The organism is Sphingopyxis sp. GW821-FHT02C12, from assembly GCF_059421785.1.
The window spans coordinates 2926931-2984178 of the sequence record NZ_JBWKVQ010000001.1 but is presented as its reverse complement, the minus strand read 5'-3'; the positions used below and the strand labels follow the sequence as shown (position 1 = coordinate 2984178).

The window sequence follows — 57248 nt, the reverse complement described above, 5'->3', positions numbered from 1 at the left end:
GCCGCGATCGCACCCAACATCCCGCCGAGCGACGAGATACGCAGGATCAGTACCGCGCCCAGCCACACGGCCGCGAAGATCAGCCCGATCGGCCAGGCAAGCGCCAGCGACAGGCCGAGCAAGGTCGCGACCCCCTTGCCGCCGCGAAACTTCAGCCAGACGGGGTAGCAATGGCCGATCATCGCCGCCGCGCCCGCGATCATCGCGCCCTGGTCGCCAAGCTCGGGCACGAAATGCCGCACCAGCAACACCGCCACCGCGCCTTTCGCGCCGTCGAGGACCAATGTCGCCGCCGCAAGCCCCTTGCGCCCGGTGCGCAGCACATTGGTCGCGCCGATATTGCCCGATCCGATCTGACGCAAATCACCCGCACCGAAGGCTCGCGTCAGGAGGACACCAAACGGGATCGATCCGAGCAGATAGCTCGCGGCGATCAGCAAATATGTCATCATGGCAACCCCTGCTCCCTTTGCGCCTTTGTGGCGATATTGCGCGTAGCAATCAACGCATTCGCGCATGGTGACCGCCAAATCGGACAAACTCGTGGCGGCCATTGAGCGGCCCCGTCACCGCTGCTAGGGCGCGTGGATGCCCGCCCCCCGCGCTGACGCCCCGATCCTCTTCTTCGACTCCGGCCTCGGCGGCCTCACCGTGCTCGGCCCGACGCGCGCGCTGCTGCCGACCGCGCCGATCGTCTATGCTGCCGATTATGCCGGCCTGCCCTATGGCCAGAAGAGCGAGGCCGAACTCGCGGCGCGCGTTCCCGCGCTGCTCGGCCGCCTCGTCGAACGCTACCAGCCACGCCTCGCGGTAATCGCGTGCAACACCGCCTCGACGATCGCGCTGACGCATGTCCGCGCCGCGCTCGACCTGCCGATCGTAGGGACCGTGCCCGCGATCAAGCCCGCCGCCGAGATGACGAAGACCGGCGTCATCGGGGTGCTCGGCACCGAAGCGACGGTGCGCCAGCCCTATGTCGACGATCTCAGCGCGCGCTTTGCCGCCGGCAAGACGGTGCTGCGCCACGGCAGCCCCGGCCTCGTCACCGCCGCCGAAGCGAAGCTGCGCGGCGACCCCGTGGATATGGACGTCATTGCGCGCGCCATCGCCGGCCTGACAATCCAGCCCGGCGGCGACAAGCTCGACGTCATCGTCCTCGCCTGCACCCACTTCCCGCTGCTCGCCGACGAATTGCAGGCCGAGGCGGGATCGCACGTCCGCTTGATCGACGGGGCGCAGGGCATTGCCCGCCGCATCGCCCACCTGACCGACGGCCAGCCCTGGCCCGCGGCGGTCGCCCCCGGCCTCGCGGTCTTCACGCGTAGCGACGAGCGCCCGCCGCCGCCGCTGGCCGCGCTGGCGCCCTACGGCCTCGATCGCATCGAACTGATCTAGCGGCTCGATCACACTGATTTGGCGCAGAAGTTGCGAATCGTTCGCACTGGATTTCGGGTTGTTTCGGCGTTATTGGCCGCCGTGTTAATAGCCGCCCGGAGGGAGCGGCCCAATGGCTTGGACTGGCACCTGACTGCGGGGCTGATACGTGAACTATAACGATATTTTCGCACGCGCCATCGACCGGCTGCATGAAGAAGGGCGCTATCGCGTCTTCATCGACATCCTCCGGAATCGCGGGTCCTTTCCCAACGCACGCTGCTTCGCCGGTCACAACGGCCCGAAGCCGATCACCGTATGGTGTTCGAACGACTATCTCGCCATGGGCCAGCATCCCAAGGTTGTCGCCGCGATGGAAGAAGCGCTGCATGACGTCGGCGCCGGTTCGGGCGGCACCCGCAACATCGGCGGCAACACCCATTATCATATCGACCTCGAAGCCGAACTCGCCGACCTGCACGGCAAGGACGGCGCGCTGCTGTTCACTTCGGGCTATATCTCGAACGAGGCGACGCTTGGCACGCTCGGCAAGCTGCTGCCCAACTGCATCATCTATTCGGACGAACTCAACCACGCCTCGATGATCGCGGGCATCCGCAACTCGGGCTGCGAAAAGCGCGTTTGGCGTCACAACGACCTCGCACATCTCGAAGAGTTGATGGCCGCCGACGATCCCGAAGCCGCCAAGCTGATCGCCTTCGAAAGCGTCTATTCGATGGACGGCGACGTCGCCCCGATTCACGCGATCTGCGACCTTGCCGACAAATATAATGCGCTGACCTATTGCGACGAAGTCCATGCCGTCGGCATGTACGGCCCGCGCGGCGGCGGCATCAGCGATCGCGACGAAGCCGCCGATCGCATCACGATCATCGAGGGAACCCTCGGCAAGGCGTTCGGCGTGATGGGCGGCTATATCGCCGCCGACAAGAATATCATCGACGTGATCCGCAGCTATGCGCCGGGTTTCATCTTCACGACCAGCCTGTCGCCGGTGCTCGTCGCCGGCGTGCTCGCGAGCGTGCGCCACCTCAAAGCGTCGAGCGTCGAGCGCGACGCGCAGCAGGAAGCCGCCGCTTATCTCAAGCAGAGCTTCCGCGACGCCGGCCTGCCGGTGATGGATTCGACCACGCACATCGTCCCGCTGATGGTCGGCGATCCGGTGCGCGCCAAGAAGATCAGCGACATATTGCTCGCCGAATATGGCGTCTATGTGCAGCCGATCAATTTCCCGACCGTGCCGCGCGGCACCGAACGGCTGCGCTTCACCCCCGGCCCGGCGCATGACGAGGCGATGATGCGCGACCTGACCCAGGCGCTCACCGAAATCTGGGACCGTCTGGAACTGCGCAAGGCCGCGTGAGCGCCGCACCGGGTTTTGACGAGGTTGTCCGGGGACGCCGCAGCATTCGCGGCTTCCTCGACAAGCCCGTTCCCAAGGCGCTGGTCGCCGAGGTGATCGAAGTCGCGATGCGCGCGCCCTCGTCGTTCAACAACCAGTGCTGGAATTTCTCGGTCGTCACCGGCGATCCGCTTGACGCGATCCGCCGGGGTAACACCGACGGCATTCTCGCCGGCAAGCCCGACAGCCGCGAATTCCGCCGCTTCGACGGCATCGCCGACGACCATCGCGCACGCCAGATCGAGATCGCCAAGCAGCTCTTCGGTGCGATGGGCATCGCGCGCGACGACAAGGACGCGCGCCAGGACTGGGTGCTCCGCGGCTTCCGCCAGTTCGACGCGCCGGTCAGCATCGTCGTCACCTATGACCGCATATTGCTCGGCAGCGACATCGCGCCGTTCGATTGTGGTGCAGTGACCAACGCGCTGGTCAACGCCGCCTGGTCGCGCGGGCTCGGCTGCGTGATCAACAGCCAGGGCATCATGCAAAGTCCGGTGGTGCGCGAACATGCCGCGATCCCCGACGACCAGGTGATCATGATCTGCGTCGCGATGGGCTGGCCCGAAGAAGAGTTTCCCGCCAACGCCGTGGTGTCGAACCGCAAGAGCGTCGAGGAAGCGGTGCGTTTCGTCGGGTTCGACGACTGACGCTCAGCACACCGGGCGCATCATGCCCCAGAAATGCGGGCCGCCGCCCGGTACATCCCATTCGACCTGCGTGACGAACCCCAGCCGTTCGTAGAGCGGCACATTTTCCTGCGTCGCGGTTTCCAGCCAGCACGGCAGTCCCTCGGTGTCGGCGACCGCGGTCTGCTCGCGGATGATCCGGCCGCCATGGCCCTTGCCCTGATGCGCGGTCCGCACGCCGACATAATGAAGATACCAGAAGCGCGCCTTTGGGCGGTGCGCGTCGATGCCGGCCTGCACCTTCAGTCCGCGCGGCAGGGCGGTACCGAACATCGCGACCAGCGGGATGACGGTGCGCAGGAACTCCAGTGTCCCGCTATGCGCCTGCCCCGGCGCGCGCCAGAGCGCCGCCGCCGCGTCGCCTTCGGATCGCAGCGCGACCCCCGCGCGCATGTCGGCGGGTACCAGCACGCGAAACAGGCCGCGCAGCGCCCGCGCACGATGATCGGGGTCGGGCAATATCCACGACAGCGCCGGGTCGGTCTGGAATGCCTGTGCCAATGTCTCGATCAGCGCGGGCGCATCGCCCTGCCCCGCCGGCAATATCGTCTCGTCCATAGCCCCTCCCGCAACGAAAGGAGCAGGTCGCGCGCGCTTTGGCAATATCAGCGTCGGCCCTGCTCGAACCGCAGCGACCAGGCATAACCGCGATAGAGGCGCGTCACGACCAGCCGGCCGCCCGTGTCGGCCGACAATTCACGCATCGCGTCGATCATCAAAGCACGCGGCGCGACATGGAAACGCGCCAGCCAGCCGAACAGCGCAGCGCGGAACCAGCCGGGCAGTTGCTCCTGCTGGCCGAAGTCGACGATATGCAGCACCCCGTTCGGCGACAGATGGCGCACCGCCTCGCCGATCGCGCCCTGCCAGTCGGGGATCATCGACAGCGTATAGCTCTGAAAGACCCGGTCGAAGTGCGGGACGCCGAACAGCGCCTTGGGGTCGAACCCGGTGGCATCGGCCTGGGCGACGGTCACCCGCCGCTCCAGCCCCGCCCGGGCGATCGCGGCGCGCGCGCTTTTCAACATCTCGGCCGAAATGTCGATGCCGTGAATATGCGCGCCGGGCCAGCAGCGCGCCGCCGCGATCAGGTTGCGCCCGGTGCCGCAGCCGACCTCGAGCACATGACCGCCGACCGGCGGCTGCAATTCATCGATCAGCCGATCACGACCGAGCAGATAATATTTGCGGGTCAGGTCATAGATATGGCGCTGGCCGCGATAGACATTGTCCATCAGCGCGGCATGCCCCTGTGCCGCCGCCACGATCAGGCTTTCAGGACATAGAGATGGACGCCGCCATAGATCGCCGAGCGGTCGCGCCGCGTATAATCGCGCGATTCCTCGGCGCGATAGTCCCAACGGTCGAGCAGCGCGTCGGGCAGGCGTCCGGGCAGCAGGCTTGGCTCGGCGGCGGTGCGGAACAGCACCCGCGCGCCCGGTCGCGCGGTGCGCAGGACCTCGCTCCACAACGCAAGCAGTTGCGGGTCGCTCATCCAGTCCTGCGCGTCGAGGAAGATATAGCGGTCGAAACTCGCGTCATCCGCCGCCGCCAGCATGTCGGTCATGTTGGCGTGGAGCATCGTCACCCGTTCGGCGCGCGCCTTGACCGCGGCATAATTGTCCGCCTGCAGATAGGGCGGCAGCGGCGCCTGCGCGTCACGGCCATAACCGCGCCCGAACGCCTGCCAGGCGAAATAATTGTCCTTGAGGTCGAAATCGCAGCTCAGTTTCTCGAGCCGCGCGCGCAGCACATCGGCCATCGGCTTGCCACCCGCCAGCGCGTCATATTGCGCAGGCGGAATGCCGAGGCCGAACAGCGACGAGCGCTGGTCGGTGACCCAGCGCACGAACTTCCTGTCGAAGAAGGGCGCGAATTTCGTTTCGAAGATGTGGCGCTGTTCGTCGATGTCGCGCGCCTCGAGCAGCGCGCGCGGATCGGCCTTCATCAGCCGCGCGAGCAAATGCGCGACGCCGATGAAATTGCCGAGCAGCCCACGCTTGTAGAGTCCGGTCGCAAAGCCGTTGATGCGGCGGCGTCCGACAAGGTCGCGGCCTTCCCAGTAACGGCGGCTGACCTCGTCGAGATGCGGCCGCACATACGCCTTGTACGCCTCGACATTGTCGCGGCTGTCGGCGTCGGCGAAGAAACGGCGGAAGCTCGCATAATCGGGCAGCCTGGCCGCCGCGATGCGCTTGAGATGGCCCAGCGCCACATGCGCGGTGTTGAGATCGACCGCGACGATCTCGGCGGGATCAGCGGTCAGATAGGAGAAGACATTGCACCCGCCGCTCGCGATCGTCGCGATGCGGTTGCCGGGCCGGATCGCCAGTGCCTCCATGTCGACCACCGGGTCCTCCCAGATCTGGGCGTAGACGAGCCCGCGAAAGGCGAACGCGAAGGCGCGGTCGAGCAGGCGTTGCTTCTGCTCGGCGTCCTCGCGAACGACGGCGGCGGCGATCTTGCGATTGGGCTGGCTGGCCATGGCAGGTCTCCCGGAGAAAGGTGGATCCGGCCCCGCCCATGGCAGCGATTCTTGCGATTCCCGCGTCGGTTCGATGACAAATCGGGGACGGCGGAAAAAACTCGCATCGTCATCCCGGCGAATCCATGGCGTCGCGCTGCTGACCGTAAACCCTTCACGTTTGCGGTCAGAAAGCTTTTGGGCGTGAATTGCCAATTGTCGCCCGGAAGCCGCGCCCCGCTGCTAGATCGGCCGAATGTCGCCCCGGATGCGATCGAACCGTGCGGCGACGTGCCGCGCGTAGGGCAGGCCGTGGTCGCGAATCACGAGCGCATCGCCATCCCACTCGACAATCCCTCGTCGTTCGAAATCCGTCAGGGCGCTTCGAGCCGGCGCGAGCTCATCGAAACTCAAATGCGCGCGCCCGTTGCACAACAGGTCGCGAATATGCCGCGCCCGCCGCTGCTCTCCCGCCTCGACCCGGACGCCTCTCACCGCGGTGAGTCGCCCCCCGCCGACAAGATCGCGATAGGAGCCGGACCGCTTCTCGTTCTGGACGATCAGATCGGGAAACTTGCTGATCGCGCTGGCGCCGAAACCAAGCAAAATGGGGGCGGCGTCCTCGGTAAAGCCCTGAAAATTGCGATTCACCCGGCCTTCGCGAGCTGCGAGGGCGAGCGAATCGTCGGGCCGGGCGAAATGATCGAAACCGACCGGGACATAGCCAGCCGCGGTCAGCCGTCGATAGCCAAGCTCCGCCTGCTCGAAGCGAAGGCGCTGGTCGGGCAGCCGGCTCGCGTCGATCCGCCGCTGGCGCGCGATCATCTGCGGAAGATGGGCGTAACCGAAAAAGGCGATGCGGCTCGGCGCCAGCGCCAGCGCCTCCTCGATCGTCGATTCGACATCGGCCAGTTCCTGTCCGGGCAGGCCGTACATCAGATCGAAATTGATCGCGCTGATATCACGCAAGCGCAGCGCGGCGACGACGCGCTCGATGTGCGAAAGCGGCTGGATGCGCCCGATCGCCTGCTGGACGTGCGGCGCGAAGGTCTGGATGCCGAGGCTGACCCGCGTAACATGCGCCGCCGCGAGCACCAGCGCCCATTCGGGTGAGAAGCCGCGCGGATCCAGCTCGATAGAGACGTCGGGCCGGTGCGCATCGAAAACGGTGAGCAGCAGGTCGAGCAAGCGCACCAGTTCGACCGGCGCGATCGCATTGGGGCTGCCGCCGCCGAAAGCGATGCGGCTCACGCGCCCGCGTCCGCCCAGCCGCTTCGCGACGAGCGCGATCTCCGACCTGAGCGCCGTCAGATAATCGTCGAGCCGCTGCTTACGACCCGCCGCGCCGGTGTTGCAGCCGCAATACCAGCAGATGCTCTCGCAAAAGGGGATATGGACATAGAGCGAGACCGGCGTCGCCGGTTCGACTGCATCGAGGGCGCGCGCATAATCGTTCGCGCCAACATCTTCGGCGAATTCCATCGCCGTCGGATAGCTGGTGTAGCGCGGAACCGGCTTTGCGAGCAGATCGGGATGATAGGACCACATGCACGCACCCTATGCCCGAACCGGCACCACGACATTGATCGGGATCAACGGCGACGGAATCAGCAGCAGCCCAACGACCCCGGCCGCTTGCCGCGACGTTCGCCGATCACGTGGCAGGCCTTGGCACAGTCGCGCCGCTGTTTCGGGTCGGCGGGATCGCCCGGCACGATCATCCGGTGCGCCGCGCCGCCGCATGAGGGAATGGTCAGGACGCGCGCTTCGGCGGCACCGGGCGGCTGCATCAGCACCGCCGCGGCCAACGCCAGAACGAAATACCGCGCGATCATGGGACGTCCTTCTCCTCATCCTCGACGAAGATGCGCAGCGCCGCGCCGTCGAGATCGTCGAACTGCCCGCCGCGCAGCGACCAGAAAAAAGCGGCAAGGCCTATGAGCCCGAGGCCGAGTGCGACCGGGATCAGGACGAGCAGCCCGTTCATCGCGCCGAGCCCTTCAACCGCAGCGCATTGCCGACGACGATCAGCGACGATCCCGACATAGCGATGGCGGCGACCAACGGTGTTACATAGCCGAGAAAAGCGAGCGGAACCGCGATGACATTATAGCCGATCGCGAGCGCGAAATTCTGTCGCACGATCGCCTGCGTCCGCCGCGCCACCCGGATCGCCTGCATTACCGGCATCAGCCGGTCGCCAAGGAAGATGTAATCGGCGGCATTCTTGCCCGCATCGCTCGCCGAGGCCGGCGCGAACGAGGCATGACCGGCGGCCAGCGCCGGGCCATCGTTCAGCCCGTCGCCGATCATCAACACCTTATGTCCCATTGCGGCTTGCCGTGCGATGGCGGCGAGCTTGTCCTGCGGGCTCGTGCTGGTCTGGGCGGTCAGGCCGAGCGCGCGCGCCACCGGCGCGACAGCGACGGCGCGATCGCCCGACAAGATCGTCGGCACGACGTCGGCGCGCCGCAGCGCAGCGATCGTGTCGGGGGCGTCGGGACGAAGTGTGTCGGAGAAGCGGACGATGATCGCCGGCTCGCCGTCGATCGCCAGCTCGGTCGCGAGCGCGCTGTCGGCGAGGGTCTGCGCGGGTCGACCCAGCGTCACCCGGCGCGTCCCCCACCGCGCCTCGATCCCGGCGCCGGGGGTTTCGCGGATCGCCTCGACCGCAAGCGGCGTCACGCCCGCCGCCGTCAGGTCGCGGGTCAGCGCCTCGCTGAGCGGATGACGGCTGGCGCGCGCCAGCGCGAGCAGCAGCGCGCGGGCGGTGGCGTCGGCGGCATCGAGATTGGCCGCGACCGGTCGCCCGAGAGTCAGCGTTCCCGTCTTGTCGATCATCGCCCGATCGACCTCGGCCAGCCGTTCGAGCGCCGATCCGTCCTTCACCAGCACCCCGACCCGCATCAGCGCGCCCGCCGCGACGATCTGCGCCGCAGGCACCGCGAGGCCCAGCGCACAGGGACATGTGATGATCAGCACCGCGACTGCAATCAGCAAGCTGTGGTGCCAGCCGGCCCCGGCGATCATCCAGCCGGCGAAAGCGAGCAAAGCCAGGGTGTGGACCGCAGGCGCATAATAGCGCGCCGCGCGATCGGCGATGCGGACATAACGCGACTTGCCCTGCGCCGCCTCGCCCATCAGACGCGCAATGTCGGCGATCGCGGTGTCGGCGCCCGCCGCAGTCACCAGGACACGGATCGGCGCCTCGATATTCAGCGTTCCGGCGTGAACAGGATCGCCGCTCAGCACCTCCCGCGGCGCGCTTTCACCGGTCAGCAGCGACAGGTCGATCTGGCTGGCACCGCCGACGATCACGCCGTCGGCCGCCAGCCGCTCGCCCGCGGCAACCAGCATGACCATGCCGGGTTCGATCGCTGTGGCGTCGACCCAGCGGCTTGCTTCGTCCGGGTCGACGACCATCGCGCCGGTGCCCATGTTGCGGAGCAGCGCCGTCACCCCGCCCCGCGCGCGGTCGCGCATCACGCTGTCGAGCCAGCGGCCGCAGAGCAAGAAGAACAGCAGCATTACGACGCCGTCGAAATAGGCGTGCGGGCCGTGCGTCGAAGTTTCGTAAAGGCTGAGCACGGTCGCGATCAGCACCCCGATGCTGATCGGCACGTCCATATTGGTCCGGCCGTGGCGAACCGCGCGCCACGCCGAACGGAAGAAGGACCGCCCGGCATAAGCGACCGTCGGCAGCGCGATCGCCGCCGACAGCCAGTGGAACAGGTCACGCGTCGCGCCGCTTGCGCCTGACCAGACCGACACCGACAGCAGCATGATGTTCATCATCGCGAAGCCCGACACCGCGACCGCGCGCAGCAGCGCGCGGCTGTCGGAGGCGCCGCGATCGACCTCCGGCGGACCGTCGCTGATCGGATGCGCCTCGAACCCGAGCCGCGAGAAGGCGCCGATCAACTCGGGCGTTTCGGCGTCGGGGGTGCAGGACAGATGCACGCGCTTTTCGGTGAAATTGACCCGCGCGGCGGCGATCCGCCGGTCGCGCACCAACCCCTGCTCCAGCTTGGCGATGCAGCCCGCGCAGCGGATGTCGGGCACCGCGAAATCGCGTTCGATCAACGAGGTCGCCGCCGCGGTCATTGAAGATCGATCCGATAGCGCGCCTCGTCGGCGCCGTGATGCACCGACAGGTCGATCTGCCAGCGCCCGGCGGGCAAAGCCTCGACCGAACGCAAAGCGCCGCCTGCAGCTGGTACGAAGCGCATCGCGCGCGCAGGTGCTTGACCGAGCGGATGACGGAGCGTCGCAACGATACGCAGACCGTCCAGCGGAGCGCCGTCCTTGCGGACGATCAGCCGGACATGCCGGTCGGAGTCGACAGTGACGCTCTTGTCCCAGCCGAGCCGCTCTTGCGCCGCGGCACGCGCGAGCCATTCATTGTAATGTTGGCTCGCAACATAGCTGTTGTCGACCACGGTGCCGCCAAAGGTCGACAGCGCAAAGCTCGCCATCACGATATTGACGCTGATGACGACGCCGAAGAAGGCGATCAGGATGATCGCCGCATGGCGCCCGGTGAAGGGCTTTCGATCGCGCTTTTCGGTCATGGTTCGGTCCCCGGCCGGTCGAACTGGATGGTCTCGCTGTCGCCGCGCGGATCGTCGTCGAGCGCGCGCACCGCGATCGTGAATTCCTGCCGCGCCGGGCCCGCGCCGGGAGCGACGATAAACAGCCGCGCGCTCGTCACGCGGTCAGGCGCGAGCGACATGCGCAGGCTCTGCCGCGCCGTCTCACGCGCGCCGCCTTCGATCCACAACCGCGCGCCGGGCAGGCCGCTCAGCGTGACCTCGATCGTGCGCGGGCGGAGTTCCATGTTGCGCAGCTTGAGCGTGTAATTGTTGCGGATCGCGCCGTCGGAAAGCTGAACATAGAGCGGGCTGCGCTCGTGCTGGACGGCAAGATCGAGACGGGTGCGCTGGCCGAGGGTGAAGAGCATCGCGAGGCCAATCGCGCCCCACAGGCCGAAATACAGTAATGTGCGCGGGCGGAAGAGCGTCTTGCGGATCGGCGGCGCGACCCCGCCCGCCTTTTCGGTCGCGGCGTCGTCGAGCGTGCAATAGTCGATCAGGCCGCGCGGTCGGCCGACCTGCGCCATCACGCTGTCGCAGGCGTCGATGCACAGCGCGCAGGTGATGCAGCCGATCTGCGGCCCCTCGCGAATGTCGATGCCGGTCGGGCAGACCGCGACGCACTGGTTGCAATCGACACAGTCGCCAAAGGCGCCGGGGTCCTTCTCGGCCTTCTTGACGCTGGCGCGCGGCTCGCCGCGCCAGTCCTTATAGGTCACCAGCAGCGATTTTTCGTCCATCATCGCGGTCTGGATGCGCGGCCAGGGGCACATATAAATGCACACCTGTTCGCGCAGGAAGCCGCCGAGGACAAAGGTCGTCGCGGTCAGCACCGCCACCGTGACATAGGCGACCGGCGCGGCTTGCCCGGTCCAGAAATCATGCGTCAGCGTCGGCGCGTCGGCGAAATACATGATCCACGCACCGCCGGTCCAGAATGCGACGGTCAGGTAGACCGCATATTTCAGCGTCCGCTTGACGATCTTCTCGGCCGTCCATGGAGCGTTTGCGAGGCGGATCTGCGCGTTGCGGTCGCCGTCGATCAGCCGGTCGACATGCTGGAACAGGTCGGTCCACACCGTCTGTGGACAGGCATAACCGCACCACGCGCGCCCGACCGCACTGGTGACGAGGAACAGCCCGATCCCCGCCATGATGAGCAGGCCCGCGACATAATAGAATTCATGCGGCCAGATCTCGATCTGGAACATGTAGAAGCGCCGGTTCGCCAGATCGACGAGCACAGCCTGGTCGGGCGCATGGGGGCCGCGATCCCAGCGGATCCATGGCGTTCCGTAATAGATCGCCAGCGTGACCGCCATGATCCCCCATTTGAAACGCCGGAAAGGGCCGTCCACCTTCTTGGGGTAGACGCCCTTGCGCGCCGCATAGAGCGATCCATGCTCGCCGGTCAGGTCGTCAGGGCTGGCCATCAGCTCCCAGTCCTTCCGCCGCGGCGGCGGCCAAGGCCGGCGCCGGCGCCTTTTCGCCGCCGCCGAGCGAATAGACATAAGCGGCGAGCATCTTGATCGTCCCCGGGTCGAGCCGGCTGTTCCAGCGCGGCATCACGCCGTTGCGCGGCTGAGTCACCGTCGCAGTGATGCTGGCGCGGTCGCCGCCATAGAGCCAAATCGCATCGTTCAGCTTCGGCGCGCCGACCTCGCGCCCGCCGTTGCCGGTCGGGCCATGGCATACCGCGCAATTCGCCTCGAACAGCACCGCGCCGCGCGCTGACGATGCGCTCCGCTTTTCCTGATGGCTGATCGTGCGGACAAAGCTCACCACGTCGGCGATCTGCGTTGGCTCGAGGATGCCGTCGCGTCCGAAGGCGGGCATCTGGCTGGTCCGCGTCGCCTTGTGATCGGGATTCCTGATGCCATTGGTGATCGTATATTCGATCGTCGCAAGATCGCCGCCCCACAGCCAGTCGTCGTCGGTCAGGCTGGGATAGAGCTTCTTCACCCCCGCGCCGCCCGCGCCGTGGCATTGGACGCAATGGACACGAAAGGCGGCCGCCCCGCCCTGCACCGCCGCCTGCATCAGCTCGGGTTTTGCGGGCAGGTCGGCGATCGAGGTCGCGGCGATCGCGTTCATCACCGGGGCGCGGCGCGCCGCGTCGGCCTGCATCTCCTGTTGGAGCTGGCCACGACTGCTCCAGCCGAGCACACCCTCGGTCGCGCCATGGATCATCGGCCAGGCGGGATAGAGGATGACATAGACGATGCCCCAGACGATCGTCGCATAGAGCGACCATAGCCACCAGCGCGGCATCGGCGTGTCGAGTTCCTCGATGCCGTCCCATTCGTGACCCGACGTGTGCGTGCCGGTCACTTCGTCGATACGCTTATGATCGGCCATGCTCGTCGTCCTTGAAGATCATATTTGCCGCTTCGTCATGGTGACGGCGGGCGCCCTTGCGAAACGGCCAGGCGATGAAGAGAAGGAACATCGCCACCATGACGATCAGGCCCCAGCTGTCGGCGAAATGCCGCACCTCGTCATAACTCATCGCGCCGCTCCCGAAGCCGCGGCAGGCGCGTGCGCCTGTTCCTGCGGTGCCGCCTTTTCGACATCGACCAACGTGCCGAGCATCTGGAGATAGGCGATCAGCGCGTCCATTTCGGTCACCTGGGCGGGGTCGCCATCGAAATCGCGCACCTGCGCCTTCGGATAGCGTTTGACGAGGTCACCGGCCCCCGCGTCGGGATCGGCCTGCGCGCGGATGTCGTCGTTCGCCTTGGCAATATCCTGCTTCGTATAAGGAACGCCGACGCGGGTGAGCGCGGTCAGGTCGCGCTTCATGTCGCCCGGGGCGAGATCGCGCTCGGCGAGGAAGGCATAACCGGGCATGATCGATTCGGGGACGACGCTGCGCGGGTCGATCAGATGCGCCTTGTGCCATTCGTCCGAATAACGACCGCCGACGCGGGCAAGGTCCGGCCCGGTCCGCTTCGACCCCCACTGGAACGGATGGTCGTACATGCTCTCGGCCGCCAGACTGTAATGGCCATAGCGTTCGACCTCGTCGCGGAACGGGCGGATCATCTGGCTGTGACAGGTGTAACAGCCTTCACGCATATAGATGTTGCGCCCGGCAAGCTCGAGCGGGGTGTAAGGGCGCATCCCGTCGACCTTCTCGATCGTGTTGTCGATCCAGAACAGGGGCGCGATCTCGACGATGCCGCCGATCGCAACGGCGATCAGCGAAAAGAAGCCGAGCAGGCTGACGTTGCGTTCGAGCTTCTTGTGGCTGAAGCGTTTTTCGGCGGGTTGGATCGCCATTTGCCTTGGCTCCTTATTCGGCGGGAACGGGCGCCAGCGGACGGTCCGCGGCGGCGTTGTACGGCGTTTCGGTCATCGGTTTTTCCTCGCGGACCCTGCCCGCGAGCGTCGCCCAGACGTTGAAGACCATCAGCAGGAAGCCGGCGAGATACATCGCTCCGCCTGCGGCCCGGATCAGATACATCGGGTGCATCGCCGCGACGCTTTCGGCAAAGCTATAGACCAGATAGCCGTCGGCCCCATATTCGCGCCACATCAGCCCCTGCATGATCCCCGCCACCCACATCGAGGCGGCGTAGAAAACGATCCCCAGCGTCGCGAGCCAGAAATGCCAGTTGACCATGCGCAGCGAATAGAGGCGCGGGCGCCCCCACAGGCGCGGCACCAGATAATAGACCGCGGCAAAGGTGATCATGCCGTTCCAGCCGAGCGCCCCGGCGTGAACGTGCGCGATCGTCCATTCGGTATAGTGGCTCAAACTGTTGAACGCCTTCACCGACAGCATCGGCCCCTCGAACGTCGCCATGCCATAGAAGGCGAGCGCGACGACCATCATGCGGATGATCGGGTCGGTACGGATCTTGTCCCACGCGCCGTTCAGCGTCATCAGCCCGTTGATCATGCCGCCCCAACTCGGCATCCACAGGATGACCGAAAACACCATGCCCAACGTCTGCGCCCAGTCGGGCAGCGCCGTGTAATGAAGGTGGTGCGGCCCGGCCCATATATAGAGGAAGATCAGCGACCAGAAATGCAGGATCGACAGGCGATAGCTGTAGATCGGCCGTTCCGCCTGCTTGGGAACGAAATAGTACATCATCGCGAGGAAGGGCACGGTCAGGAAAAAGGCGACCGCATTATGCCCGTACCACCACTGCGTCAGCGCATCCTGCACCCCCGCAAAAGCCGAATAGCTTTTTGACCCGAAAATCGTCACCGGAATCGAAAGATTGTTGACGATGTGCAACATCGCGATGGTGACGATGAAGCTCAAATAGAACCAGTTGGCGACATAGATATGCGGCTCGCGGCGTTTGACGATCGTGCCGACGAAGACGATGAAATAGACGATCCAGACGATCGTCAGCCACAGGTCGACATACCATTCGGGCTCGGCATATTCGCGCGCCTCGGTGACGCCCATGACATAGCCGGTGGCGGCAAGAACCAGAAAGAGCTGGTAACCCCAGAAGACGAAGCGAGCGGCGCCGGGAAAGGCGAGCCGCGCGCGGCAGGTACGCTGCACGACATAAAAGCTCGTCGCGATCAAGGCATTGCCGCCAAAGGCGAAGACGACCGCCGAGGTGTGGAGCGGGCGCAGCCGCCCGAAGCTGGTATATTCGATCCCAAGATTGAGCGCCGGAAAGGCGAGCTGCAACGCGATATAGAGGCCGACCGCCAGCCCCGCGACGCCCCAGAAGATGGTAGCGATGACGCCCCAGCGCACCGGATCGTCGTCATAGGCGCCTTCGTCCGCGGGCATCTTCAGCAGCCCGCGCGCCATCCCCGCATAATCGGCGCGTGAGACGCGGAACCACAGCGCGATCATGCAGGTGATCGCGATGATGATCATATGAACCGCAAAGGGCGCGTCGACAGCCAGCGCCGCGAAGACCAGCGCCAGCAGCGCGAGCGCCAGCCAGCCGCCAGCCTTGAAAACCAGATCGTCCATCATCGCGAATCCCTGTTCGGCGCGGCTCCATCCCGCGCGTTCACGATCGTCCATGGCGGTGCGAGCGCCACCGAACATTGACCTGGATCAACGAAAAATGTTGCGGCGCATCAACGGGGCGATTTGCCCCAGAAAAACACCATGCGCGGGCGGTCAGCCCGCGAGGGTCTCCATCGCCGCACGGTCGATAATGACGATCTCGCGGCGCGACGGCAGGTCGAGCAGGCCCGCAGCGCGCATCCGGGTGAGCTGACGGCTCGTCGTCTCGATCGTCAGCCCCAATATGTCGGCGATCTGCTGGCGGCCGAACGGAAGCTCAAAACTGCTCCGCGCGCCGCCGCCGCACCCTTGCCCCGACAAGCGCTCGGACATTTCGAGCAGGAAGGACGCGACCTTCTCTTCGGCTGATTTGCGGCCGAGCAGCATCATCCAGTGCCGCGCGCGGTCCAGTTCGTCGAGCGTGCGGCGCAGCAGCTTGTGTTGCAAATCTGGGTGCGCACAGGCGAAATCGTCGAAACTCTTGCGATTGAAGATGCAAACCTCGGCATCGGTCATCGCGGTGGCGCTGTACGGGCTTTCCTTGCCGAACGGGCGGCCGATGAAATCGGACGGAAAAACGACGCCGACGATCTGTTCGCGGCCGTCAGCGGACGCGACGACCAGTTTCAGCACGCCGTCGAGGACATTGGCCACGACGGGTGCATCATCGCCCTCCCACAACAAGGTATGGCCCGCCTTCACGCGCTGGCGCCGACCCAGCTTGCTGAGCAGCGCCAGTTCGTCGGCGTCGAGGCTTGCACAAATTGCCCGGTTGCGGACGACGCAGGTGGTACAGTCGATCACCCCTCCCCCGTAGTCGACTGCGGCGGTCGTGGGAAGGGACGATGGGTTTGCCGCCATCGCCATGCGCGTCCGGCGCGAACCCGTGACGGGTGCGTCGATCATGCCAGATGGGCGCCGGAAACCGGCCGCACCGCCATCGGGACATAGGCGATCAGGAACAGCAGGAACGCCGCCGTCCACAGCGCGCCCGCGAGCGCGATGACCCGCAAATATTCGAACGGCAGCAACGGCGCGATCACGCGCAGCAGCGTGCCCGAATGGATCAGAACATAGATGAGGACGGTCGCGCGGTCGGCCACGAGCGGGCGACCGGTGTGCCCCCGCGTCGCGCGCGTCATCACCGCCAGCGTCATCGTCCCCATCGCCCCGGCGCCGAGCGCATGGACGGCGCTCGACACGGGCAGGAGCGGATACAGCATCGCGCTCCCCAGCAAGATCAGCCCGACCGGCAGCCAAGCGTAGGAAAGATGAAGGACAAAGACGATCGGGTCGCGCAACGCCTTCAACCCGGCCCAGCGCGTGAGGCGGACTGCCTGAAGCCCGCCCGCGACGATCAGCAATCCCGCCGCGACGGGGCTTGCCGGGCCGGCGACCCACGCCGCGAGCGCGAGCGCGGTCGTTCCCATCGCGATCATGTCGAAACGGTTCGGCATGGTCGGCAGGCCTTCAGTGGCGCCCTGCCGTACCAGCCAGTTGCGCGTGAAGGCGGGGATGATGCGCCCGCCGATGAGCGCGATCAACAGCAGGACCAGCGCAAAGCCCATGTGCATCCCGAGCATCGGATCGGCGAGCGCGCCCATCATCGCGGCGTGATCGAGCGCCGAGGCGGCGGCGAACAGAAAGAGGATGATCAGGATCGGCTTGTTGCGATTGCCCGAGGCGAAAATCTCGCGCGCCGCATAGGCGAGGAGGATAAGGAGATAGAGGCTGTCGAGCGCTGCGCCGATCAGCGGCGGCACCGTCGCCGAAAAGAGGATTGCCAGCCGCGCCGCCAGCCACAGGCCGACCACCGCGGCGATGCGCCACCCTGTCACCGTCGGGCGCCCCGTCCAGTTGGGTATGGCGGCGCTGACGAAGCCGCCGATGATCGCGCCCAGATAGCCGAACAGCATCTCGTGCTGATGCCAGGCGAGCGGCGCCATCGCGGTCGGGAGCGTCCAGCGGCCGCCGAACGCGCCAACCCACAGAATCACGACGAGCGCTGCCCACAACGCACCGCAGGCGAAGAGCAGGCGATAGCCGCCCTGAAGCCAGAGCGGCGCCCCGGCGCCCGAGCCGCCAGCCGCCTCCGTCACGTTCCCGCCTATGGTCATTCCGGCGCGATCGACAGACCAGCGCGCGCCACCACATGGTTCGCCTCGAAAGCCGAGGGGCAGGCAAGCGCCGCGGCGGCCGTCGCCGGATCGCCACCCGCGCTGGCCCGGCAATGGTGCGGCGCCATGCTCAGCCGTCTCGACGGAGAGAGCGCAGGAGAATGCGAAACCATTGGCCGACGGCTTTCGCGACGCCGACGCCGTCGCGGCCAGAGTGGCGCGTACGCCGCACGTCGAGCGGCCCCGATCCGATCACTTCGCCGCATTCCGGGCAGAACATCGTCTATCCTCCATGGGTTTGCCTCGCCTTCCCGCTCTCCGAGATAGCAGAGTAGCCGCCAATGAATTTGCGCTGGATCAAACTTCTCCGCATCCGGTTCGGTGACGCCCAGGGTCAGGACCCGTTGATTTACGTTAATGGCGGTGATTCAGGCTCGCTGCGAGGAGCCTGAATAGAGCCTATTTCTCGGCCATCGCTCTCGCCGCAACCGACATCGTCTGGCGCGTCTAATGTGTCCTGACCCTTGGCCAGCCATCTGCCTGACCCCACAGGATTGGGCCGGCTCAATCCGGGATTGCGCTCTTTGTCTCCAGAATCGTCCATAGGCCAGCCCGGTTGGCTCGGAGATCGGCGAGTGTGTAGCGGTCGAGGACTTGCATGAACGCCGCCAGCGCTTCGTGCAGCACCCCCGTCAGCCCGCACGCCGGAGCAATGATACAGTTCGCGCAATCGACCAGGTCAAAGCCATCCTCGGTATGGCGCACCACGTCCCCGATGTTGATCGCCTCGGGTGCGCGGGCGAGACGGATGCCCCCGAAACGCCCACGCACGCTTTCCAGATAACCGGCGTTCACCAGATCGTTGACGACCTTCATCAGATGATTCTGCGAAATGCCATAGCTTCGCGCGATATCGCCGATCGAAGACAGCCGGTCGTCGGGCTGACTACCCAGATAGAGCAGCACCCGGATCGCATAGTCGGAGTAGCGCGTCAGGCGCATCGCACATTCCTTTCACCGGCTCGTCGCCAATAATATGCATTTCTATTGCATGTTTCAATCGGTCGCCATACATGCGCAATTAATGCATGTTTAATCGAGTCGAGCCGCTTTTCCCATATCCACAGGAGATCCCATGTCACAGCCGCTCAGCGATCGCACCATCGCGCTTGTCAAAACCACCGTCCCGGCGCTCGAAGCGCATGGTCTCGACATCGTCCACGAAATGTACGCGCGCATGTTCGAAAACCCCGAGATCCGCGACCTGTTCAACCAGTCGCATCATGGGGATACGGGATCGCAGCCGCGCGCCCTGACCGGGGCTATCCTCGCCTATGCCGGCAACATCGACAATCTGGCGGCGCTCGCGCCCGCCGTCGAGCGCATCGCCCAGAAGCATGTCGGGCTTCAGATCCTGCCCGAGCATTATCCGCATGTCGGCGACGCGCTGCTCGGCGCGATCAAGGCCGTACTCGGCGACGCGGCAACCGACGAAATCCTGGCCGCCTGGGGGGAAGCCTATTGGTTCCTCGCCAACATCCTGATCGCGCGCGAGGCCCGGGTCTATGGCGAGCAGAAGGCGACGACCGGGGGCTGGAACGGCTGGCGCGATTTCCGTGTCGAGACGGTGACGCGCGAGAGCAGCGTGATCAAATCCTTCACCTTGCGCCCCGCCGATGGCGGCGCGGCCATGGCCTTCAGGCCGGGTCAGTATCTGACCTTCTGGTTCGAGATTCCCGGACATCCGCCGGTCAAGCGCAACTATTCGATCTCGGCCGCACCCAATGGGGAAACCTATCGCATCTCGGTGAAGCGCGAGCCGCAGGGGCTTGCATCGGGCTGGCTTCACGACAGCGTCGATGTCGGCACGATCCTGAAAGTCGCGGCGCCCGCCGGCGAGTTTTTCCTAGGCCAGTCGCCGCAGCGCCCCGTCGTCCTGCTGTCGGGCGGCGTCGGCCTGACGCCGATGGTGTCGATGCTGGAGGCTCTCGTCGAGGGCGGCGGCGATGTCCCCGTCCAGTATATTCATGGCACGCACGATCGCGACACCCACGCGATGCGCGATCATGTCCGCGCGCTGGCGGCGAAGGGGCGTACGGTTCGCGTCATCGACTTCCACCAGACGCCGCTGGCCGATGAGGTGACGGGCCGCGACTATGACCATGCAGGCCTGATCACCGAAGAATGGCTGGTCGCAAACACCCCGGTGGGCGAGGCGGACTATTATATCTGCGGCCCGCGCCCCTTCCTGCGCGCCGCGGTGGCCGGCCTGTCGCTCGCCGGTGTGCCGTCCGACCATATTCACTACGAGTTTTTCGGTCCGGCCGACGAACTGCTCGCCGCCTGAAGAGGAGCTGCCGAAAGATCTGAGGGCCGGCAAAGTCGCCAATTCTTCGAATGGCACGCGGACTCAAATGGCTATTCCGGTGGAGCAGTAGCGTGGGCGCGCCCGCGAAGGCCGGGATGACGGCCAGGTCAATCCCGGCAATAGCCCTCGCCGTCCTTGACGATCAGGCATTCCTTCTTGCCCGCCAGCCATTTCAGTCCGGTTTCGTCACCATTGCCGCGGCGCAGGCTCAATTCCTCGTTGCCGCGCTTGAACTTGATGCCATGCTCGCTGTCGTTGCCGTCATAGGTCCCCTTGGTGTCGAGGTCCGACTGCATCTCCAGCTTGTATTTGCCGGGTTCGCCGGGGGTGATGGTCACGAACATGCCCTCGACCCCCGTCCATTTTCCGGCCCAGCTCGCGAAGCGGTGCGGCGCGGTCGCGGGGTCGGCTTCGGGATCGGTCGCGTCGTCGGCGGGAACGGTTTCGTCCGGGACCACCGTGGTTTCGGTCGGCGCGGGCGCGGGGGCCTCGGCCTTTTCGCAGCCGGCCAGCAACACCATCGCGGTGGCTCCGAACAGGATCATGCTCTTCTGCATCATATATCTCCTTTGCCCTTACAACGCACCGGGGCCGATTAATATCCGGCCAAAATTTCCGCATATTTCTGCGGGTCGACATTGCCCCCCGACAGGGTGACCAGCGTCGCCTTGCCCGGCGACACCTTGCCCGCGAGTACCGCCGCAAGCGCCGCCGCGCCGCCGGGCTCGACGACGAGGTGCAATTTCTCGAACGCCATACGCATCGCATGACGCACTTCCTCGCGCGTCACCACGACGCCGCGGACCCCGCGCGCCTGCAACACCGCGAAATTGATCGGCCAGGTCTCGGGCGTCTGCAGCGCATCACATTCGGTCGGATAGGCTAGGTTCTCGACCGACAAGATCTCCCCCGCCGCCAGGCTGCGGGTGACATCGTCCCAACCCTCGGGCTCGACCGCGATCACCTCGGCCTCGGGACAGGCGAGCGCCAGCCCCGCCGACAAGCCGCCGCCACCGCAACAGGCGATCACCTTGTCGGGGCCATCGATCCCGCGCTCCGCCATCTGCGCGCGCGCCTCGATCCCCGCGGTCCCCTGCCCTTCGATGATCCACGGATCGCCATAGGCATGCACCAGCGTCCCGCCGCGTTCGTCGAGCAGCTTCGTCGCCACCGCGTCGCGCGATTCCGTGACGCGGTCATAGAGCACCACCTCTGCCCCCAGCGCGCGCGTCGCCGCCAGCTTCATCGCGGGCGCGTTGCTCGGCATCACGATCGTCGCCTTGATCCCCAGCCGTTTGGCCGCCCAGGCAACGCCCTGCGCATGATTGCCGCTCGACACGCCGACGACGCCCGCGCTGGCCTGCTCAGGGGTCAGGTCGGACAGCCGGTGCCAGGCGCCGCGAATCTTGAAGGCGCCGACGGGTTGCAGGCATTCGGCCTTGCACCAGATCGTGACGCCGTCGACCTCGAGCGGCAGCAACGGCGTTCGCGGCAGCAATGCAGCGACTTTCGCCGCGGCGCGTTCGACCCCAGCGAGGCTTGGCGCGCGCGCCGGATCGAGCAGGGGTTCGGGGCTTTGCTGTGTCATCGCTTCGTCCTATAGGGCCGGTCATACAAGACAAGCCGCATAGACAGGCGCAGGAGATTTTCATGAGCAAGGTTTTGGTGATCGGCGCAGGCGGCGTCGGTTCGGTCGCGGTGCACAAGATGGCGATGAACCCCGACATCTTTCCGCACATCACGCTGGCGAGCCGCCGCAAGTTCAAATGCGACGCGATCGCCGAATCGGTGAAGGCGCGTACCGGCGTCACCATCGACACCGCCGAGGTTGACGCCGACCATATCGACGCGACCGCGGCGCTGATCCGCCAGGTCGGCGCGACGCATGTCGTCAATCTCGCGCTTCCCTACCAGGATCTCACCATCATGGAGGCGTGCCTGTCGACCGGCGCCCATTATATGGACACCGCGAACTACGAACCGCGCGACGAGGCGAAGTTCGAATATCACTGGCAATGGGCGTATCAGGACCGCTTCAAGGACGCGGGGCTGATGGCGCTGCTCGGCTCGGGCTTCGACCCCGGCGTGACGAGCGTCTTCACCACCTGGCTCAAGAAGCATCATTTCGACCGCATCGACACGCTCGACATCCTCGACTGCAACGGCGGCGACCATGGCCAGCATTTCGCGACCAACTTCAATCCCGAGATCAACATCCGCGAAGTGACCGCGGTCGCGCGCCACTGGGAAAATGGCGACTGGGTCGAAACCCCGCCGATGTCGGTGAAGCAGACATTCGACTTCGAAGCGGTGGGCGAAAAGACGATGTACCTCATGTACCATGAGGAGATCGAAAGCCTGAAAACGCACCTGCCCGAAATCCAGCGCATCCGTTTCTGGATGACCTTTGGCGAGGCCTATATCACCCACCTCAACGTGCTGCAGAATGTCGGCATGACCCGCATCGACCCGGTGATCTACGAAGGCCGCGAGATCGTCCCGCTGCAGTTCCTGAAAGCCGTGCTCCCCGAACCGTCGAGCCTCGGCGAGACCACCAAGGGCAAGACCAACATCGGCGTGATCGCCACCGGCCTCGGCCAGGACGGCAAGGAAAAGACGCTCTATCTCTACAATATCTGCGACCATGAGGACGCTTATGCCGAGACCGGCAATCAGGCGGTGAGCTATACCACCGGCGTGCCCGCGATGATCGGCGCCGCGATGATGGTGACCGGCGCCTGGGAAGGCACCGGGGTGTTCAACATGGAGCAGTTCGATCCCGATCCCTTCATGGACATGCTGAACAATCAGGGCCTGCCCTGGCAGGTCAAGGAATTGGATGCGCCGCTGGATTTCTGATCGCCGCGATCCCAACCCACTTTTGTCATTCCCGCGAAAGCGGGAACCCAGTAGCGACGGCAGAACTGGGTCCCCGCTTTCGCGGGGGTGACGAAGGGCTGTTTTCGATGAAAATTCTTACTGCAGCGTTTGCCCTGCTCGCCGCCCTCGCGCCCCCCGCCGCAGCGCAACCCGACGACGCTTACGCCCCCGCCCGCGCGATCGTCGCCGATATCGGCAAGATCGTCACCCCGAACGGCGTGCAGGAAACCTTCGAGTTCACCCTCGGGGGCGCGCGGCAGGTCGTCAATGTGCGCGGCGCCGACCGCGACAACCCGATCCTGATCTTCGTTCACGGCGGCCCCGGCGCGGTCGAAATGCCTTTTGCCTGGGCGTTCCAGCGTCCGTGGGAGGATGTCTTCACCGTCGTCCAGTATGACCAGCGCGGCGCCGGGCGCTCCTATCCGCTCAACGACCCCGCGACGCTCGCGCCAACGATGACGGTCGAGCGCTACCGCGACGACGCCATCGAACTGATCGAGCTGCTGAAAAAGCGTTACTCCAAGCGCAAGGTCGTGCTGCTCGGCCACAGCTGGGGCTCGATCGTCGGCCTGTCGGTTGCGGTGAAGCGCCCCGACCTGCTCTACGCCTATGTCGGGGTCGGCCAGGGCATCGATTTTCGCGAAGGCGAAAAAGCCGGCATGGCATGGACCCGCGCCAAGGCGGTCGCGGCCGGAAACGCCGAGGCCGTCGCCGCGATCGACGCGCTCGCGCCTTATCCGGCGGGCGACTTCACCATCGCCAAAGCCGACGGCTGGCGCAAATATGCGATTCCCTATGGCTCGCTGATCTATAACAAGCCCGACTTGACCCGGTATTTCCAGACCCCGCGCCTCTCGCCCGAATATAGCGAGGCCGATCGCCAAGCCTGGGGCAAGGGTAGCGAATTTTCGGTGACGACACTCTGGCCGCGCCTCGCCGACGTCAGCTTCCGGCCGGTGAGGAAGATGGACGTGCCGATCGTCTTCCTGCTCGGCCGCCACGACTATACCGTCCCCTCGCCGGTCGCCGCCGACTGGTTCGCCAAGGTCAAGGCGCCCTCGAAGACGCTCGTCTGGCTCGAACATTCGGCGCATATGCCGATGGTCGAGGAGCCGGGGCATTTCTTCGCCGCGCTGCTCCGCGATGTGCTGCCGCTGACGAAGGATAAGAGATGACGCCCTATATCCTGCCGATCTTCCTGCTCGTCATCTCGAACATCTTCATGACCTTTGCCTGGTACGGCCACCTCGGTGACGTCTCGCGCCCGATGTGGCTCGCGATCCTGCTCGCCTGGGGCATCGCCTTTTTCGAATATTGCGTCGCGGTACCAGCGAACCGCATCGGCCACAGCGTCTATTCGACCGCCGAATTGAAAACGATGCAGGAGGTGATCACGCTGATCGTCTTCGCGGGTTTCGCGGTCTTCTGGCTCGGCGAGAAACTGACCGTCAATCACCTCATCGGCTTCCTGCTGATCATGGGCGGCGCCTTTTTCATCTTCAAGGGACCGATTGCCGCATGACGAACATCCGCGTCACGACCGGCGACATCACCAAGGTGGCGACCGATGCGATCGTCAATGCGGCGAACAGCTCGCTGCTCGGCGGCGGCGGGGTCGACGGCGCGATCCACCGCGCGGCCGGACCCGACCTGCTGCACGAATGCCGCCTGCTCGGCGGCTGCAAGACCGGGCAAGCGAAGATCACGAAGGGCTACAGGCTCCCCGCGCGCCATATCGTCCACACCGTCGGCCCCGTCTGGCGCGGCGGCGACCATGGCGAGCCCGGGCTGCTCGCCGATTGCTATCGCCACTCGCTCGCTCTTGCGCTTGCGCATGACTTGAAAACTATCGCTTTCCCCGCCATTTCTACCGGCATCTATGGATATCCGGTCGAAGCGGCCGCCGAAGTGGCGATCGCTACCATCCGGCAGTGGCTCGCGGACCATCCGGAAGCGATCAACGAAATCCAGCTCGTCTGTTTCAACGACGCGGCGCAAAGGGCCTTTGCGACGGCGCTCGACCAATCGGGAAGTGAATGATGGAAACCAGAGCCGGCGATCCCGGGGCCTTTGCCCATTTCGACCTCCACCGCGTCCCCTCGCCCGCCTTCGTCGTCGATGCGGCGAAGATCCGCGCGAACCTCGGCGTGCTGCGCCATATCGGCGACGCGTCGGGTGCGCGCGTGCTCGCGGCTTTGAAGGCCTTTTCGATGTGGTCGCTGGGGTCGACGGTCACCGATTATCTCGACGGCGTCTGCGCCTCGGGGCTCTACGAGGCGCGGCTGGGGCGCGAGGAATATGGCGGTGAAGTCGCGACCTATTGCGCCGCCTACAAGGCCGAGGATCTGCCCGAAATCTGCCGCCTGTCGGACCATCTGATCTTCAACTCGCCCGGCCAGCACGCCCGTTTCCGCCCCTTGCTCGAAGCCGCGCGCATGGCGGGCGAGCGTTTTGACGTCGGCCTGCGCATCAACCCGCTGCACAGCGAGGGCGAGGTCGCGAAATATGACCCCGCCGCGCCGTGCAGCCGGCTCGGCTTCCCGATCGACCAGCTCCACCCCGAGCATATGGACGGCATCGACGGCATCCATATGCACGTGTTGTGCGAACAGGATTTCCCGCCGCTCGCGCGCACCTGGGCCGCAGTCGAGCCCGCGCTCGCGCCCTTTTTCGGCCAGCTCAAATGGATCAACTTCGGCGGCGGCCATCATGTCACCCGCGCCGACTATCAGGTCGACGACCTGATCGCCTTCCTTAAGGGCGTGCACGAGGCCACCGGCTGCGACGTGATGATCGAGCCCGGCGAGGCGGTCGCGCTCGACGCCGGGATCCTGATCGGCGAGGTGCTCGACCTGTTCGACAATGGCATGAACATCGGGATCACCGACATCAGCGCGACCTGCCACATGCCCGACGTCATCGAGGCGCCGTACCGCCCCGCGATGTTGGGCGAGGGAACAGACGGCGCGCCGACCCGGCTCGGCGGCCCTTCGTGCCTAGCGGGCGACGTGATCGGCGACTATCGCCTGCCCGGCGGCGCGGCGGTCGGCCAGCGCTTCGCCTTTCTCGACCAGGCGCATTATTCGATGGTCAAGACGAACACGTTCAACGGCGTCCCGCTGCCGTCGATCTGGCTGTGGGACAGCGAGAGCGACGAGCTGACGCTGATCCGCGAATTCGATTATGCGGATTTCAAGACGCGGCTGAGCTGACGCCTCTTAGAGGATGAAGTCGCTGGCGCCGAGCGGTGCCGTTCCCAACATGGAGACATCGATCATGAAATCGGCGACGCCATCGCCATTGATGTCGCCGCTTACGTGATAGGTCGTTCCCGACCGCGCGCCTTCGTCCCAGGTCCCCATAAATTCGTAGCGGAGCTCGCCCGCGACGCCGCTGAACGCGTTCGTGCCGATGAAGCTGAACGCACTGTCGCCGCCGCCGGTGACCGCGTCGATCAGGCTGAGGTCGATGACGTCGCCATCGGGCGTCGAGAAATAGACACGGTCGATCTGCGTCGTGCTCACGCCCGACGGAATGAAGACATAGCGGTCGGCGCCCGCGCCGCCATCGAGCAGGTCGAGTCCGGGGCCGCCATTGAGCACATCGTTTCCTTCGTTCCCGAGCAGCGCGTCGTTGCCGCCGCCGCCATTCAGCGTGTCGTTGCCCTCGCCACCGGCGAGCAGGTCGTTGCCCGCGCCGCCGATCAGCGAATTGTTCCGGCCATTGCCCTGGATGTTGTTGTCGGCGTTGTTTCCGATGCCCGTCACCGCCAGCCCCGCGCCGCCCCTGAGGTCCAGATCCTCGAGATTGGCGGCGAGCGTGTAGTCGATCGACGAGACGACCCGATCGGTGCCGCCGCCCGCCCCTTCGACGATGACATCAAGCGGGTTGTCGACGACATAGACATCGTCGCCGATGCCGCCGGTCATCGTGTCGGCCCCCGCGCCGCCATCGAGCAGGTCGTTGCCCTCATTGCCGTTCAGCACATCGTCGTCGCCAAAACCGTAGAGCTCGTCATCGCCGCCCGCGCCCGTCAGATCGTCGTCGAACGCGCTGCCGTTCAGGATGTCGTCGCCGGGACCGCCGACGCGCGTCACCCCGCCCAGCGGGATGTTGATGAAATTGGCCTCGCCAAAGTCCGAAACGCGCAGATGGTCGGAGGCGATCAGGCTCTGCGGCTTGAACTGGATCAGCGTCGTATAGCCCCCGGGACCCGCCCCATCGAAATCGGCCTGCAGCAGGACGGTCCCCTGCGTCGATTCGACGAGCCGGAAATGCCCGGTCAGGAACGGGTTGGCCCCGTCCCAGTTGGTGAGCGACGACAGCAGCGGCGACAGGTCGACGACGTCCAGCCCGGTCAGCGACGATTGCCGCGCCACCGTGCCGAAGTCCGAAACGACCAGCCCCGCCTGACCCGCCACGCCCGGCGTCGTATCCATGAAGATGATCTTATCCTGTTCGGGCCCCGCGCCGAGGTCGAGATCGACGCGCCCGCCGCCGCTGTCGCGCAGGATGAAGGTGTCCGCGCCGCCCTCGAGCCTGATCGTCGCGATGTCGTTATGCGCGTTGCGATAATCGACGAGGTCGTTGCCGATCACCGTCGGACTGGGGTCGGCGAAGATGGTAATGCGTTCCGAAAGCGTCGACGGGGTCGCGCGATCGATGAAGAAACTGTCGTTGCCCGCGCCGCCGTCGAACCGGTCGACGCCGCCGCCGCTGCCGGGCGACGCCGGGGAGTCGATATCATAGATTCTGTCGTCGCCGTCGCCGCCCTGAACCGTGTCGGCGCCGCCGCCGGCATAGATGATGTCGTTGCCGTCGCGGCCGATGAGCGTATCGCTGCCGCCATTGCCGTAGAGCATGTCGTTGCCGCCCCCGCCGTCAATCACGTCATTGCCGCGGCCGCCCTTGACCACATCGTCGCCTTCGCCGGCATTGATCCGGTCATTGCCATCATAACCCTCGATCACGTCCGCATCGGGGGTGCCCGAAAGGATATCGTCGCCCGGACCGCCAGGAATGAACGCCATGATGCTCTCCTCACCGACTCTTATGGATAACAGGAGGTTATCGGACGATCCACGCGTGTTCCATCACAAAATCAGGAGGCAATCTCCGCCAGCGCCTGGTGGATGTCGCTGACCACCACCGATCCTTCGCCCACCGAGGAGGCGACGCGCTTCACCGATCCCTTGCGCACATCGCCGATCGCATAGATGCGCGGCCAGCTCGTCTCGTAGCGGCTCGGCATGCGGTCGAGCGCCCAGCCGGCCTTGACCAGTTCGATCGGCGCGATGTCGGTGCCGGTCTTCACGAAACCGCGATCGTCGCACACCATTTCCTTGGGCAGCCAGTTGGTGTTCGGGGTCGCCCCGAGGAACAGGAACAGGAAGCCGCAATCGCAATGATCCTCGGCGCCCGTCTCGCGGCAGCGATAGGTCAGGCCGCCCAGGCGATCCTCGCCGTGCAACGCCACGACATCGGTCGACCCGATGATTTCGATGTTCGGATGTTCCTCGAGCCGTTTGACCAGATATTCGGACATCGTCTCGCGCAGGCTCTTGCGGCGGAAAATGACGTAAACCTTCTTCGCGACGCTCGCGAGATAGATCGCCCCCTGCCCCGCCGAATTGCCCGACCCGACGACGGTGACCTCGGCATTGCCGCACAGCTGCGCCTCCATCGGGGTCGCGCCATAATAGATGCCGCGGCCTTCATAGGCCTCGATGCCCTCGATCGGTAGGCGCTGATACTGCGCCCCGCTCGCGACCACCACCGCGCGGCTGCGCAGCTTGCGGCCATCGGCGAGGTGCAGGCAATAGGCGTCGCCATCGCGCCCGATCTCGGCCGCGCGCACTGGCGACACCAGCCGCGCGCCGAATTTCTGCGCCTGCACCGTCGCCCGCCGCGCCAATTCGTTGCCCGAAATGCCGGTCGGAAAGCCCAGATAATTCTCGATCTTCGACGAGGTGCCGGCCTGTCCGCCGGGCGCGAGCGAATCGAGCGCGATCACCGTCAGCCCTTCGGACGCGGCATAGACCGCCGCCGCCAGCCCGCCCGGCCCGCTGCCCACGACCAGCACGTCGGCGGTCGCGCCGTCGGGCAGCAGGTCGAGCCCGAGCGCCACCGCAAGGCTCTCGGGGGTCGGCTGCACAAGCGGCTCGGTCGCCCCCAGGATCACCAGCGGCAATTGTTCGTCGGTCAGTCCGCGCTCGGCCATCAGATGGCCCGCGACCGGCCCGTCGGCCGGGTCGAACCAGCGATGCGCAACGCCATGTTTCATCAACAGGTCGCGCAGCGCATAGACGCCGCGGTCCATCGCCGCGCCGATCACGATGATCGCGGCGAAGCCGCGGCTGTTGCCGAACTCGCGCCGCGCCGCGAAGACGCGTACGAAGACGTCGGAGAAATGGCTGTTGCCCGCGATCAGCCGCTGGAAATCGGCGTGCGCGATCCGCAGAATATCGCCGTCGGCGCCCATTTCGATCCGCGACGAATGGCGTTGTCCGGTCAGCACCGACAGGTCGCCCGCAAACTGCCCGCGCTCCATCCAGCCGACGCGCTTGGGGCCCTCGTCGGTCGTCGCGAAGATGTCGGTGTGTCCCGACAGGGTGAGGATACAGTCGGGCGCCATCGTCCCCTCGGCGAGGATCAGATCGCCCGCTTTGTGCGATTCGACCGTGCCGAACGCGAGCAGTTCGTCGATCTCGGCATCGGGAAAGGTGTGATTGACGTCGGCGGGTGCGGTCATGCGGCGCGGTCCTTCGGCGGGAGAAGATGCCCGCGATAGCCGGAAACCGCCCCTTTGTCCCCCGGTTACCGTGCGTCAGGCCCGCTTTGGCGCGACTGTTACCGCTGCGTTACAAAATTGCGCGATAGGGTCTTTACAGGGGGGACCCCCCTGCATATATCGCCCTCCGCTGCCCCAGGGGGACTTCCAATAACCGCAAGGCAGCCTCGGATGTTTAACGTATTTTTTGGGGGTCCCTTGAGTTGCACCAGCATCATAGCGCCCACGGGCTGATTCAGGCACTTTCGCCGGTCGAACCTGTCACGCTTGTCCGCCCGCACGCTGCGGCGCGCGCAGCGCGTTTCTTCATCGAGCGATTTCCCGGCACGACCATGTATGCGGTCAAGGCGAATCCGTCGCCCGACCTGCTGCGCGTGCTGTGGGATTCGGGTGTCACGCATTATGACGTCGCTTCGATCGCCGAGGTCCGCCTCGTCGCGCGCACCCTGCCCAAGGCGACGCTCTGCTTCATGCATCCGGTGAAGGCCGAGGAAGCGATTTCCGAAGCCTATTGGAAGCATGGCGTGCGTACCTTCTCGCTCGACACGATGGACGAACTCGAAAAGATCGTCCGCGCGACCGAGGGCGCTCAGGATCTCAACCTGCTGGTCCGTCTCCGGGTTTCGTCCGACCATTCGAAGCTCAGCCTCGCCGCCAAGTTCGGTGCCGAGCCCGAGGATGTCGCCGAACTGCTGATGGCGACCCGCCAGGCCAGCGACGCGCTCGGCATCTGCTTCCACGTCGGCAGCCAGGCGATGACCCCGCATGCCTATGCGCAGGCGATGGAGCGCGTTCGCGCCGCGATCGTTTCGGCGTCGGTGACGGTCGACATCATCGATGTCGGCGGCGGCTTCCCCTCGTCCTACCCGGGCATGGAACCCCCGCCGCTCGGCGCCTATTTCGAAACGATCCACCGGACGTTCGAAAGCCTGCCGATCAGCTATTCGGCCGAACTGTGGTGCGAACCCGGCCGCGCGCTCGCCGCCGAGTACAGCAGCCTGATCGTACGCGTCGAAAAGCGCCGCGGCGACGAGCTGTACATCAACGACGGCGCCTATGGCGCGCTTTTCGACGCCGCGCATGTCGGCTGGCGCTTCCCGGTCACGCTGCTGCGCGAGCCCGAGAGCGACGCCGAAATGACGGCGTTCAGCTTCTACGGCCCGACCTGCGACGACCTCGACCATATGGCGGGTCCGTTTTTCCTGCCGGCGGACATCAAGGCGGGCGATTTCATCGAGATCGGCATGCTCGGCGCCTATGGCTGCGCGATGCGGACCAAGTTCAACGGCTTTGGCGCCGACGAGACCCATGTGGTGAGCGATGAGCCGATGGCCAGCCTCTACACCGGCGAAGCCGAGCCGGAGCGCCGAACCGCGACGGTAACCAAGCTGTTCTGAACCGGACGGCGAACGAAAAAGGAAGGGCCGGCGCTGCGAAGCGACCGGCCCTTTTTTTCAGTCGTGGCGCCGCCATTCGCCGGGCTTCAGATCGCCCAGCGTCCAGTCGCCGATGCGCCAGCGCACCAGCCGCAGGGTCGGGTACCTGACGGCGGCGGTCATCCGCCGCACCTGCCGGTTGCGCCCCTCGGATATCGTCAGGCTGATCCAAGTGTCGGGAATGCTCTTGCGCACCCGGATCGGCGGATCGCGCGGCCATAGGCCGGGGTCGGCGATCGCCTCGGCCTCGGCCGGACGGGTCAGCCCGTCCTTGAGCATCACGCCCCGCCGCAACGCCACCAGCGCCTCCTCGCTCACTTCACCCTCGACCTGCGCCCAATAGGTCTTGGGCATCTTGTATTTCGGGTCGGCGATCCGCGCCTGCAGCCGCCCGTCGTCGGTGAGCAGCATCAGCCCCTCGCTGTCGAGGTCGAGCCGCCCCGCCGGATAGACGTCGGGGACGTCGATGAAGTCCGACAGCGTTTGCCGCGTCGATCCCGCCGTGCTGCGATCGGTAAACTGGCTGAGCACGTCATAAGGCTTGTTGAACAGGATTAGCGTCACGGCATCAGGCTCGCATGAGACTTTGGGCCACGGCCTCGGCGACCTTGATGCCGTCGACCGCCGCCGAGAGGATGCCCCCTGCATAGCCCGCCCCCTCGCCCGCCGGAAACAGCCCGGCGGTGTTCAGGCTCTGAAAATCGTCGCCGCGGGTGAAGCGCACCGGCGACGAGGTGCGCGTCTCGACCCCGGTCATCACGACGTCGGGGTGGTCGTATCCCGCGATCTGACGCCCGAAGACCGGGATCGCCTCGCGCATCGCCTCGACCGCGAAATCGGGCAGGCACGCCGCAAGGTCGGTCGGGGTCACGCCGGGACGATAGGAGGGGATGACGCTGCCTAGTTCCGTCGACGCGCGCCCCTTCAGGAAATCGCCGACGCGCTGCGCCGGCGCCCGATAGTTCGACCCGCCGGCAACAAAGGCGAGCGATTCCCAATGCCGCTGGAAGGCGATGCCCGCGAGCGGATCGCCGGGATAGTCGCGCGCCGGGTCGATCGCGACGACGAAGCCCGAATTGGCGTTGCGTTCGTTGCGCGAATATTGGCTCATGCCGTTGGTGGCGACACGCCCCTCCTCCGACGTCGCGGCGACCACGGTTCCGCCGGGGCACATGCAAAAGCTGTAGACGGTGCGGCCGTTCTTGCAGTGGTGCGAGATATGATATTCGGCCGCGCCCAATATCGGGTTGCCCGCATCGGCGCCGAAGCGCGACTTGTCGATCCACGATTGCGGATGCTCGATGCGGACGCCGATAGAAAAGGGCTTGGCCTCGACATGCACGCCCGCCGCCAGCAGCATCGCGAACGTATCGCGCGCGCTGTGCCCCACCGCCATGACGACGCGGTCGGCCTCGATATAATCGCCGCCGTTCAGATGCACGCCCTGCACCCGGCGTGTGCCGGCACCGTCGGTCGCAATGTCGATCCCGTCGACCTTGTGCTGCCAGCGATATTCGCCGCCCAGCCCCTCGATCGTCTCGCGCAGGCTTTCGACCATCGTCACCAGCCGGAAGGTGCCGATATGCGGATGCGCCTCGGTCAATATCTCGGGCGGCGCGCCCGCCTTGACGAATTCGGTCAGCACCTTGCGGTCGAGGTGGCGCGGGTCCTTGATCCGGCTATAGAGCTTGCCGTCGGAAAAGGTCCCCGCCCCGCCCTCGCCGAACTGGACGTTCGATTCGGGGTGGAGCACCGAACGCCGCCACAGGTCCCAAGTGTCCTTGGTCCGCTCGCGCACCACCTTGCCGCGGTCGAGGATGATCGGCCGGAAACCCATCTGCGCGAGGATCAGCCCGACGAACAGCCCGCACGGCCCCGCCCCAACGACGACCGGGCGCTTGGTGCCCGCAGGCGGCGCGTTGGTGACGAATTTATAGGCGGTGTTCGGCGTCGGCTGGACATTGCGGTCCTTTCGGAAGCGCGCGAGCACCGTGCGCTCGTCCTTCACATTGACGTCGATCGAATAAATCAGTTTGATGGCAGCCTTGTCGCGCGCATCGTTCGCCCGCCGCGCGACGACATATTTCACCAGTTCGCGCGGCCCGATCCGCAGCCGCTTGCAGATCGCGGCGGGCAGGTCCTCGGGCGCATGGTGCAGCGGCAGCGTCAATTCGGTCAGGCGAAGCATCGCCGCCCTCTAGCCCGCATCGGCGGGCGCGCCAATCGCCCTGTCCTAAAAGTCCAGCCCGAGCGCGACAAAGGCATGAAAGCCCACGGCGGCGGCGCCGTCGACAGTCGGCCATTTCCCGGCGGCTAGGCCCGACCGCCGATCGCGCCTATAAGCAGGCGCTCAAATTCCACGACATAAGTGGGAGTCATATGCCGCAGCCCGAACCGAACCCGCCTGCCCAACTGCTGACCGACCGGCGCGTCGCGCTCCCGGTCGCCACCCTCGCGCTTCAAGCGGTTGCCGCCATCTACTTCGTCGTCGACGGCATCGACGACCTGTTCACCGAGGTGCGCCAGGGCATCACCGCGGAGATCGTCATGGAATGCATCGTCGCCTTCGCCCTGCTCGGCGGAGTCGTGATGGGGTCGCGCTACATCCGCCGGATCACCGCCGAACTGCGTCGACAGGACCGGGCACTCGCCGATGCACGCGGCGCGCTCGCCGACCATATCGCGCTGCGCTTCGACGAATGGGGACTGACCCCGGGCGAAGGCGAAGTCGCGCTGTTCGCGCTCAAGGGCTGCGACGTCGCCGCGATCGCCCGGCTGCGCGGCGCGGCGACCGGCACGGTGCGCTCGCAGCTCAGCCAGATTTACGCCAAGGCCGGGGTCAGCAGCCAGGCCATGCTGGTTTCGCTGTTCATCGAGGATTTGCTCGACGCACCGCGCCCCGCATAAACTTGGCCCGCGTGCCAATCGCCTCTTCCGTTTCACTTCGCAATCATTCTATCGTCGCCCAAAGAAACGGGCGGAGGAGAGACGCGGCGTGATTACCGGAACTGTTGCATGACCATGCTCGAAGGCATCCGCATCATCGACCTGACGACGGTCATCTTCGGCCCCTATGCGACCCAGATGCTCGCCGACCTGGGCGCCGAGGTAATCAAGGTCGAGGCGCCGGGGCTGGGCGATATCTCGCGCTACCTCGGCAACGGCATTCCCGACCCGACGATGGGGTCGGTCCACCTGACGGTCAATCGCGGCAAAAGGTCGATCGCGCTCGACCTCAAGAAGGCCGAGGACGCCGCGGTGCTGCGCGACCTGATCGCGACCGCCGACGTGTTCTTCCACAATGTCCGCGGCAAGGCGATCGCGCGGCTCGGCTTCGATTATGACGGCTGCAAGGCGATCAAGCCCGACATCATCTATGTCCATGGCACCGGCTTCGGACAGGACGGTCCTTACGCCGATCTCCAGGCCTATGACGATGTCATTCAGGCCGCGACGGGCACCACCAGCCTTTTACCGCGCGTCGACGGCAACCCGCGTCCGCGCTATTTGCCTTCGCTGATCGCCGACAAGGTCGCGGGCCAATATGGCGCGCAGGCAATCCTCGCGGCGCTGATCCACAAATTGCGCACCGGCGAGGGCCAGGCGGTCGAGGTTGCGATGTTCGAATGTTTCACCAGCTTCATGATGGTCGAGCATCTGCGCGACGACACGCTCGATCCGCCGATCGGCCCGGCGGGGTACCCGCGCCAGCTCGACCGGACGCGCCAGCCCTTCCCGACCAAGGACGGTTATGTGGCGATCGTCCCCTACACCCCCGATTCGACCGCGCGCCTGCTCGCGCTGTTCGGCAGCGCGCCGTTGCTCGGCACCCCGGCGTTCGAGGCGGCGAAGGCGAAGGGAGAGCATATGCAGCTCGTCTACACCGAGATCGCGCACCAGACCCCGGCGAAAACGACCGACGAATGGCTCGCGCTGTTCGCCGAGAATGATATTCCCGCGATGGCGGTGCGCGACCTGCAGGACATTCGAGAGGACCCCCACCTCGCCGCGACGGGCTTTTTTCGCCACCGGACCCATCCCGATGTCGGCGGCTTCTACGAGATGCAGCCGCCGGTGAAATATGGTGCCGCGCCGTCGCGCGATATCGGCTTCGCTCCCCGGATCGACGGCGATGGCACCGCGATCCGGGCCGAGGTGGCGGCGCCGCAAAACCAATAAGCATCGTCATTGCGAGGAGCCGGAGGCGACGCGGCAATCCAGAGCACGCGTAAACCGCTCTGGATTGCTTCGCTTCGCTCGCAATGACGAGTAAGTCTTGCATTGTGGCGGACCAGCCCTAGCATCGTCGCCAAACAAAAGGGGGAAGCAGATGACGCCGAATATTCTCGCGCCGGGCGCGGTGCTGATCCTGTGGACGCTGATCATGCTGGTGTGGGTCGCGGTATCGCGATTCCGCGCGCTGGCGAAGTCGGGGATCGACCTGAAGGCGGCCCCTCCCGGCGGCCGCGGCGGCGACCTCGAAGGCATATTGCCGCCGCTCGCCAACTGGAAATCGCATAATTATACGCACCTGCTCGAACAGCCGACGCTTTTCTATGCGGTCATCCTGATCCTGCACGCGGTCGGCGGTTATCCCGCCTATGTTGTGTGGATCGCCTGGACCTATGTCGCGCTACGCGTCATCCACAGTTTCTGGCAGGCGACGGTGAACCGCATTCCGGTGCGCTTTGCCATTTTTGCCGCGTCGACGTTGTGCCTGCTGGCGCTCGCCTTGCTGGCGGTGATCGCAACTTTGGGTTGAGGGGGAGAGAAGAATATGGAAACCAACGCGATATTGGGGCCGGTCGCGACGCTCGCACTATGGTCGATGGTGATGTGGGTGTGGATGTACGCGACGCGCATCCCCGCGATGAGCCGCGCCAAGATCGACGCCGCGAAGCTGGTCGGCGGCACCGGTAAGAGCCTCGACGAGGTGTTGCCGCCCGAAGTCCAGTGGAAGGCGCACAACTATAACCATCTGATGGAACAGCCGACGGTGTTCTACGCGGTCGCGCTGGCGCTCGCGATCGGCGGTCTGGGCGGCGGCCTCAACACCCAGATCGCCTGGGCCTATGTCGGTCTGCGCATCCTGCACAGCATCATCCAGGCGACGGTCAACCGCGTGATGTGGCGCTTCGGCATCTTCGCGCTGGCGAGCCTCGCGCTGCTCGCGCTGTGCGTGCATGCGTTCATGGGCTTCGTGCTGCATTGATCTGGGACGTCGCCCTCGCGAAGGCGGGGGCGACGGCTATTTCGAAAACCGTCCCGCCAGTTCGACATGCGTCGACCAGCGGAACTGCCCGACCGGCTGTACCCAGTCGAGGCGATAGCCGCCCGCGACCAATATCTTCGCATCGCGCGCAAAGCTCGCAGGGTTGCAGCTGACATAGGCGATCGCCGGCACGTCCGATGCCGCCAGTTCCTTCGCCTGCTCCTCGGCGCCGGCGCGCGGCGGGTCGAGAATCACCGCGCCGAAACGGTTGAGTTCGGCCGGCACCAGTGGCCGCCGGAACAGATCGCGATGCTCGCTCGCGACCAGCGCCCGCGCCCGGTTCGCCGCCCCCGTCAGCGCCGCGACCGCATCGCGCGCGCCCTCGGCGGCATAGACTTTCCGCCCCGCCTGCACCGACAGCGCGAAGGTCCCGACCCCCGCAAACAGGTCGGCGACCGCCGGTGCATCGCCGATCGCCCTCGTCACGGCCTCGATCAGCGCCTCCTGCCCGACCGCCGTCGGCTGCAGAAACGCGAAGGGCGGAACCTCGACCGCGATGCCGCCGAAGCGCACGGTCGGCGGATCGGGCTGCCACAGCGTCTCATACCCGTCGCCCTGGTCGATGACGAAGCGCGCCAGCCTGTTCGCCCCTGCGAAATCCTGCAGCGCCATCGCCGCGTCGAGTCCTTCGGCCTTCACGCCTTCGAGCACCAGTTCGACGCCCTGGTCGAGCATCTGCATCTTGACCTTCACCGGCCGCCGCGACGGCGCGATCAGCGTCAGCAATTCGCGCACCGGCGCGACGAGCGCGAACAGTTCGGGCAGCAACAGCGGGCACATCCGCATGTCGACGATCTGGTTGCTCTGCGCCGCGTTGAAACCGATCGCGACCTGCTTACCGGTGCGCAGCGCGGTCAGCGCCGCGCGACGACGGCTGTGCGCGGGCGACAGCAGCGCGGGCAGCACTACGTCCGCCGACACCTCCTGCCCCGCAAGCCCGCCGATCACCCGGTCGCGCACATAGTCGGCGAGCGCGGGTTCGGCGACGTGCTGCATCTGGCACCCGCCGCATTTGCCGAAATGACGGCACGGCGGTTCGGCACGGTTGGGGCCGGGGACGATGATGCCGTCGTCGCGGACATGGTCGCCCGGCACCGCGCCCATCACATGGCGGCCATCGGCGGTCACGCCATCGCCGCGCGCGGCGATACGGGTAATCAGGGTGGTTTCGGTCACGTCAGTCTTTCGCCAGGTCGTCGGCCGCCAGATCGTCGGCGACGAGGCCGGGGCCGATAGCCTGCGCGCGCGCAATATGCCAGCCCACTGCGGAAACCGCCGCATCAAAAGCATCGCCGCCGCGCGCCAGCATCGCCCCGCATGCCCCCGCGAGGACGTCGCCCGTCCCCGCCGTGGCGAGCCAGGGGCTGCCCGGCCAGGCCGCGACGACGCGGCCATCGGGCGCCGCGATCACAGTGTCGGCGCCCTTGTAGATGAGCACCGCGCCCGCATCGGCAGCGGCGGCCCTGGCGCGATCGATCTTGCTGCCCGCCAGCCCCGGAAAAGCCCTGGCGAACTCGCCCTCATGCGGGGTCAGGATCGCGGGCACCGCGCCACGGGACGCGCGCAGGCGCGGCAGAGCGGCAGCGATGGCAGCGGCATCGAGCACAAGCGGCTTGCCCCCATCGAGCGCCGCCGCAACATCGCGGTCCAGTCCTTCGCCCGCCGGATAACCCGGCCCGACGATCACCGCGCCGACCCGCGCATCGCCCAGCCGCTCGCCATAGCGCGCCGCTTCTTCGGCAATGATCGCATCGAAAGGCGCATCGTCGGCGCCGCTCAACACGACATAACCCGCCCCGCTCCGCAGCGCCGCGGCGGCGGTCAGCCGGGCGGCACCGGGCATCGGCCCCGACCGGACCAACACCATCCCGCGGCTGAACTTGTGCGCAGTGGCACCGGGTGCGACGATCAAGGGCAGCGCCGCGCTCCGCATCGCTCGCTCGGCCGCGATCCCGATCGCCGCCAACAAAACCCGCCCGCAATGCGGCGCAGCCGGCAGCAGCATATGCGCGGGCTTGAGCGCCCCCAGGGCGAGCGTCACATCGGCGGACAGCGGCGGTGTCCAGTCGTGAACCCCATCGCCATCGACCCCGCTCGGCACATCGACCGCCAGCACGCGACGCCCGGCGAAGCTCCGCAAGATCGCCGCGAGGTCGCCGCCGATCGGCCGCGTCAATCCGACGCCGAACAGGGCATCGACGATCAGCGGCGCCGGGCCGGTATCGCCCGTCAGCGCCTCGACCGGCCCGCCCCACAGCGCCCGCGCCGCGCGCCCCAGATCGGTCGCCGGTTCGGCCAGCGCGGCAACCCGCACCGCCGCGCCACGCTCGGCAAGCAAACGCGCCGCCACATAGCCATCGCCGCCATTATTCCCCGGCCCGCACAGGATCAGCACCGGCCCGCCCGCCGCCATACGCCATGCCGTGTCGGCCACCGCCGCGCCCGCCCGGTCCATCAATTCGGACAGCGAGGTCCCGGCCTCCACGCACGCCGCCTCTGCCGCACGCATCGCGGCGGTGGTCAGGATCGGGGCGTCGCGGGGAATGACCATTTCCTTGTCGTAGCGCGTTTGCCGTCGATGCAGAACATTATACGCATCCTGGTCGCCGATGCCCCGAACCGGCACGCCCGGTTGTTGACCTCCCGCAAAGCCACGATAGGTTTGTATTCCAGGGTTTCGGGGACAGGGGAATATCGCCGCATGACGTCCGCCTTTTCGATCGAACCGGGTTCCGGCGGCCTTTGTGTGGGCGAAGCACGCTTCGCCCCCTATCAAACCCGCGCCGAGATCGAACCGCAGATCACCCATCTCGTCGAAAGGTCGCGAGACCATGGCAATGGATATGCATGGCTATACCTGCACGGCCTGAGTTTTAGCGGCCACCCGGCGATCGTCTCGCTATGTTTCCAGGACGACCGTCTGGAACAAGCCGGGTGGAGCGTGACCCTGCCGGATGCGGCAGAAGAGGACGGCTGGCCAACGCGCGGCGCCATCGATGCCGAGATCGCCTTTGTTCGCAAGGCGCTGGCCGAAAATCTCGGCCTCGGTCCGAACTGGAAATCCCCCATGACCTTCAAATGGGGGGAAATCTGGAGTTCGTTCGACGCAAAGGGAGGTTTCGCGAGCAACGGCCTCCGCTACCGGCCGGCCTGACGCCTCGCCCATATACCGACAAGCGCCGCCGCCGCGGTCAGCAACAGGGCCATCACGCCCGCCGCGAGCGGATAGAGGCCATCCATTTCGTCGAAAGCGCGGCGCCCGGCGGGCGTATATTGCCCCCACCAAGCAAAAATGCCGAGGGGGACGGCCGCGACGACGAAGAGCGGTACGAGCCATCGGATGACGCTCGCTTCAGGAAGTCCCCGCGTCCGACGCCAGGCCAGAGCGGCAAAAACCACGGAAAGAAACAAGCCGAGCAGCGACAGAATGTCCATGCCCCGCAAGGCTTAGTCGACCCCGCCCGTATCCGCCGGCAAACGATACTTGTCCGCCCCGATCGCGACTTCGATCATGCCTTCGCCGATGATCGTCACCGTCGCCTGTTCGGAGCCGTCGGCCGATACCACACCGCGACCGTCGGTGGTGATCTGCAAGCGCCGATAGCCGACATCGCCGCGCCCGACGACCAATATGGTGCCCGCTTCGCCGTTCATTTCCTGCACCGTACAGGTGCGGTCGAACAGCTTCGCGCCTTCGAGCGCACATTCGATGCGCCCGTCATTCGCCGCGTCACGCGATTGCTTCGCTTCGGTTTCGGCGAGCTTGGCATTGTCGGGGGCGCGGTCGCACGCCGCGAGCAACAACAGCGGCAGCGCCGCCAGTCCGATAGTCCTCAACCCTTGGCCCCCTTTAGCTGCGACAGATCGCGCACCGCGCCGCGTGCGGCGCTGGTCGTCATCGCGGCATAAGCCTGAAGTGCTACCGAAACCTTGCGCGGACGCGCTTTCTCGGGCTGCCAGGCAGCCTCCCCCTTCGCCTCCATCGCGGCGCGACGCTCGGCCAGCACGCTGTCGGCGACCGCAAGCGTGATCGTCCGCGACGGAATGTCGATGTTGATCAGATCGCCATTCTCGACCAGCCCGATCGTCCCGCCCTCGGCCGCTTCGGGCGAAACATGGCCGATCGACAGCCCCGAGGTGCCGCCGGAAAACCGCCCGTCGGTGATCAAAGCGCAGGCGGCGCCCAGCCCTTTCGATTTGAGATAGCTCGTCGGATAGAGCATTTCCTGCATCCCCGGCCCGCCCTTCGGCCCTTCGTAGCGGATGACGACCACGTCGCCCGCCTCGACCTGCCCGGTCAGGATTCCGGCGACCGCAGCATCCTGGCTTTCATAGACCTTCGCAGGACCCGAAAATTTCAGAATGCTCTCGTCGACCCCGGCGGTCTTCACGATGCAGCCGTCGAGCGCGACATTGCCCGACAATACCGCCAGCCCGCCATCCTGGCTGAACGCATGCTCGGCCGAGCGGATCACGCCGGCCTCGCGGTCGAGGTCGAGGTCGTCCCAGCGCCGGTCCTGGCTGAACGCGACCTGCGTCGGCACGCCCCCGGGCGCCGCCATGAAGAATTTCTGGACCTCGGGGTCGTTGGTCCGCGAAATATCCCATTTGTTGAGCGCATCGCCCAAGGTCGCGCTGTGCACCGTCGGCAGGTGCGCGTGAAGCAGCCCGGCGCGCTCAAGCTGGCCGAGGATCGCCATGATCCCGCCGGCGCGGTGGACATCCTCCATATGGACGTCGCTTTTCGCCGGCGCGACCTTCGACAGGCACGGCACGCGGCGCGACAGCCGGTCGATGTCGGCCATGGTGAAATCAACCCCGGCCTCGAACGCCGCGGCGAGCAGGTGCAGCACCGTGTTGGTCGACCCGCCCATCGCGATGTCGAGGCTCATCGCATTTTCGAACGCTTCGAAGGTCGCGATATTGCGCGGCAACACGCTGTCGTCGTCCTGCTCATAATGGCGGCGGCACATGTCGACGACGAGGCGACCGGCGTTCAAAAACAGCGCCTTGCGGTCGGCGTGCGTCGCCAGCGTCGAGCCATTGCCCGGCAGCGACAGTCCCAAAGCTTCGGTCAGGCAGTTCATCGAATTGGCGGTGAACATGCCCGAACAACTGCCGCAGGTCGGACACGCCGCCTGTTCGATCGCCAGCACTTCCTCATCGCTATATTTCTCATCCGCCGCGGCGACCATCGCGTCGACCAGATCGAGCGCGACGGCTTTGCCCTTGAGCACGACCTTGCCCGCTTCCATCGGGCCGCCCGACACGAAGACGACGGGGATATTGATGCGAAGCGCCGCCATCAGCATGCCCGGCGTGATCTTGTCGCAGTTGGAGATGCACACCATCGCGTCGGCGCAATGCGCGTTGACCATATATTCGACGCTGTCGGCGATCAGGTCGCGGCTCGGCAGGCTGTAGAGCATGCCGTCATGGCCCATCGCGATGCCGTCATCGACCGCGATCGTGTTGAATTCCTTGGCGACCCCGCCATGCGCCTCGATCTCGCGCGCGACCATCTGGCCGAGGTCCTTCAGATGGACATGGCCCGGCACGAACTGGGTGAAGCTGTTGACCACCGCGATGATCGGCTTGCCGAAATCGCTGTCCTTCATCCCGGTCGCGCGCCAGAGGCCGCGAGCACCCGCCATGTTGCGGCCATGGGTGGTGGTGCGCGAACGATATGAAGGCATTTTGAGCAGTCCTGATAATAATATTTCAAAATTCGGCGAAGAAAGGCGCCTCTACACACCTATTCTGCGATATTCAATGCCAGTTTGTTGCACATGCGAGCAAGCCGTTCGGCAAACAGCGCCTGCCCCGCCGCGTCGCGCACCAGATCCTGCCGCATCTCGATCCCGACATACGGAAGCCCGTTGGCCTCGGCATGCCGATTCATCGTCGCGTTCAGAAGCTTGCCCGAATAGGGAAGCTGGTCGCCGACGATCAGTCCCTCGTCCTCCAGCGCCGCGATCGCGGGCGCCGCCAGCCGGTCGTCCTCATTGTAGAGCACCCCAACCTGCCACGGTCGGACCTGATCCGGATCGCTCGCGAGCGATGGCGTAAAGCTGTGCAGCGACAGGATCATCGCCGGACGCTGCGCCGCGATCGTCGCGGCGATATGGTCGTGATAGGGCCGGAAGACGCGCGCGATCCGTGCCTCGCGCCCGTCATGATCCAGCGCATTGCCCGGGATCGCGTGGCCGTCGCTGGCGATCGGCACCGCGCCGGGCGCGTCCTCGTCTCGGTTGCAGTCGACCACCAGTCGCGACACCCCGCCGAGGATCGCGGCATCGACCGCCGCCGCCTCGACCAGCAGCGCCGCGACCTCGGCCACACCGAGATCGATGGCGATATGCTCGCTGAGCAATGCGGGGTCGATGCCAAGGTCGATGTCGGCGGGCACATGGTTCGACGCATGGTCCCCGATCAGCAGCACCCCGCCCGCGCGCGGATACCCGAGCGCGACCCACGCCTCGCTCATCGCAGCGTCCCCGCCATCTGCCACCAATGCGGATGGCTCTGCGCCAGCTTGACCGACGCCGCATCGCGTTCGGCAAGCGCATCGAACAGCGCGAAGCAGGTCGCCCCCGAGCCCGACATGCGCGCGAGCCAGGGGCTGAGCCCGCCGAGTTCGGTCAGGACGCTGACGATCGCGGGGCATTGCGCGATCGCCGCGCGTTGCAGGTCGTTGCGCGCCGCGAACAATTGCGCGCGCCCCGCTGGATCGCCGAACAGCGCGCCGCGATCGATCCCGTCCCACGCCGCGAACACCGGCCCGGTCGCCACCGCCTCGCGCGGATTGACCAGCAGCACCGGGGTATCGCCGAGGCGCAATTCGGGCACCGGCGAGAGTTGCTCGCCTACCCCCACGCCGAGGCAGGTCGCGCTCGCGACGCACGCCGCGACATCGGCGCCCAGCGGCGCGACGACCCGCGCCAGCGTCGCGTCGCCCAATTCGGGCAGGAAATGTGTTCGCACCAGCCGCGCCATCGCCGCGGCATCGGCCGATCCGCCGCCGATTCCCGCCGCGACGGGTAGCCGCTTGGTCAGTTCGATCGCGAGCGGCGGCACCCGGTCGGCGCCATAACGTTCGCGCAACAACGCCACCGCGCGCCGCACCAGATTGTCCGGACCGTTGCTCAACCCTTCGGCAAATTCGCCGTCAATCGCCAGCCTCTCGGTCTCGGCGACCCGCGCCGCGATCCCGTCGCCATGGTCGACGAAGGCGAACAGCGTCTCGATCTCGTGATAGCCGTCGGCCCGCCGCGCGCGGACATGCAGCGCGAGATTGATCTTCGCCCAGCCCGTCTCGGTAAAGACCGTCACGGTGCGGTCGTCGCGGCGGTCAGCCCGTCGCGCAGCTTCGCCGCGATCCGCGTCGCCATATCGGCTTCCGCCAGCAACGCTGCAGCACGCCAGGTGTAGCGCGCCTGGAACCGCCGCCCCGCCTGCCAATAGGCATCGCCCAGATGCTCGACGATCACCGCATTGCCCGGATCGCCGCCTTGCGCTTTTTCGAGCAGCGGCACCGCCTCGTCGACACGCCCGGTCAGGAAATAGGCCCAGCCGAGCGAGTCGGTGACCGCCGCGCTTTGCGGGTCCTGCGCCCACGCCGCCTCGATCTGCGCGAGCGACTTGTCGACATTCTTGCGCCGCTCGATCGACGAGTAGCCGACGAAATTGAGGATGTTCGGATCGTCCGGGCGCAGCGCGATCGCCTTGTCGAGCAACGGCTCGGCCGCGTCCCAGTCGTTCGCCTGCAACAGCAGTTCGGCGCGCGCGATCAAGATGCTGCCGTGCAGCGCCTTGTCGAAATCATCGTCGCCCAGATCGGCTTCGAGCCGCGCATAGGCGCGCTCGGCGGCGCGCGGATCGTTCGAGCGCCGCGCGACATCGGCGTAGCGCACCAACAAGGTGCGTGCCGGCTTGTCGGTTGCCACCGCCTGTTCGGCGAGCGCCACCGCCTCCGCCGTCTTGTCGTCATCGGCCAGCAGTTCGGCCCGCCGCATCACCAGCACCGGGGGCAGAGGCACCCGGCCGTCCTGCAGCACGCCGAGCGCATCATCCTGGCGCTCGTTGCGGTCGAGCGCCTCGACCAGCGCGGCGCGCGCCTGCCAGTCGCTGCCTTCAAGCCAGTAAGCGACGCGCGCGAAGAGCAACGGAATCTTCGGATTGCTGTTCGGGGTGCGCGCAAAGCCATCGGCGAGCAGGCCGAACCAGTGCGCCACCCCGCCGCGCGGGTTGATCACCGCCTGGTCGGGCAGCAACAGCACCGGATCTTCGCGCTCGCCGGCCGCGAGCGCGATCCGCCCGCGCAGCCGCTTCGCCGCATCACTCTCGCCCGCCTTGTCGAGCGTCGCGGCGAGGCGAACCGCGACCAACTGGCTGGTGCGATCGGTCAGCGTCACCTTGTCGGCGAGCGCCACCGCATCGGCCTTGCGTCCCGTCGCAAGCTGGACCAGCGCCGCTTCGAGTTGGAACGCCGGCTGCGGCAGTCCGCGCCCGCCAGCGTCGAGCAGATGCCGTTCGGGCGATTTTTCGCGCAGTCCCGCATCGATCCAGCTGTTCAGCGGCGGCGTCACCAGCCGCGCGACCGCGTCGCCGCCGGTCTTGTCGGCGCGACCCGCGACGTAGTCGCGCGCAGCTTTCCAGTCCGACCGGCGCAGGGCGTCGGTGACCAGCACCAGCTGCGCATCGAATCGCCGGTCGCCGCCGGCCCACAGCAGCGCTGCGGCGCTGCGCGCGGCCTCGAGATCGCCCGCGTCGATCGCCTGTTCGAGCATCCGCCCGCGCAGCCCGGGCAGATCGGGGATCAGGCTCGACGCCGCGGTCAGCGCGGCGAGCGCCTGCTGCGAATCGCCGGCATCCTCGGCCAACCGCGCGCGGGCCAGCGCGTTCAGCGCGGCATCGCCGCCGTCGGCCGCCTGCACGGCGAACGGCGCCAGCGCCGCGACCGCGATCAGGCCAAACTTACATATTCGGATAATTGGGGCCTCCGCCGCCTTCGGGGGTGACCCAGTTGATATTCTGGGTCGGGTCCTTGATGTCGCACGTCTTGCAATGGACGCAATTCTGCGCGTTGATTACGAACTTCGGGTCGCCTTCGGCTTCGCCGACGATCTCGTACACCCCCGCCGGGCAATAGCGCTGCGCGGGTTCGTCATAGAGCGGCAGGTTATACGCGACCGGGATCGACGGGTCCTTGAGCTGCAGGTGGACCGGCTGATCTTCCTCATGGTTGGTGTTCGACACGAACACCGACGACAGGCGGTCGAAAGTCAGCACGCCGTCGGGCTTGGGATAGTCGGGCTTCGGCATCATGTCGGCGCGATAGAGGCTCTCGTTATCCGGATGATGCTTCATCGTGAACGGAACCTTGATCTTCAGCGTTTCGAGCCACATCGTCATGCCCGACAGGATCGTGCCCGCCAGGTCGCCCCATTTCTCGACGAGCGGCAGCACGTTGCGCACGACGCTGAGTTCCTTCTTCACCCAGCTGTCGTCATAGGCGTCCTGATAGGCGGTCAGCATGTCGCTCGTCCGCCCGGCGGTCACCGCCGCGAACGCGGCTTCGGCCGCCATCATGCCCGACTTCATCGCGGTATGCGTGCCCTTGATACGCGGCACGTTCAGAAAACCGGCGCTGTCGCCGATCAAGGCGCCGCCCGGGAAGGCCAGCTTCGGCACCGACTGATAGCCGCCGTCGCTGATCGCGCGCGCGCCGTACGACACGCGTTTGCCACCCTTCAGGATTTTGGCGATCTCGGGGTGGGTCTTCCACTTCTGCATCTCCTGGAACGGGGAGATATGCGGATTGCGATAGTTGAGCCAGGTCACGAAACCCAGCGCGACCTGCCCGTTGGCCTGATGATAAAGGAACCCGCCGCCATTGGCATTGTTGTCGAGCGGCCAGCCCTGCGTGTGGATGACACGGCCCTCGGCGTGATTTTCGGGCTTGATGTCCCACAATTCCTTGACGCCGAGGCCATAGACCTGCGGCTCGCAATCGCTGTCGAGCGCGAACTGCGGCTTGAGCATCTTGGTCAGATGGCCGCGCACGCCTTCGCCGAAGAAGGTGTATTTCGCGTGGAGTTCGAGCCCGGGGGCGTAATCGCCCTTGTGGCTGCCGTCGCGCGCGACGCCCATGTCGCCGGTCGCGACGCCCTTGACCGAGCCATCGTCGTTATAAAGGATTTCGGCGGCGGGAAAGCCGGGGAAAATTTCGACCCCCAGCCCCTCGGCCTGTTCAGCGAGCCAGCGGCAGAGATTGCCGAGACTGCCGGTATAGGTCCCCTTGTTGTGCATGAAGCCGGGCGAGATGAATTCGGGAAGTCCGAACTTCTTGGTTTTGGTCAGCACCCAATGCTGGTTGTCGTTGACCGGCACCTCGGCAAGCGGGCAGCCCGAGGTCCGCCAGTCGGGCAGCAGTTCGTCGAGCGATTTGGGGTCGATGACCGCCCCCGACAGGATATGCGCGCCGACCTCGGACCCTTTTTCAAGGATACAGACCGACAATTCACTGCCCGCTTCGTTCGCCAGCTGCTTAAGCCGGATCGCCGCCGAAAGCCCCGCCGGACCCGCCCCGACGATAACCACGTCATAGGGCATCGATTCCCGTTCGCTCACCGCAATAACCTTTCTGCCGTCCCGGCGCCGGACATTCATCGTGCCCTGCGCTCATTCTGTCACGAATTGCGATGCCCGCCAATTGACGCGTCCGTCAACTGCCTGTTTGAACAAATCACATGGGTGGGCCGAATTCAGCTTTGTTGGCGGAGAGCTATAACGACTGGTGGTCGCTGGCGGGCGTCGACGCGCTTGTCGGCGAAACGCCGGCAGGCTGGCTCGCCGCGCCGCCCGCGAACGACCCGGCGCCCGCGCGTCCCAAAATGGCGCCCGCGATCGCAGCCGAACCCGAAGCCGCCCCTCTTCCCGCCGCGCTCCAGCGTCAGGAGGTCGTCGCAGCGCCCGTGGCCAAGGGTCCGGTCGAGTTGCCCGGGGATTGGGCGACGTTCCAAAGCTGGCTCGCCGACCATCCCGATGTGCCGGGCAGCCAGTGGGACGCGCGCCGCGTGCTGCCCGTCGGCGACGCCGGCGCGCCGCTGATGCTGCTCACCGCCTGGCCCGAAATCGACGACCAGCGCGACGGCGAGCTGTTCGCCGGTCCCGCCGGCAAGCTGCTCGACGCGATGCTGCGTGCGATCGGCACGACGCGCGACGCCTGCTATATGGCCAGCCTTGCGGTCACCCGTCCGCCCGGCGGTCGTTGCGACGAGCGCGATCTGGGCGAACTCGATCGGCTGCTCTGGCATCACCTCCGCCTCGCACGGCCTGACCGTTTGCTCCTGATCGGCAGCGACATCGTGCGGATGGCGGCAAAGATCGCGCTGCCCGACGCGCGCGGAAACTTACTCGATATTAACCAAGATGGCGGCAAGGTGGAGGCGGTGGCAATCGCGCATCCTGCAATGCTGCTGGCCCGGCCCGCCCAGAAAGCGGCGGCCTGGGATAGCCTCAAACTGTTCAACCGGGGACGTTGACAGATGATCAAATGGACCGCGGCTCTCGCCGCATCGCTTCTTGTTTCCGTTGCAACGCCCGCAATCGCGGCCGACGCCGGAGACCCACTCACCGCCGCGCCGCAGACGGTGCCGTCGGTCCTGTCGGGCAAGCAGAAACAGCTCTATTCGCAGGTTCTCGTCGCAATCCGCGCCCAGCGCTGGGCCGACGCAAAGGCGCTGCTCGACAGCACCGAAAACGGCCCGCTCACCGACTTCCTGCGCGCCGAACTGCTCATCGCGCCGAACAGCCCCAAGGCCGAAGTCGCCGACATCATGCCGATCCTGTCGCGCTCGCCGAACCTGCCGCAGGCCGAACAGCTCGGCCGCCTTGCCGCCAAGCGCGGCGCGACCGACCTGCCCAGCCTCCCTTATCAGACCCGCCTGTCCTGGTCGGGCAGCGCCCCGCGCCGCCTCGGCGCCGACAGCGTCAGCGATCCCTTCGCCAGCGGCCTCGCCAGCAGCATCCCCGACCGCATCAAGAACGACGATCCCGCCGGCGCCGAGGCGCTGCTCAACGCGGTCCTCGACAAGCTCAGCCCCGACTCGCGCGCCGAATGGCAGCAGAAAGTCGCCTGGTCCTACTATATCGAGAATGACGACCAGAACGCGCTGCGCCTGTCGCTCGCCTGCACCGCCAACGGCGGCGCCTGGGCCACGCAAGGCGCGTGGGTGCAGGGTCTCGCCGCCTGGCGGCTCCACGACTATCGCACCGCGCTGGCCGCTTTCGACCGCGTCGCCAGGGAAGCGCCCGACAGCGAACTCCGCGCCGCCGCTTATTATTGGGCCGCGCGCGCCGCAATGGCGGCCGGCGAACCCGCCGCGGTCCAGCCGCGCCTGCGCGCCGCCGCGACCAACGAGGAAACCTTCTACGGACTGCTCGCCGCCGAAACGCTCGGCCAGCCATCCAACAATCCGACCGTCCGCGCCGACCGCAGCGCGTGGCGCGCGCTCGAGGAACAATCCAATGTCCGCGCCGCGATCGCGTTCGCCGAGATCGGCGAGGACAAATATGCCGGCGACCTGATCCGGCATCAGGCGCGCATCGGCAACGCCGAACAGCATGAGCGGCTGATCGGCATCGCCGGCGCCCTGAGCCTGCCCGAGACCCAGCTCTATCTCGCGCACAACACCCCGCAGGGGCGCAAACTCGCCGCCGCGACGCGCTATCCGCAGCCGAAATGGGAACCCAATGGCGGCTGGCGGGTCGACCCCGCGCTCGTCTTTGCCCACACGCTGCAGGAATCGCGCTTCCAGCGTACCGCGGTCAGCGGCGCCGGCGCGATGGGGCTGATGCAGGTCCGCCCTGGCACCGCGCGCGACCTCGCGCGCTGGAACGGCGACGCATCGGGACCCGGCGACCTCAAGACCCCCGCGGTCAACATGGATTTCGGCCAGCGTTACCTCGAATATCTCAGCCGCGACGGCTCGACTGGGGGCCAGCTGCCGAAAGTGATTGCAGCCTATAATGCCGGCCCCGCGCCGATCGCGCGCTGGCAGACCGAGGTCCGCGACCAGGGCGATCCTTTGCTCTACATCGAATCGATCCCCTATTGGGAAACGCGCGGCTATGTCGGCATCGTGCTGCGCAACTACTGGATGTACGAAGCGCAGCAGGGCAAGCCCTCGGTCAGCCGCGCCGCGCTCGCGCAGGGTAAGTGGCCGCGCTTCCCCGATACCAAGGACCGGGTGCAGCTGACCTACGCCAGCGGCCTCACCAATGCCGATTGACGAAAGCCTGGCTTTCAAGCCGGTCCGCATCGCGGTCCTGACCATTTCCGACAGCCGCAGCGCCGCCGACGACCGGTCGGGCGACACGCTGGTCGTCCTGCTCGGCGGCGCGGGCCACATCCTCGCCGACCGCGCGATCATCAAGGACGAAAAGTCGCTGATCGTCTCGCGCCTCCACAACTGGATCGACGATCCGGCGGTCGACGTCGTGATCACCACCGGCGGCACCGGGGTCACCGGCCGCGACGTCACGCCCGAGGCGCTGCACATGCTCGACGGCAAGGACATTCCGGGGTTCGGCGAGTTGTTCCGCTGGCTCAGCTACCAGAGCATCGGCACCTCGACGATCCAGTCGCGCGCCTGCGCCGTGGTCGCGCGCGGCACCTATATCTTCGCACTCCCCGGCTCGACCGGCGCGGTGAAAGACGCGTGGGAGGGCATTTTGTCGACCCAGCTCGACAGCCGCCACAAGCCCTGCAATTTTGTGGATCTGATCCCGCGGTTGACGGAATAGGCGATCCTATAATCTGCGCAAACCGTCACCCCGGGCTTGACCCGGGGCCTGCCTGATCTTGGAGAAAAAGGCGGATCCCGGGTCAAGCCCGGGATGACGAAGAAGGAGCGATCAGCGTCTTCGGGGCCTTTTGTTCTTTCTTTGTTCTAGTTGGCGCGATATCCTCGCCCAGTGGAATCGCCCAAACCCCTCCCCCCGATCGCCGGCCGCGGCGCGCCGACCAACCTGCGTCCCACCCGCACCGGCTCTCTCGAACGCGCCGCCGACGGCGACTGGCTCGACGAGGCCGAGGCGATCGACGGCGACGCGCCGCGCCTGCGCACCACGGTCACCGTCGAGCACCCGAAAACCATCATCGCGCGCAACACATCGCCCGACATCGGTTTCGACCGTTCGATCAACCCTTATCGCGGCTGCGAACATGGCTGCATCTATTGCTTCGCGCGCCCGACCCACGCCTTCCACGACCTGTCGCCCGGGCTCGATTTCGAAAGCCGCCTCTTCGCCAAGCCCGACGCCGCGAAGCTGCTGCGTGCCGAGCTTGCCAAGCGCAATTACCGGGTCGCGCCCATGGCGATCGGCACCAACACCGATGGGTACCAGCCGATCGAGCGCGAATGGGGCATCACCCGCGCGGTGGTCGAGGTGCTCGCCGAGACCAGGCATCCGCTGATCATCACCACCAAGTCCGACCGCCTGCTCCGCGACCTCGACCTGCTCGCGGGCATGGCGAAGGACGGGCTGGTCGGCGTCGCGGTGTCGGTGACCAGCCTCGACCCCGCGCTCGCCCGCACCCTCGAACCCCGCGCGCCGCACCCGCGCCGCCGCCTCGCCGCGATCCGCAGGCTGATCGACGCGGGCGTGCCGACACAGGTCAATATCTCGCCGATCATCCCCGCGATCACCGATCACGAGATCGAGGCGATCATGGCAGCGGCGGCGGAGGCCGGCGCGATCCGCGCCTCCTATATCCTCGTCCGCCTGCCGCACGAGGTCGCGCCGCTGTTCCGCGCCTGGCTCGCGGCGCACTACCCCGACCGCGCCGAAAAGGTGATGCACATGATCCGCGACATTCGCGGCGGCCGCGACAACGACCCGAATTTCGGTACGCGCATGAAGGGTCAGGGCGTGTGGGCCGACCTGATCCGCACCCGAGTCAAACGCGCCGCGCGCGAACATGGCATGGACCGGAAATTCCCGCCGCTCCGCTGCGACCTGTTCCGCCCGCCCGAACGCGACGGGCAGATGGAGCTATTTTGACAAACCGTCGCCCCCGCGAAGGCGGGGGCCGTTGGCATCATGGAGAAAGGGCCGATGAGAAACGCCTATGTCTACATCATGACCAACAAGCCAATGGGCATCCTGTACATCGGCGTGACGGACAATTTGCCGGCTCGAATTTTCGCGCACCGCTCTGGCACGGGGTCTAAATTTTGCAAGAAATGGGGACTGGACCGCTTGGTCCATGCTGAACCGTTCGACCGGATCGACGAAGCCATCGTTCGCGAAAAGGCCTTGAAGAAATGGAACCGCGTCTGGAAACTACGCCTTATTTCCGAAGCGAATCCTGAATGGGCCGACCTGTTCGAGACCATCAACGGTTGATTCGTGCCGCCAGCGGCCCCCGCCTTCGCGGGGGCGACGGGGTCTCACGCCGCAGCCAGCGACTTCAGCCGATAGTCCTTATAATCCTCGCGCAGCTGGCGCTTGAGCAGCTTGCCGGTCGCGGTGTGCGGCAGGGCGTCGACGAAGATCACCTCGTCGGGCAGCCACCATTTGGCGATCTTGTCGCCCAGATAGGCGGTAATGCTCGCCTCGCTGACATCCGCCCCCGGTTTCTTCACAACCAGCAGCACCGGCCGTTCGTCCCATTTGGGGTGATAGACGCCGACCGCCGCCGCCTCCTGCACCCCCGGTGCACCGAGCGCGGCATTTTCCAATTCGATCGAGCTGATCCATTCGCCGCCCGACTTGATGACGTCCTTGGCGCGGTCGGTGATCTGCATGACGCCATCGGGGTGGATCAGCGCGACATCGCCGGTGTCGAACCAGCCGTCTTCGTCGGCCGCATCCTCATCGGCGCGGTAATAGCGTTGGATGATCCACGGCCCGCGGATCTGCAGCCTCCCGCTCGTCTCGCCGTCGCGCGGCAGGATCTGATCCTCGTCATCAACGATCCGCAGCTCGACACCAAAAGGCGGGCAACCCTGCTTGGCGACATTGTCGACCTTTTCGTCGAAGCTCATCGCGTCCCAGTTCCACGGGCGCTTGCCCATGGTGCCGATCGGCGACGTTTCGGTCATGCCCCACGCGTGGGCGACCTCGATATCGTCCTTCATGAAGCGTTCGATCATGGCGCGCGGGCACGCCGAACCGCCGATGATCACCCGCGCGAGCTTGCCATAGCCGATGCCGGTCTTGTCCATATGCGCGAACATCGCGATCCACACCGTCGGCACGCCCGCGCTGTGCGTCACGCCTTCATTATGGATCAGGTCGCAAAGGACCTGCGCATCGTTGCTCGCCGAAAACACCAGCTTCGCGCCGACAGTGGCGGCGGCGAAGGGGATTCCCCAGCTGTTGGCATGGAACATCGGCACGATCGGCAGCACCACGCTGCGGTTCGACATGTCGAACACATCGGGCTGGATCTCGGTGATCGCGTGGATGACGTTCGAGCGATGCTCATAGAGCACACCCTTCGGATTGCCCGTCGTGCCGCTGGTGTAACAGAGTCCGACCGGATCGCGTTCGTCGAGGTCGACCCACTGGAAACTGCTGTCCTCGGCGCCGATCAAGTCGCGGTAGGATTTATAATCGCCCTGCGCGGGCGCATCGAACAGGATGAAATGCTCGACCGTCGGCAACTGGTCGCGCAGCCGCTCGACGATCGGCAGGAACATCGCGTCGAACAACAGCACGCGATCCGCGGCGTGGTTGATGATGTAAACGAGTTGCTCGTCGAACAGCCGCGGGTTCACGGTGTGCAACACCCCGCCCAACCCCGCGCTGCCGTACCAGCTGACCAGATGATGGCCGTGGTTCATCGCCAGCGTCGCGATGCGGTCGCCCTTGGCGATGCCCAGCTTCGTCATCGCTGCGGCGAAGCGGCGCGCATCCTTGCCGACCTCGCCCCAGGTCGAGCGCGTCACACTGCCGTCGGCCCAGCGCGACACGATTTCGCGCGACGCATGCTCGCGCGCGGCGTGATCGATCAGGCTGGTGACGAGTAACGGCTGGCCTTGCATGGACATAGGGGCATCCTCTTTATGATTTTGCCTTGGAATAGAGGCGGCAGGGCGCGCCGCGCAAGGCCAAAGGCGCATTTTCCTGCCGTCACCGGCGCGCCTCAGCCGGGCAGCCCGTCCAGTTTCGCGACATGCTCCAGTTCGACATCCCAGTCCGCGCGGCTCGCACAGCTGATATGCGCGGTCGGCCGGATGGCGACCGGATCGTCGAGGCTCCCCGCCGGCACGACAAGCATGGCGCCGTCCATCTGCACGCTCGGCAGCGCGCTGCCGCACGCGCTGCAAAAGCTCCGCTCGTGGCGGCTGCCGGGAAGGCGCCAGGATTTGGCGGTCTCTTTCCCCGCCAGCCAGGCGATCGTCGCGCTCGACGAGAACAGGTTCGCTGCGTGCGCCGAGCCGCTATCCTTCCGGCACCGTGAGCAGTGACAGAGGAAAAAGGCGTCAAACTCGCCCGAAATCTCGAAGCGGACGGCGCCGCAGAGGCAGGAGCCACAGGTCGTTCGCGTCATCGGGCTAGCGCACCCGAAAATCGCGCGGTGCGACGAGCGACAGCTTCGGATCGGTCACCCCGGCGACCGTTTCGAGCCGCGCGACGAGATCGGGGTCGAGCGCGAAGCGGCGCCCGAGGTTGATCCGGATATCCAGATCGGTATCGGGATCGAGCGTCGTGATGACGATTGTCCCGCGCGCATCCTCGCGCTGCTCGGCAAAGCGCGCGAGGTCTGCGATCGCGCTCGCCGTCTCGATCCGGCATTCGAGTTGCAGCGCGGCGGTCGCGGCGATATCGGCGAGCGGCTGCGCCCCCCGCACCGTCACGCGCGGCGTCTCTTCACCCTCGAGCAGGTCGAGTTCGACGCTCAGCATCGCGCAGCCGCCGTCGACCGCGAGCGCTTCCAATATCTTGCCCGCCTGCTCGTCGAAGCAGCTCGACTGGAACTGACCGCTACGGTCGGACAGCGTCAGGTTGAGGAAGCGGTTGCCGCGCTGCGACATGCGCGGGCGCGCGCTTTCGACCATCGCCGCCATCATCATCGGGATGCGTGTTCCCGGGGTCATCGCGACATTGGTGCAGATGTCACCGTAACTCCGCGCCCCGCGGGCGGCGATGATCGCCTCATAATTCTCGACCGGATGCGCCGAGAAATAAAAGCCGAACGCCTCCTTCTCGCGCGTCATCCGCTCGCCGAGCGTCCAGGGTTCGGCGGTCGGCAGTTGCAGCGCCGGGGCGATCGCGATGTCGCCGCCGAACAACCCGCCCTGCCCGGTCGATCGCTCGTGCGCCGAACTGTTGGCGCAGGCGAGCAACGCCTCGGCGCCGGCAAAAGCGCGCGGCCGTTCGGGCTCGACCGGGTCGAACGCCCCGCCGCCCGCGAGCGCCTCGATCTGGCGCCGGTTGAGCTGTTTGGGGTCGATCCGTCCGGCAAAATCGTCGAGGCTCGCGAAGTCGCCATGCGCGCGGCGCTCGGCGACCAGCGCTTCCATCGCCTTCTCGCCGACCCCCTTCAACGCGCCGAGCGCGTAACGCACCGCCAATCCCTCGTCGGTTTCGCCGACCGAAAAATCGGCCTCGCTGTCGTTGATCGACGGCGGCGCGATGCCGACGCCCAGCCGCCGCATGTCGTCGATGAAGATCGAAAGCTTGTCGGTCTGGTGGCTGTCGAACGACATCGACGCCGCGAAAAATTCGTGCGGATAATGCGCTTTTAACCAAGCCGTCTGGTACGACAGCAGCGCATAAGCGGCCGCATGGCTCTTGTTGAAGCCGTACCCCGCGAATTTGTCGATCAAGTCGAACAGCTCGTTCGCCGCCTTGGGCGCGATCTGGTTATGCTCGCCGCAGCCGGTGACGAAGGTCTCGCGCTGCGCGTCCATTTCGGCCTGGACCTTCTTGCCCATCGCGCGGCGCAACAGGTCGGCGCCGCCGAGGCTGTAGCCGGCGAGGATCTGCGCCGCCTGCATCACCTGTTCCTGATAGACGAAGATGCCATAGGTTTCGGCGAGGATGCCTTCGAGCAAGGGGTGCGGATAAGCGATCGCCTCGCGCCCGTTCTTGCGCGCGCCGAACAGCGGGATATTGTCCATCGGCCCCGGGCGATACAGCGCGACGAGCGCGATGATGTCGCCGAAATTGGTCGGCTTCACCGCCGCCAGCGTGCGCCGCATGCCTTCGGATTCCAGCTGGAACACCCCGACCGTCTCGCCGCGCTGGAGCAGCTCGTACACGGCCACATCGTCCCATTCGAGCGTATCGAGATCGACGTCGATCCCGCGCAGCGCGAGCAGGCGCTTCGCTTCCTTGAGCACCGACAACGTCTTGAGACCGAGAAAGTCGAACTTCACCAGCCCCGCGCTCTCGACATATTTCATGTCGAACTGCGTCACCGGCATGTCCGAGCGCGGATCGCGGTAGAGCGGGACGAGTTGGTCGAGCGGCCGGTCGCCGATCACCACGCCCGCGGCGTGGGTCGAGCTGTGGCGCGGCAGGCCCTCCAGCTGGCGCGCCATGTCGAACAGCCGGCGCACCCCGTCGTCCTGCTTATATTCGGTCATCAGCTCGGCGACGCCGTTCAGCGCGCGTTCGAGCGTCCACGGATCGGTCGGATGGTTCGGCACCAGCTTCGCCAGCCGGTCGACCTGGCCATAGCTCATCTGCAGCACGCGCCCGGTATCCTTGAGCACCGCACGCGCCTTCAGTTTACCAAAGGTGATGATCTGCGCGACGGTGTCGCGGCCATATTTCTCCTGGACGTAGCGGATCACCTCGCCGCGCCGCGTTTCGCAGAAGTCGATGTCGAAGTCGGGCATCGACACACGCTCGGGATTGAGGAAGCGTTCGAACAGCAACCCCAGCTTGAGCGGGTCGAGGTCGGTGATCGTCAGCGCCCAGGCGACGACGCTGCCCGCGCCCGAGCCGCGCCCCGGCCCGACCGGGATATCATGCGCCTTGGCCCATTTGATGAAGTCGGCAACGATCAGGAAGTAACCGGGAAAACCCATCTGGACGATGACCCCGACCTCAAAGTCGAGGCGTTCGACATAGGCCTGCCGCTCTTCGGCGCCGAGCTCGGGATAGAGCGCCAGCCGCGCCTCCAGCCCAGCGCGCGCATCGACAGCAAGCTGCGCCGCCTCGCCCTCGCGGTCGCCGGCGAGGCTGGGCAGGATCGGCGCGCGTTTGGGTGCCATGAAGGCGCAGCGCTGTGCAATGACAAGGCTGTTGCGCATCGCCTCGGGCAAATCCGAGAACGCGTCTTCCATCGCCTCTGCGGGCTTCAGCCAGGCTTCGGGGCTCGACACGCGCCGGTCCTCGCTCTCGACATAGGCCGATTGCGCGATGCACAGCATCGCGTCATGCGCGGCGTGGAATTGCGGCTCGACGAACGACGCCGGGTTGGTCGCGACGATCGGCAGCGCGCGCGCATAGGCCATGTCGATCAGCGCCTTTTCGGCCGCCTTCTCGGCCGCATCGCCGCGCCGCGACAGCTCGATATAGAGCCGCCCGCCGAACAGCGCTTCGAGCTGTTCAATATAATCGTCCGCCGCCGTCTTCTGTTCGCCCGCGAGCAATTTCACGAGCGCGCCCTCCCCGCCGCCAGTCAGGCAGATCAACCCATCGGTGCGTCCCGCGAGCTTGGCGAAGGTGACATGCGGATCCTGGTCGACCGGGCGGCCGAGATGCGCATCGGACACCAGCGCGCAAAGATTGTTATAGCCCGCCTCGTCCTGCGCATAGAGCGCGATCCAGTCGATCTGCGGTGCGCCATTGGCGAGTCGGGGGGCGGGGGGGGGGGGGGGGGGG

Annotated in this window: 55 protein-coding genes (1 of these 55 cut by a window edge); 20 read left to right on the top strand and 35 right to left on the bottom strand. The window is 66.2% G+C overall.

What is annotated here, in order from left to right:
- Positions 1-452, bottom strand: the 5' portion of a protein-coding gene (plsY, locus tag AC07U1_RS14215) for a glycerol-3-phosphate 1-O-acyltransferase PlsY (protein ID WP_495176059.1). The gene continues 154 nt to the left of window position 1, outside the view; 452 of the gene's 606 nt are visible here — the first part of the coding sequence; it begins with the start codon at positions 450-452; the stop codon falls past the left edge of the window.
- A 136-nt stretch (positions 453-588) separates the two neighbouring features.
- On the opposite strand from plsY, the gene murI reads away from it, so the two are divergent.
- The 3 genes from murI to AC07U1_RS14200 all read left to right on the top strand — a co-directional run bounded on the left by murI (position 589) and on the right by AC07U1_RS14200 (position 3444).
- Complete coding sequence (gene murI / locus AC07U1_RS14210; RefSeq protein WP_495176060.1) at positions 589-1395, top strand: glutamate racemase; 807 nt, start codon at positions 589-591, stop codon at positions 1393-1395.
- Between the two features lie 148 nt (positions 1396-1543).
- Complete coding sequence (hemA, locus tag AC07U1_RS14205; protein WP_056347741.1) at positions 1544-2758, top strand: 5-aminolevulinate synthase; 1215 nt, start codon at positions 1544-1546, stop codon at positions 2756-2758.
- Entirely contained in the window at positions 2755-3444 is a 690-nt protein-coding gene (locus AC07U1_RS14200) for a nitroreductase (protein ID WP_495176061.1), read from the top strand. The genes hemA and AC07U1_RS14200 overlap by 4 nt, the downstream gene beginning before the upstream one ends.
- A 3-nt stretch (positions 3445-3447) precedes the next feature.
- On the opposite strand, the gene AC07U1_RS14195 is transcribed toward AC07U1_RS14200, so the two are convergent.
- The 16 genes from AC07U1_RS14195 to AC07U1_RS14120 all read right to left on the bottom strand — a co-directional run bounded on the left by AC07U1_RS14195 (position 3448) and on the right by AC07U1_RS14120 (position 18651).
- The gene (locus tag AC07U1_RS14195; protein ID WP_495176062.1) at positions 3448-4041 is read right to left on the bottom strand and encodes a GNAT family N-acetyltransferase; all 594 of its coding nucleotides are present in this window, start codon (positions 4039-4041) and stop codon (positions 3448-3450) included.
- A gap of 47 nt (positions 4042-4088) precedes the next feature.
- Positions 4089-4718 carry a class I SAM-dependent methyltransferase gene (locus AC07U1_RS14190; protein ID WP_495177446.1) on the bottom strand — a complete coding sequence of 210 codons (630 nt, stop codon included), beginning with the start codon at positions 4716-4718 and terminating at the stop codon, positions 4089-4091.
- 32 nt (positions 4719-4750) lie between these two features.
- Entirely contained in the window at positions 4751-5968 is a 1218-nt protein-coding gene (locus AC07U1_RS14185) for a BtaA family protein (protein WP_492738501.1), read from the bottom strand.
- Positions 5969-6190: 222 nt separating this feature from the next.
- Entirely contained in the window at positions 6191-7495 is a 1305-nt protein-coding gene (gene hemN, locus AC07U1_RS14180) for an oxygen-independent coproporphyrinogen III oxidase (RefSeq protein ID WP_495176063.1), read from the bottom strand.
- Between the two features lie 59 nt (positions 7496-7554).
- Entirely contained in the window at positions 7555-7782 is a 228-nt protein-coding gene (locus tag AC07U1_RS14175; protein ID WP_495176064.1) for a hypothetical protein, read from the bottom strand.
- The gene (gene ccoS / locus AC07U1_RS14170) at positions 7779-7934 is read right to left on the bottom strand and encodes a cbb3-type cytochrome oxidase assembly protein CcoS (RefSeq protein WP_056347754.1); all 156 of its coding nucleotides are present in this window, start codon (positions 7932-7934) and stop codon (positions 7779-7781) included. The genes AC07U1_RS14175 and ccoS overlap by 4 nt, the downstream gene beginning before the upstream one ends.
- Complete coding sequence (locus AC07U1_RS14165; protein ID WP_495176065.1) at positions 7931-10051, bottom strand: heavy metal translocating P-type ATPase; 2121 nt, start codon at positions 10049-10051, stop codon at positions 7931-7933. Before AC07U1_RS14165 ends, ccoS begins: the two co-directional genes overlap by 4 nt.
- Entirely contained in the window at positions 10048-10518 is a 471-nt protein-coding gene (locus tag AC07U1_RS14160; protein WP_495176066.1) for a FixH family protein, read from the bottom strand. Before AC07U1_RS14160 ends, AC07U1_RS14165 begins: the two co-directional genes overlap by 4 nt.
- On the bottom strand, positions 10515-11972 hold the full coding sequence (ccoG, locus tag AC07U1_RS14155; RefSeq protein ID WP_495176067.1) for a cytochrome c oxidase accessory protein CcoG: 1458 nt from the start codon (positions 11970-11972) through the stop codon (positions 10515-10517). Before ccoG ends, AC07U1_RS14160 begins: the two co-directional genes overlap by 4 nt.
- A complete protein-coding gene (gene ccoP, locus AC07U1_RS14150) occupies positions 11959-12897 on the bottom strand; it encodes a cytochrome-c oxidase, cbb3-type subunit III (protein WP_495176068.1) in 939 nt (312 codons plus the stop codon). Before ccoP ends, ccoG begins: the two co-directional genes overlap by 14 nt.
- Entirely contained in the window at positions 12884-13048 is a 165-nt protein-coding gene (locus AC07U1_RS14145; RefSeq protein WP_056347764.1) for a cbb3-type cytochrome c oxidase subunit 3, read from the bottom strand. The genes ccoP and AC07U1_RS14145 overlap by 14 nt, the downstream gene beginning before the upstream one ends.
- Positions 13045-13821: a cytochrome-c oxidase, cbb3-type subunit II gene (gene ccoO, locus AC07U1_RS14140; RefSeq protein ID WP_056347766.1), complete on the bottom strand. Its 777-nt coding sequence runs from the start codon at positions 13819-13821 to the stop codon at positions 13045-13047. Before ccoO ends, AC07U1_RS14145 begins: the two co-directional genes overlap by 4 nt.
- A gap of 13 nt (positions 13822-13834) precedes the next feature.
- Entirely contained in the window at positions 13835-15493 is a 1659-nt protein-coding gene (gene ccoN / locus AC07U1_RS14135) for a cytochrome-c oxidase, cbb3-type subunit I (RefSeq protein WP_495177447.1), read from the bottom strand.
- 153 nt (positions 15494-15646) lie between these two features.
- Complete coding sequence (locus AC07U1_RS14130; protein ID WP_187141579.1) at positions 15647-16336, bottom strand: Crp/Fnr family transcriptional regulator; 690 nt, start codon at positions 16334-16336, stop codon at positions 15647-15649.
- Positions 16337-16434: 98 nt separating this feature from the next.
- Positions 16435-17631: an NnrS family protein gene (locus AC07U1_RS14125; protein WP_495176069.1), complete on the bottom strand. Its 1197-nt coding sequence runs from the start codon at positions 17629-17631 to the stop codon at positions 16435-16437.
- 582 nt (positions 17632-18213) lie between these two features.
- The gene (locus AC07U1_RS14120) at positions 18214-18651 is read right to left on the bottom strand and encodes an RrF2 family transcriptional regulator (protein ID WP_056347773.1); all 438 of its coding nucleotides are present in this window, start codon (positions 18649-18651) and stop codon (positions 18214-18216) included.
- A gap of 133 nt (positions 18652-18784) precedes the next feature.
- Here AC07U1_RS14120 and hmpA point away from each other — a divergent pair, with 133 nt between their 5' ends.
- Complete coding sequence (gene hmpA / locus AC07U1_RS14115; protein ID WP_495176070.1) at positions 18785-19996, top strand: NO-inducible flavohemoprotein; 1212 nt, start codon at positions 18785-18787, stop codon at positions 19994-19996.
- 128 nt (positions 19997-20124) lie between these two features.
- Here hmpA and AC07U1_RS14110 read toward each other — a convergent pair whose 3' ends face one another.
- Together AC07U1_RS14110 and AC07U1_RS14105 are read right to left on the bottom strand one after the other, a co-directional pair.
- A complete protein-coding gene (locus tag AC07U1_RS14110; RefSeq protein WP_187141578.1) occupies positions 20125-20574 on the bottom strand; it encodes a hypothetical protein in 450 nt (149 codons plus the stop codon).
- Between the two features lie 38 nt (positions 20575-20612).
- A complete protein-coding gene (locus AC07U1_RS14105; RefSeq protein WP_495176071.1) occupies positions 20613-21605 on the bottom strand; it encodes a threonine ammonia-lyase in 993 nt (330 codons plus the stop codon).
- Positions 21606-21667: 62 nt separating this feature from the next.
- Between AC07U1_RS14105 and AC07U1_RS14100 the strand changes: the two genes are divergently transcribed.
- From AC07U1_RS14100 to AC07U1_RS14080, 5 genes are all read left to right on the top strand, one after another.
- A complete protein-coding gene (locus AC07U1_RS14100; protein WP_495176072.1) occupies positions 21668-22876 on the top strand; it encodes a saccharopine dehydrogenase family protein in 1209 nt (402 codons plus the stop codon).
- 107 nt (positions 22877-22983) lie between these two features.
- A complete protein-coding gene (locus AC07U1_RS14095; RefSeq protein ID WP_495176073.1) occupies positions 22984-24072 on the top strand; it encodes an alpha/beta fold hydrolase in 1089 nt (362 codons plus the stop codon).
- Positions 24069-24419: a DMT family protein gene (locus tag AC07U1_RS14090; RefSeq protein WP_495176074.1), complete on the top strand. Its 351-nt coding sequence runs from the start codon at positions 24069-24071 to the stop codon at positions 24417-24419. The genes AC07U1_RS14095 and AC07U1_RS14090 overlap by 4 nt, the downstream gene beginning before the upstream one ends.
- On the top strand, positions 24416-24937 hold the full coding sequence (locus tag AC07U1_RS14085; RefSeq protein WP_495176075.1) for an O-acetyl-ADP-ribose deacetylase: 522 nt from the start codon (positions 24416-24418) through the stop codon (positions 24935-24937). The genes AC07U1_RS14090 and AC07U1_RS14085 overlap by 4 nt, the downstream gene beginning before the upstream one ends.
- A complete protein-coding gene (locus AC07U1_RS14080) occupies positions 24937-26109 on the top strand; it encodes a carboxynorspermidine decarboxylase (protein ID WP_495177448.1) in 1173 nt (390 codons plus the stop codon). Before AC07U1_RS14085 ends, AC07U1_RS14080 begins: the two co-directional genes overlap by 1 nt.
- A gap of 6 nt (positions 26110-26115) precedes the next feature.
- Here AC07U1_RS14080 and AC07U1_RS14075 read toward each other — a convergent pair whose 3' ends face one another.
- Together AC07U1_RS14075 and AC07U1_RS14070 are read right to left on the bottom strand one after the other, a co-directional pair.
- On the bottom strand, positions 26116-27927 hold the full coding sequence (locus AC07U1_RS14075) for a calcium-binding protein (protein WP_495176076.1): 1812 nt from the start codon (positions 27925-27927) through the stop codon (positions 26116-26118).
- A gap of 71 nt (positions 27928-27998) precedes the next feature.
- On the bottom strand, positions 27999-29648 hold the full coding sequence (locus AC07U1_RS14070) for an FAD-dependent oxidoreductase (RefSeq protein ID WP_495176077.1): 1650 nt from the start codon (positions 29646-29648) through the stop codon (positions 27999-28001).
- Between the two features lie 242 nt (positions 29649-29890).
- On the opposite strand from AC07U1_RS14070, the gene AC07U1_RS14065 reads away from it, so the two are divergent.
- Positions 29891-31084, top strand: a complete 1194-nt coding sequence (locus AC07U1_RS14065) for a type III PLP-dependent enzyme (protein ID WP_187141552.1) — start codon at positions 29891-29893, stop codon at positions 31082-31084.
- A 57-nt stretch (positions 31085-31141) separates the two neighbouring features.
- Here AC07U1_RS14065 and AC07U1_RS14060 read toward each other — a convergent pair whose 3' ends face one another.
- Complete coding sequence (locus tag AC07U1_RS14060) at positions 31142-31687, bottom strand: pseudouridine synthase (protein WP_495176078.1); 546 nt, start codon at positions 31685-31687, stop codon at positions 31142-31144.
- A gap of 4 nt (positions 31688-31691) precedes the next feature.
- Positions 31692-33311, bottom strand: coding sequence for an NAD(P)/FAD-dependent oxidoreductase (locus tag AC07U1_RS14055; RefSeq protein WP_495176079.1), 1620 nt, complete (start codon positions 33309-33311; stop codon positions 31692-31694).
- A 191-nt stretch (positions 33312-33502) separates the two neighbouring features.
- On the opposite strand from AC07U1_RS14055, the gene AC07U1_RS14050 reads away from it, so the two are divergent.
- The 4 genes from AC07U1_RS14050 (at position 33503) to AC07U1_RS14035 (ending at position 36335) form a co-directional block, all read left to right on the top strand.
- A complete protein-coding gene (locus AC07U1_RS14050; protein ID WP_222943122.1) occupies positions 33503-34030 on the top strand; it encodes a helix-turn-helix transcriptional regulator in 528 nt (175 codons plus the stop codon).
- A 108-nt stretch (positions 34031-34138) separates the two neighbouring features.
- Complete coding sequence (locus AC07U1_RS14045; protein ID WP_495176080.1) at positions 34139-35302, top strand: CaiB/BaiF CoA transferase family protein; 1164 nt, start codon at positions 34139-34141, stop codon at positions 35300-35302.
- 151 nt (positions 35303-35453) lie between these two features.
- On the top strand, positions 35454-35885 hold the full coding sequence (locus AC07U1_RS14040; RefSeq protein WP_056347800.1) for an MAPEG family protein: 432 nt from the start codon (positions 35454-35456) through the stop codon (positions 35883-35885).
- Between the two features lie 15 nt (positions 35886-35900).
- A complete protein-coding gene (locus AC07U1_RS14035; protein WP_056347802.1) occupies positions 35901-36335 on the top strand; it encodes an MAPEG family protein in 435 nt (144 codons plus the stop codon).
- Positions 36336-36371: 36 nt separating this feature from the next.
- On the opposite strand, the gene AC07U1_RS14030 is transcribed toward AC07U1_RS14035, so the two are convergent.
- Both AC07U1_RS14030 and AC07U1_RS14025 read right to left on the bottom strand, forming a co-directional pair.
- Positions 36372-37571 (bottom strand): class I SAM-dependent RNA methyltransferase, encoded by a 1200-nt coding sequence (locus AC07U1_RS14030; RefSeq protein ID WP_495176081.1) that lies wholly within the window; start codon positions 37569-37571, stop codon positions 36372-36374.
- A gap of 1 nt (position 37572) precedes the next feature.
- On the bottom strand, positions 37573-38946 hold the full coding sequence (locus AC07U1_RS14025) for an NAD(P)H-hydrate epimerase (protein ID WP_495176082.1): 1374 nt from the start codon (positions 38944-38946) through the stop codon (positions 37573-37575).
- A gap of 27 nt (positions 38947-38973) precedes the next feature.
- Here AC07U1_RS14025 and AC07U1_RS14020 point away from each other — a divergent pair, with 27 nt between their 5' ends.
- Positions 38974-39549, top strand: a complete 576-nt coding sequence (locus tag AC07U1_RS14020; RefSeq protein WP_495176083.1) for a hypothetical protein — start codon at positions 38974-38976, stop codon at positions 39547-39549.
- On the opposite strand, the gene AC07U1_RS14015 is transcribed toward AC07U1_RS14020, so the two are convergent.
- The 7 genes from AC07U1_RS14015 to AC07U1_RS13985 are packed head-to-tail and all read right to left on the bottom strand — an operon-like array spanning position 39534 to position 47027.
- The gene (locus AC07U1_RS14015) at positions 39534-39830 is read right to left on the bottom strand and encodes a hypothetical protein (protein ID WP_495176084.1); all 297 of its coding nucleotides are present in this window, start codon (positions 39828-39830) and stop codon (positions 39534-39536) included. The genes AC07U1_RS14020 and AC07U1_RS14015 overlap by 16 nt on opposite strands.
- A 12-nt stretch (positions 39831-39842) precedes the next feature.
- A complete protein-coding gene (locus AC07U1_RS14010; protein ID WP_495176085.1) occupies positions 39843-40232 on the bottom strand; it encodes a hypothetical protein in 390 nt (129 codons plus the stop codon).
- On the bottom strand, positions 40229-42091 hold the full coding sequence (gene ilvD, locus AC07U1_RS14005; RefSeq protein ID WP_495176086.1) for a dihydroxy-acid dehydratase: 1863 nt from the start codon (positions 42089-42091) through the stop codon (positions 40229-40231). The genes AC07U1_RS14010 and ilvD overlap by 4 nt, the downstream gene beginning before the upstream one ends.
- A gap of 59 nt (positions 42092-42150) precedes the next feature.
- Positions 42151-42882: an N-formylglutamate amidohydrolase gene (locus AC07U1_RS14000; protein WP_495176087.1), complete on the bottom strand. Its 732-nt coding sequence runs from the start codon at positions 42880-42882 to the stop codon at positions 42151-42153.
- A complete protein-coding gene (locus AC07U1_RS13995; protein WP_495176088.1) occupies positions 42879-43727 on the bottom strand; it encodes a 4-(cytidine 5'-diphospho)-2-C-methyl-D-erythritol kinase in 849 nt (282 codons plus the stop codon). The genes AC07U1_RS14000 and AC07U1_RS13995 overlap by 4 nt, the downstream gene beginning before the upstream one ends.
- Positions 43724-45331, bottom strand: coding sequence for a tetratricopeptide repeat protein (locus tag AC07U1_RS13990; protein WP_495176089.1), 1608 nt, complete (start codon positions 45329-45331; stop codon positions 43724-43726). The genes AC07U1_RS13995 and AC07U1_RS13990 overlap by 4 nt, the downstream gene beginning before the upstream one ends.
- Positions 45332-45371: 40 nt before the next feature.
- On the bottom strand, positions 45372-47027 hold the full coding sequence (locus AC07U1_RS13985; RefSeq protein ID WP_492738564.1) for an electron transfer flavoprotein-ubiquinone oxidoreductase: 1656 nt from the start codon (positions 47025-47027) through the stop codon (positions 45372-45374).
- 143 nt (positions 47028-47170) lie between these two features.
- Here AC07U1_RS13985 and AC07U1_RS13980 point away from each other — a divergent pair, with 143 nt between their 5' ends.
- From AC07U1_RS13980 to AC07U1_RS13960, 5 genes are all read left to right on the top strand, one after another.
- Positions 47171-47941 carry a uracil-DNA glycosylase family protein gene (locus AC07U1_RS13980; protein ID WP_495176090.1) on the top strand — a complete coding sequence of 257 codons (771 nt, stop codon included), beginning with the start codon at positions 47171-47173 and terminating at the stop codon, positions 47939-47941.
- Between the two features lie 3 nt (positions 47942-47944).
- Positions 47945-49690, top strand: coding sequence for a lytic transglycosylase domain-containing protein (locus AC07U1_RS13975; protein ID WP_495176091.1), 1746 nt, complete (start codon positions 47945-47947; stop codon positions 49688-49690).
- The gene (gene moaB, locus AC07U1_RS13970; RefSeq protein ID WP_495176092.1) at positions 49680-50204 is read left to right on the top strand and encodes a molybdenum cofactor biosynthesis protein B; all 525 of its coding nucleotides are present in this window, start codon (positions 49680-49682) and stop codon (positions 50202-50204) included. Before AC07U1_RS13975 ends, moaB begins: the two co-directional genes overlap by 11 nt.
- Before the next feature lie 171 nt (positions 50205-50375).
- Positions 50376-51464 carry a PA0069 family radical SAM protein gene (locus AC07U1_RS13965; RefSeq protein ID WP_495176093.1) on the top strand — a complete coding sequence of 363 codons (1089 nt, stop codon included), beginning with the start codon at positions 50376-50378 and terminating at the stop codon, positions 51462-51464.
- Positions 51465-51518: 54 nt separating this feature from the next.
- Positions 51519-51809: a GIY-YIG nuclease family protein gene (locus AC07U1_RS13960; RefSeq protein WP_495176094.1), complete on the top strand. Its 291-nt coding sequence runs from the start codon at positions 51519-51521 to the stop codon at positions 51807-51809.
- Positions 51810-51853: 44 nt separating this feature from the next.
- Here AC07U1_RS13960 and AC07U1_RS13955 read toward each other — a convergent pair whose 3' ends face one another.
- The 3 genes from AC07U1_RS13955 to dnaE form a co-directional block, all read right to left on the bottom strand.
- A complete protein-coding gene (locus tag AC07U1_RS13955; protein WP_495176095.1) occupies positions 51854-53458 on the bottom strand; it encodes a long-chain fatty acid--CoA ligase in 1605 nt (534 codons plus the stop codon).
- A 95-nt stretch (positions 53459-53553) separates the two neighbouring features.
- On the bottom strand, positions 53554-53961 hold the full coding sequence (locus tag AC07U1_RS13950; protein ID WP_187141535.1) for a GFA family protein: 408 nt from the start codon (positions 53959-53961) through the stop codon (positions 53554-53556).
- Between the two features lie 4 nt (positions 53962-53965).
- Positions 53966-57248, bottom strand: a 3283-nt coding sequence (dnaE, locus tag AC07U1_RS13945) for a DNA polymerase III subunit alpha (RefSeq protein ID WP_495197717.1), incomplete at its 5' end; no start/stop codon positions are given.

Bases quoted from the DNA above. Each gene is read 5' to 3' on its own strand.
- murI (WP_495176060.1), top strand. From the start codon at position 589: ATGCCCGCCCCCCGCGCTGACGCCCCGATCCTCTTCTTCGACTCCGGC.
- AC07U1_RS14195 (WP_495176062.1), bottom strand. From the start codon at position 4,041: ATGGACGAGACGATATTGCCGGCGGGGCAGGGCGATGCGCCCGCGCTG.
- AC07U1_RS14190 (WP_495177446.1), bottom strand. From the start codon at position 4,718: ATGGACAATGTCTATCGCGGCCAGCGCCATATCTATGACCTGACCCGC.
- AC07U1_RS14185 (WP_492738501.1), bottom strand. From the start codon at position 5,968: ATGGCCAGCCAGCCCAATCGCAAGATCGCCGCCGCCGTCGTTCGCGAG.
- hemN (WP_495176063.1), bottom strand. From the start codon at position 7,495: ATGTGGTCCTATCATCCCGATCTGCTCGCAAAGCCGGTTCCGCGCTAC.
- AC07U1_RS14175 (WP_495176064.1), bottom strand. From the start codon at position 7,782: ATGATCGCGCGGTATTTCGTTCTGGCGTTGGCCGCGGCGGTGCTGATG.
- ccoS (WP_056347754.1), bottom strand. From the start codon at position 7,934: ATGAACGGGCTGCTCGTCCTGATCCCGGTCGCACTCGGCCTCGGGCTC.
- AC07U1_RS14165 (WP_495176065.1), bottom strand. From the start codon at position 10,051: ATGACCGCGGCGGCGACCTCGTTGATCGAACGCGATTTCGCGGTGCCC.
- AC07U1_RS14160 (WP_495176066.1), bottom strand. From the start codon at position 10,518: ATGACCGAAAAGCGCGATCGAAAGCCCTTCACCGGGCGCCATGCGGCG.
- ccoG (WP_495176067.1), bottom strand. From the start codon at position 11,972: ATGGCCAGCCCTGACGACCTGACCGGCGAGCATGGATCGCTCTATGCG.
- ccoP (WP_495176068.1), bottom strand. From the start codon at position 12,897: ATGGCCGATCATAAGCGTATCGACGAAGTGACCGGCACGCACACGTCG.
- AC07U1_RS14145 (WP_056347764.1), bottom strand. From the start codon at position 13,048: ATGAGTTATGACGAGGTGCGGCATTTCGCCGACAGCTGGGGCCTGATC.
- ccoO (WP_056347766.1), bottom strand. From the start codon at position 13,821: ATGGCGATCCAACCCGCCGAAAAACGCTTCAGCCACAAGAAGCTCGAA.
- ccoN (WP_495177447.1), bottom strand. From the start codon at position 15,493: ATGGACGATCTGGTTTTCAAGGCTGGCGGCTGGCTGGCGCTCGCGCTG.
- AC07U1_RS14120 (WP_056347773.1), bottom strand. From the start codon at position 18,651: ATGCGCCTGACGCGCTACTCCGACTATGCGATCCGGGTGCTGCTCTAT.
- hmpA (WP_495176070.1), top strand. From the start codon at position 18,785: ATGTCACAGCCGCTCAGCGATCGCACCATCGCGCTTGTCAAAACCACC.
- AC07U1_RS14110 (WP_187141578.1), bottom strand. From the start codon at position 20,574: ATGCAGAAGAGCATGATCCTGTTCGGAGCCACCGCGATGGTGTTGCTG.
- AC07U1_RS14105 (WP_495176071.1), bottom strand. From the start codon at position 21,605: ATGACACAGCAAAGCCCCGAACCCCTGCTCGATCCGGCGCGCGCGCCA.
- AC07U1_RS14100 (WP_495176072.1), top strand. From the start codon at position 21,668: ATGAGCAAGGTTTTGGTGATCGGCGCAGGCGGCGTCGGTTCGGTCGCG.
- AC07U1_RS14095 (WP_495176073.1), top strand. From the start codon at position 22,984: ATGAAAATTCTTACTGCAGCGTTTGCCCTGCTCGCCGCCCTCGCGCCC.
- AC07U1_RS14090 (WP_495176074.1), top strand. From the start codon at position 24,069: ATGACGCCCTATATCCTGCCGATCTTCCTGCTCGTCATCTCGAACATC.
- AC07U1_RS14085 (WP_495176075.1), top strand. From the start codon at position 24,416: ATGACGAACATCCGCGTCACGACCGGCGACATCACCAAGGTGGCGACC.
- AC07U1_RS14080 (WP_495177448.1), top strand. From the start codon at position 24,937: ATGGAAACCAGAGCCGGCGATCCCGGGGCCTTTGCCCATTTCGACCTC.
- AC07U1_RS14075 (WP_495176076.1), bottom strand. From the start codon at position 27,927: ATGGCGTTCATTCCTGGCGGTCCGGGCGACGATATCCTTTCGGGCACC.
- AC07U1_RS14070 (WP_495176077.1), bottom strand. From the start codon at position 29,648: ATGACCGCACCCGCCGACGTCAATCACACCTTTCCCGATGCCGAGATC.
- AC07U1_RS14055 (WP_495176079.1), bottom strand. From the start codon at position 33,311: ATGCTTCGCCTGACCGAATTGACGCTGCCGCTGCACCATGCGCCCGAG.
- AC07U1_RS14050 (WP_222943122.1), top strand. From the start codon at position 33,503: ATGCCGCAGCCCGAACCGAACCCGCCTGCCCAACTGCTGACCGACCGG.
- AC07U1_RS14045 (WP_495176080.1), top strand. From the start codon at position 34,139: ATGACCATGCTCGAAGGCATCCGCATCATCGACCTGACGACGGTCATC.
- AC07U1_RS14040 (WP_056347800.1), top strand. From the start codon at position 35,454: ATGACGCCGAATATTCTCGCGCCGGGCGCGGTGCTGATCCTGTGGACG.
- AC07U1_RS14035 (WP_056347802.1), top strand. From the start codon at position 35,901: ATGGAAACCAACGCGATATTGGGGCCGGTCGCGACGCTCGCACTATGG.
- AC07U1_RS14025 (WP_495176082.1), bottom strand. From the start codon at position 38,946: ATGGTCATTCCCCGCGACGCCCCGATCCTGACCACCGCCGCGATGCGT.
- AC07U1_RS14020 (WP_495176083.1), top strand. From the start codon at position 38,974: ATGCAGAACATTATACGCATCCTGGTCGCCGATGCCCCGAACCGGCAC.
- AC07U1_RS14015 (WP_495176084.1), bottom strand. From the start codon at position 39,830: ATGGACATTCTGTCGCTGCTCGGCTTGTTTCTTTCCGTGGTTTTTGCC.
- ilvD (WP_495176086.1), bottom strand. From the start codon at position 42,091: ATGCCTTCATATCGTTCGCGCACCACCACCCATGGCCGCAACATGGCG.
- AC07U1_RS14000 (WP_495176087.1), bottom strand. From the start codon at position 42,882: ATGAGCGAGGCGTGGGTCGCGCTCGGGTATCCGCGCGCGGGCGGGGTG.
- AC07U1_RS13975 (WP_495176091.1), top strand. From the start codon at position 47,945: ATGATCAAATGGACCGCGGCTCTCGCCGCATCGCTTCTTGTTTCCGTT.
- moaB (WP_495176092.1), top strand. From the start codon at position 49,680: ATGCCGATTGACGAAAGCCTGGCTTTCAAGCCGGTCCGCATCGCGGTC.
- AC07U1_RS13960 (WP_495176094.1), top strand. From the start codon at position 51,519: ATGAGAAACGCCTATGTCTACATCATGACCAACAAGCCAATGGGCATC.
- AC07U1_RS13955 (WP_495176095.1), bottom strand. From the start codon at position 53,458: ATGTCCATGCAAGGCCAGCCGTTACTCGTCACCAGCCTGATCGATCAC.
- AC07U1_RS13950 (WP_187141535.1), bottom strand. From the start codon at position 53,961: ATGACGCGAACGACCTGTGGCTCCTGCCTCTGCGGCGCCGTCCGCTTC.